37 protein-coding genes, 15 tRNA genes and 1 rRNA gene (1 of these 53 cut by a window edge) are annotated in these 42,552 nt (G+C 57.5%); 47 read left to right on the top strand and 6 right to left on the bottom strand.

The window, feature by feature from the left end; all coding sequences use genetic code 11:
- Positions 1–109: 109 nt before the first annotated feature.
- The 23 genes from rrf to B0G52_RS28190 all read left to right on the top strand — a co-directional run bounded on the left by rrf (position 110) and on the right by B0G52_RS28190 (position 15,115).
- A 5S ribosomal RNA gene (gene rrf, locus B0G52_RS28290) occupies positions 110–226 on the top strand.
- Between the two features lie 72 nt (positions 227–298).
- A tRNA-Asn gene (locus tag B0G52_RS28285) sits at positions 299–374 on the top strand.
- A gap of 3 nt (positions 375–377) precedes the next feature.
- Positions 378–469, top strand: a tRNA-Ser gene (locus B0G52_RS28280).
- Between the two features lie 19 nt (positions 470–488).
- Positions 489–563, top strand: a tRNA-Glu gene (locus tag B0G52_RS28275).
- Between the two features lie 102 nt (positions 564–665).
- Positions 666–742 (top strand) — tRNA-Met (locus B0G52_RS28270).
- A 31-nt stretch (positions 743–773) separates the two neighbouring features.
- A tRNA-Asp gene (locus tag B0G52_RS28265) sits at positions 774–850 on the top strand.
- A 32-nt stretch (positions 851–882) separates the two neighbouring features.
- Positions 883–958, top strand: a tRNA-Phe gene (locus B0G52_RS28260).
- A 20-nt stretch (positions 959–978) separates the two neighbouring features.
- Positions 979–1,054 (top strand) — tRNA-Thr (locus tag B0G52_RS28255).
- A 17-nt stretch (positions 1,055–1,071) separates the two neighbouring features.
- Positions 1,072–1,155, top strand: a tRNA-Tyr gene (locus B0G52_RS28250).
- A gap of 17 nt (positions 1,156–1,172) precedes the next feature.
- Positions 1,173–1,246, top strand: a tRNA-Trp gene (locus tag B0G52_RS28245).
- A 22-nt stretch (positions 1,247–1,268) separates the two neighbouring features.
- A tRNA-His gene (locus tag B0G52_RS28240) sits at positions 1,269–1,344 on the top strand.
- Positions 1,345–1,364: 20 nt separating this feature from the next.
- A tRNA-Gln gene (locus B0G52_RS28235) sits at positions 1,365–1,439 on the top strand.
- Positions 1,440–1,454: 15 nt separating this feature from the next.
- Positions 1,455–1,529 (top strand) — tRNA-Gly (locus tag B0G52_RS28230).
- 16 nt (positions 1,530–1,545) lie between these two features.
- Positions 1,546–1,619, top strand: a tRNA-Cys gene (locus tag B0G52_RS28225).
- 15 nt (positions 1,620–1,634) lie between these two features.
- Positions 1,635–1,711 (top strand) — tRNA-Arg (locus tag B0G52_RS28220).
- A 17-nt stretch (positions 1,712–1,728) separates the two neighbouring features.
- Positions 1,729–1,813, top strand: a tRNA-Leu gene (locus B0G52_RS28215).
- A gap of 155 nt (positions 1,814–1,968) precedes the next feature.
- Positions 1,969–4,494, top strand: coding sequence for a winged helix-turn-helix domain-containing protein (locus B0G52_RS28210; RefSeq protein ID WP_094049577.1), 2,526 nt, complete (start codon positions 1,969–1,971; stop codon positions 4,492–4,494).
- Positions 4,495–4,536: 42 nt separating this feature from the next.
- Positions 4,537–7,143, top strand: a complete 2,607-nt coding sequence (locus tag B0G52_RS35735; RefSeq protein ID WP_094049575.1) for a winged helix-turn-helix domain-containing protein — start codon at positions 4,537–4,539, stop codon at positions 7,141–7,143.
- A 327-nt stretch (positions 7,144–7,470) separates the two neighbouring features.
- Positions 7,471–12,543: an Ig-like domain-containing protein gene (locus B0G52_RS28200; protein WP_094049573.1), complete on the top strand. Its 5,073-nt coding sequence runs from the start codon at positions 7,471–7,473 to the stop codon at positions 12,541–12,543.
- Between the two features lie 183 nt (positions 12,544–12,726).
- Positions 12,727–13,470 carry a hypothetical protein gene (locus tag B0G52_RS36355; RefSeq protein ID WP_233163147.1) on the top strand — a complete coding sequence of 248 codons (744 nt, stop codon included), beginning with the start codon at positions 12,727–12,729 and terminating at the stop codon, positions 13,468–13,470.
- Entirely contained in the window at positions 13,436–13,975 is a 540-nt protein-coding gene (locus B0G52_RS36350) for a hypothetical protein (protein WP_233163145.1), read from the top strand. The genes B0G52_RS36355 and B0G52_RS36350 overlap by 35 nt, the downstream gene beginning before the upstream one ends.
- A 112-nt stretch (positions 13,976–14,087) precedes the next feature.
- Positions 14,088–14,867 (top strand): hypothetical protein, encoded by a 780-nt coding sequence (locus B0G52_RS36345; RefSeq protein ID WP_233163151.1) that lies wholly within the window; start codon positions 14,088–14,090, stop codon positions 14,865–14,867.
- Positions 14,753–15,115: a DUF1854 domain-containing protein gene (locus B0G52_RS28190; RefSeq protein ID WP_233163149.1), complete on the top strand. Its 363-nt coding sequence runs from the start codon at positions 14,753–14,755 to the stop codon at positions 15,113–15,115. Before B0G52_RS36345 ends, B0G52_RS28190 begins: the two co-directional genes overlap by 115 nt.
- A 36-nt stretch (positions 15,116–15,151) precedes the next feature.
- Here the strand turns inward: B0G52_RS28190 and B0G52_RS28185 are convergent, their stop codons facing one another.
- The 6 genes from B0G52_RS28185 to B0G52_RS28160 form a co-directional block, all read right to left on the bottom strand.
- A complete protein-coding gene (locus B0G52_RS28185) occupies positions 15,152–15,502 on the bottom strand; it encodes an EamA family transporter (RefSeq protein ID WP_094049569.1) in 351 nt (116 codons plus the stop codon).
- Positions 15,496–15,915 carry a DUF2304 domain-containing protein gene (locus B0G52_RS28180; RefSeq protein ID WP_094049567.1) on the bottom strand — a complete coding sequence of 140 codons (420 nt, stop codon included), beginning with the start codon at positions 15,913–15,915 and terminating at the stop codon, positions 15,496–15,498. Before B0G52_RS28180 ends, B0G52_RS28185 begins: the two co-directional genes overlap by 7 nt.
- The gene (locus B0G52_RS28175; RefSeq protein ID WP_233163143.1) at positions 15,912–16,670 is read right to left on the bottom strand and encodes a glycosyltransferase family 2 protein; all 759 of its coding nucleotides are present in this window, start codon (positions 16,668–16,670) and stop codon (positions 15,912–15,914) included. The genes B0G52_RS28180 and B0G52_RS28175 overlap by 4 nt, the downstream gene beginning before the upstream one ends.
- Positions 16,663–17,919, bottom strand: a complete 1,257-nt coding sequence (locus tag B0G52_RS28170) for a glycosyltransferase family 39 protein (RefSeq protein ID WP_233163141.1) — start codon at positions 17,917–17,919, stop codon at positions 16,663–16,665. The genes B0G52_RS28175 and B0G52_RS28170 overlap by 8 nt, the downstream gene beginning before the upstream one ends.
- 171 nt (positions 17,920–18,090) lie before the next feature.
- Positions 18,091–19,308, bottom strand: a complete 1,218-nt coding sequence (locus B0G52_RS28165; protein ID WP_094049563.1) for a sensor histidine kinase — start codon at positions 19,306–19,308, stop codon at positions 18,091–18,093.
- A gap of 13 nt (positions 19,309–19,321) precedes the next feature.
- Entirely contained in the window at positions 19,322–20,026 is a 705-nt protein-coding gene (locus tag B0G52_RS28160; RefSeq protein WP_094049561.1) for a response regulator transcription factor, read from the bottom strand.
- A 231-nt stretch (positions 20,027–20,257) separates the two neighbouring features.
- Between B0G52_RS28160 and B0G52_RS28155 the strand changes: the two genes are divergently transcribed.
- The 24 genes from B0G52_RS28155 to B0G52_RS28040 all read left to right on the top strand — a co-directional run.
- Positions 20,258–21,931, top strand: a complete 1,674-nt coding sequence (locus B0G52_RS28155) for an ABC transporter substrate-binding protein (RefSeq protein WP_094049559.1) — start codon at positions 20,258–20,260, stop codon at positions 21,929–21,931.
- 85 nt (positions 21,932–22,016) lie between these two features.
- Positions 22,017–22,985 (top strand): ABC transporter permease, encoded by a 969-nt coding sequence (locus B0G52_RS28150; protein WP_094049557.1) that lies wholly within the window; start codon positions 22,017–22,019, stop codon positions 22,983–22,985.
- A gap of 1 nt (position 22,986) precedes the next feature.
- Positions 22,987–23,820, top strand: coding sequence for an ABC transporter permease (locus B0G52_RS28145; RefSeq protein WP_094049554.1), 834 nt, complete (start codon positions 22,987–22,989; stop codon positions 23,818–23,820).
- A 12-nt stretch (positions 23,821–23,832) separates the two neighbouring features.
- On the top strand, positions 23,833–24,696 hold the full coding sequence (locus B0G52_RS28140; RefSeq protein ID WP_094049552.1) for an ATP-binding cassette domain-containing protein: 864 nt from the start codon (positions 23,833–23,835) through the stop codon (positions 24,694–24,696).
- Positions 24,638–25,240: an ABC transporter ATP-binding protein gene (locus B0G52_RS28135; protein ID WP_094049550.1), complete on the top strand. Its 603-nt coding sequence runs from the start codon at positions 24,638–24,640 to the stop codon at positions 25,238–25,240. Before B0G52_RS28140 ends, B0G52_RS28135 begins: the two co-directional genes overlap by 59 nt.
- Positions 25,241–25,367: 127 nt before the next feature.
- On the top strand, positions 25,368–25,637 hold the full coding sequence (gene rpsN, locus B0G52_RS28130) for a 30S ribosomal protein S14 (protein ID WP_094049548.1): 270 nt from the start codon (positions 25,368–25,370) through the stop codon (positions 25,635–25,637).
- Positions 25,638–25,706: 69 nt separating this feature from the next.
- On the top strand, positions 25,707–26,966 hold the full coding sequence (locus B0G52_RS28125; RefSeq protein ID WP_094049546.1) for an ATP-grasp domain-containing protein: 1,260 nt from the start codon (positions 25,707–25,709) through the stop codon (positions 26,964–26,966).
- 5 nt (positions 26,967–26,971) lie between these two features.
- Complete coding sequence (locus B0G52_RS28120; protein ID WP_094049603.1) at positions 26,972–27,811, top strand: Rossmann-like domain-containing protein; 840 nt, start codon at positions 26,972–26,974, stop codon at positions 27,809–27,811.
- Between the two features lie 42 nt (positions 27,812–27,853).
- A complete protein-coding gene (locus B0G52_RS28115; protein WP_094049544.1) occupies positions 27,854–29,461 on the top strand; it encodes an ABC transporter substrate-binding protein in 1,608 nt (535 codons plus the stop codon).
- Between the two features lie 9 nt (positions 29,462–29,470).
- Positions 29,471–30,442, top strand: a complete 972-nt coding sequence (locus tag B0G52_RS28110; protein WP_094049542.1) for an ABC transporter permease — start codon at positions 29,471–29,473, stop codon at positions 30,440–30,442.
- Positions 30,426–31,262: an ABC transporter permease gene (locus B0G52_RS28105; protein ID WP_198960743.1), complete on the top strand. Its 837-nt coding sequence runs from the start codon at positions 30,426–30,428 to the stop codon at positions 31,260–31,262. Before B0G52_RS28110 ends, B0G52_RS28105 begins: the two co-directional genes overlap by 17 nt.
- Positions 31,263–31,272: 10 nt before the next feature.
- Positions 31,273–32,880: a nickel ABC transporter ATP-binding protein NikE gene (nikE, locus tag B0G52_RS28100; protein ID WP_094049538.1), complete on the top strand. Its 1,608-nt coding sequence runs from the start codon at positions 31,273–31,275 to the stop codon at positions 32,878–32,880.
- Between the two features lie 12 nt (positions 32,881–32,892).
- Positions 32,893–34,026, top strand: a complete 1,134-nt coding sequence (locus B0G52_RS28095) for a PLP-dependent cysteine synthase family protein (protein ID WP_094049536.1) — start codon at positions 32,893–32,895, stop codon at positions 34,024–34,026.
- Positions 34,027–34,054: 28 nt separating this feature from the next.
- Positions 34,055–35,254 carry a staphylopine family metallophore export MFS transporter CntE gene (gene cntE, locus B0G52_RS28090; protein WP_094049534.1) on the top strand — a complete coding sequence of 400 codons (1,200 nt, stop codon included), beginning with the start codon at positions 34,055–34,057 and terminating at the stop codon, positions 35,252–35,254.
- 14 nt (positions 35,255–35,268) lie between these two features.
- A complete protein-coding gene (locus B0G52_RS28085) occupies positions 35,269–35,787 on the top strand; it encodes a GNAT family N-acetyltransferase (RefSeq protein WP_158223907.1) in 519 nt (172 codons plus the stop codon).
- Positions 35,788–36,190: 403 nt separating this feature from the next.
- Positions 36,191–36,616 (top strand): Fur family transcriptional regulator, encoded by a 426-nt coding sequence (locus tag B0G52_RS28080; protein ID WP_094049530.1) that lies wholly within the window; start codon positions 36,191–36,193, stop codon positions 36,614–36,616.
- 173 nt (positions 36,617–36,789) lie between these two features.
- Complete coding sequence (gene rpmG / locus B0G52_RS28075; protein WP_094049528.1) at positions 36,790–36,939, top strand: 50S ribosomal protein L33; 150 nt, start codon at positions 36,790–36,792, stop codon at positions 36,937–36,939.
- A gap of 148 nt (positions 36,940–37,087) precedes the next feature.
- A complete protein-coding gene (locus B0G52_RS28070) occupies positions 37,088–37,795 on the top strand; it encodes a metal ABC transporter ATP-binding protein (protein ID WP_094049601.1) in 708 nt (235 codons plus the stop codon).
- A complete protein-coding gene (locus B0G52_RS28065) occupies positions 37,741–38,559 on the top strand; it encodes a metal ABC transporter permease (RefSeq protein WP_094049599.1) in 819 nt (272 codons plus the stop codon). The genes B0G52_RS28070 and B0G52_RS28065 overlap by 55 nt, the downstream gene beginning before the upstream one ends.
- Positions 38,560–38,587: 28 nt before the next feature.
- On the top strand, positions 38,588–39,679 hold the full coding sequence (locus tag B0G52_RS28060; protein ID WP_094049526.1) for a metal ABC transporter substrate-binding protein: 1,092 nt from the start codon (positions 38,588–38,590) through the stop codon (positions 39,677–39,679).
- Positions 39,680–39,771: 92 nt separating this feature from the next.
- Positions 39,772–40,119, top strand: a complete 348-nt coding sequence (locus tag B0G52_RS28055) for a DUF3024 domain-containing protein (RefSeq protein ID WP_094049524.1) — start codon at positions 39,772–39,774, stop codon at positions 40,117–40,119.
- A gap of 14 nt (positions 40,120–40,133) precedes the next feature.
- On the top strand, positions 40,134–40,973 hold the full coding sequence (locus B0G52_RS28050; protein ID WP_094049522.1) for an AAA family ATPase: 840 nt from the start codon (positions 40,134–40,136) through the stop codon (positions 40,971–40,973).
- Positions 40,974–40,999: 26 nt separating this feature from the next.
- Positions 41,000–41,251 (top strand): AbrB/MazE/SpoVT family DNA-binding domain-containing protein, encoded by a 252-nt coding sequence (locus B0G52_RS28045; RefSeq protein ID WP_094049520.1) that lies wholly within the window; start codon positions 41,000–41,002, stop codon positions 41,249–41,251.
- A 111-nt stretch (positions 41,252–41,362) separates the two neighbouring features.
- On the top strand, positions 41,363–42,552 hold the 5' portion of the coding sequence (locus tag B0G52_RS28040; protein ID WP_094049518.1) for a GTP-binding protein. 22 nt of this gene lie beyond the right edge of the window; the window shows 1,190 of its 1,212 coding nt (coding positions 1–1,190); it begins with the start codon at positions 41,363–41,365; its stop codon lies off the right edge, out of view.

Genomic DNA, 42,552 nt, shown 5'->3' with positions numbered 1-42,552 from the left:
GGGCTTATCCTAACGAATTGACGAGTAAGCAAGACACTTCACCTTCTTCTTCGCATCGCTTGGTTCGCATCCAGTTTTCAAGGCGTAAGCCTTGTTACAAATGATCTGGTCTGGTGATGACGGCGGAGGGGTTCCACGCGTACCCATCCCGAACACGACCGTTAAGCCCTCCAGCGCCGATGGTACTTGGACCGCAGGGTCCTGGGAGAGTAGGACGTCGCCAGGCCGGATGCATGCCCGAGCAGTCGATGAAGTCGACGACCAGGGCTGGATCCATAGCATCACCCACTGCTTACATTCCCTGATAGCTCAGTTGGTAGAGCACTCGACTGTTAATCGAGTTGTCACAGGTTCGAGTCCTGTTCGGGGAGCCATTTGGAGAGGTGTCCGAGTTGGTCGAAGGAGCACGATTGGAAATCGTGTAGGCGTCTAAAGCGTCTCGAGGGTTCGAATCCCTCTCTCTCCGCCATAATTTCCTTGGTAAGCATGGCCCCTTGGTCAAGTGGTTAAGACACCTCCCTTTCACGGAGGTAACAGGGGTTCGAATCCCCTAGGGGTCACCATTTTCATCTAAAAGAATTACCATAAATTGAGGGTTGCATTGCGTAGGCGATATGAGGTATGATAAGAAATGTCGCTCAAGTAAGCAATTTGCTCAATAACGACGCGGGGTGGAGCAGCCCGGTAGCTCGTCGGGCTCATAACCCGAAGGCCGCAGGTTCAAATCCTGCCCCCGCAACCAACATCATCTCGGCTCATTACCGAGTACACGCGGAGCCGTGGTGTAGAGGCCTAACATGCCTGCCTGTCACGCAGGAGACCGCGGGTTCGAATCCCGTCGGCTCCGCCATTTTTTCCCTAGAACGGTTGGGGAGCATGTAAGGCTCGATAGCTCAGCTGGTAGAGCAGAGGACTGAAAATCCTCGTGTCGGCGGTTCGATTCCGTCTCGAGCCACCATCCAGATTGTTCAACATTACGCCGACTTAGCTCAATTGGTAGAGCAACTGACTTGTAATCAGTAGGTTGGGGGTTCAAGTCCTCTAGTCGGCACCAGTTTCACTCCTAAGCGTGGAGGATTAGCGAAGTGGCCAAACGCGGGAGACTGTAAATCTCTTCCTTCGGGTTCGGTGGTTCGAATCCATCATCCTCCACCAGCATTTCTATACTCCGTAGGGGCATAGTTTAAGGGTAGAACAGCGGTCTCCAAAACCGTTAGTGTGGGTTCAATTCCTGCTGCCCCTGCCAATTAAATGTTTCAAAATCTATGGCGATCGTGGCGAAGTGGTTAACGCATCGGTTTGTGGATCCGACATTCGGGGGTTCAATTCCCCTCGATCGCCCCATTGTTTCTTCTAAACAACTTTGGGGATTAGCCAAGCGGTAAGGCAACGGACTTTGACTCCGTCACTCCTAGGTTCGAATCCTAGATCCCCAGCCATTTTCACATTAATATGCGGAAATAGCTCAGTGGTAGAGCATCTCGTTGCCAACGAGAAGGTCGCGGGTTCGAATCCCGTTTTCCGCTCCATCTCAATCTTGAATCTGGCGCCATAGCCAAGTGGTAAGGCAGAGCTCTGCAAAAGCTTTACCCCCAGTTCGAGTCTGGGTGGCGCCTCCAACAACCTCAAAGCTTGCGCCCTTAGCTCAGCTGGATAGAGCGTTTGACTACGAATCAAAAGGTCAGGAGTTCGAATCTCTTAGGGCGCGCCAGCTAGATAATTGAATATGCCGGTGTGGCGGAATGGCAGACGCGTTCGACTCAAAATCGAATGGGCAACCCCCGTGGAGGTTCGAGTCCTCTCACCGGTACCACTTTACGCAATCAACTCTTGAGATGCACTTTGTGCAACTCAAGAGTTTTTTTGTATGCGCCCCATGACAGATTTTGATAAACTACTCATGTACAACAGACTAGACGCGAATGAAGAGTAGACGCATTACATAGAGAAAGGTGAGGAAGCGTTCTGATGTTGACGGACAAGCTGCGCATTCCGGAGGTGCCGGAGGGAACGGTTACGCGCTTACGGTTGATTGAACGGATCGAGCAGGGAGTGTCGGGGTCCATCACGTATTTGTGCGCGCCTGCGGGCTACGGCAAGACAGTGCTGCTTGCGGACTGGGCTCGGCGCGTCCGGAGGAAACCGGCGTGGCTGGCAGTCGGTCCCGAGGACAACGAGCCGATGTCATTCTGGCAGGCTGTTATTCGGGCTGTCGATGAAGCGGTGCCGGGTTTTGCGCAACGAGTCGGCAACATTATAGGGCTAAGCTCCGATACGGCCGCGAGCCTGTTCGCTCAAGAGTTGGAACGGTTGGACGGGCCGCTGATATGGGTGCTGGACGATTTTCACCATATTGTCGATGAGCGGCTTCTCGCTTCATTCGCCTATTTGATCGAATATTTGCCGACTTCCGTACATGTCGTGGCTGCCGGGCGCGGCGAGCCCGCTTTTCCGACATCGCGGCTGGTCAGCGGTCAGCGGATGACAATCCTGAGTACGGCAGACCTGCGTTTCACACGGCAGGAAGGCGGCGAGTTTTACAGCGACGCCATGCGTTTGAGGCTGTCGGAGGAAGAGGTCGGCGAACGGGTCAATCTGACGGAAGGCTGGATTGCGGGAATGCGGTTGGCGCTATGTGCGGAGGATGACGGACGAATGGCATTTTCGGACATGTCGCCGCGGCTGGAGCAGTATCTGCTGACGGAAGCTTACATGCCGCTGAGCGAGCCGATGCGCCGTTTCCTTACGGACTGCTCCGTGCTGGAACGGTTGAACGCCTCCTTATGCCAAGCCGTTGCCGGGGACGAAAGGAGCCAGGAACGGTTGGAAGAATTGAGCCGCAAGCAGCTGTTCACGTTTTCGTTGGACGAGCGGCGGGAAGAATATCGGCTTCACCGGCTGTTTGCCGAATTTTTGAGACGGCGTCTGAAGAGCGCCGAGCCCGAGCGCATTCCGCTGCTGCTGGAGCAGGCGGCTCTGTGGGGCGAGCGGGAGGGGCGGGAACGGGAGGCATTGGAGTATTATGTGGCCTGCGGGCATTACGAACGGGGAATCCAGCTGCTGGAAGCGATGACGGCGAAACGTCTGCGCGTCAGCCCGGTTTGGCTGGGCTCGCTGCTGCTGCGCATTCCCGAGCGCCTCCTGATGAAGCGTCCGATTCTCTATTTTTCATGCGTGCATATGCACATGGTAGACGCTCGCTACGAGCAGGCGGAGCGGATGATGGCGAATGCGCAGAGGCAGTATGAGGAGTGCGAGAGGGAGTGGACCGAGGAGGACAAGAGCGACTTCTGGGGAGCCCTTTATTACTTCAAAATGATCCATACTTCCATCGAACTGGGGGTTATGGACGAGGCGATGCGATATATGCAGCTGTCCGCACAATATTGGCCGAGCGGTATCCGACTCATCTTCGCTCAGTCCGGGGTTGCCGGTCTGCCTTCGATCGTCCGAAAATATATCCGGCCCGACAAATTCGTCGAGAAGGCGACGAACCTGGCCATTCTAAAGTATATGTCCCAGACGCTGGGCGAGGTGGGCTGCTCGATGCGGACGTGTCTGGCGGAGGCGCTGTACGGCTACAACGAGCTGGACGAGGCGTGGAGAACGGCCGAGAGTGCTCTGGATACAGCCGTGCGCAGCGATCCCAACGCCGTCCCGGAAATTCTGCTGGCCGCCCGGCTTGTGCTGAGCGGCGTGCAGCGGGCCAAGGGGCGGCACCGCGAAGCGGAGGAGACGCTGAAGGAAACACGCAGGGAACTGGCCCGGCTTGAGGTGGTTGCGGGGCTGCTTCACTGCGATGCGGAGCTGGCGCTGATGGCGCTGGAGGAAGGCGACCGCGAGCCGGCGGAAATTTGGCTGAACCGGTACCGCCTGCGTGACGACCAACCGTTTACGGCCAGGCAGCTGTACGAATATCATTACCTGGCCCGCATTTATGCGGGGCTAGGACGGCAGACAGAGGCGTTCCGGTTGATCGAGCGGCTGACGGAAGTGGCGGACGAGGCGAATCTGCTCTATCTCTCGCTTGAGATTGCCGTGACCAAGCTGCTGCTGCTGTACGAGACGGGGCGGACGGAAGAAGCGCTCGCTTTGCTTCGGAAGGCGCTGCTTGTTTCCGAGCCCAGGTTGTACGTCCGCCTCTTCCTCGACGGCCGCGAACCGATGGCGGAGCTGCTGGCGTTGTCGATCCGCTCGTGGGATCGGTCGACAGCGGACGCGTACCCCGCTTTAGGCTACATGCGCAGCCTGCTGGCCGGTTTCGGGCGCAGAGCGGCGGAGGAGAGGCCGGTCTCGGACCTCATGCTGATTTTGACGCGCAAGGAGCTGCAGATCCTTCGGTTGATTGCCAGACGCAAAAGCAACAACGAAATGGCCGCCGAACTCGGGATCGGCTACGGCACGGTGCGGACGCATCTTCATCAAATCTACGTCAAGCTCGGGATCGGCAGCAGGAGAGAGGCGATCCGAATCGGCGAACAATTGGAGGAATAAAGCCGTCATAGCTTCAAAGCTTCGAACGAGAGAGGGCAAGCGATGAACTTCACTGGAGAGAGGGACGAACATCCGGCGAGCCGTCTGCCGATTCCGTCCGCCAAACTGACGATACCCGCCGCGGCGTCCCGCACGTTGAATCGGCAGCGGTTGATCGAACGTATTCATGAATGCCTGAAGGAGCAGACGCTGCTCCTGTTTGCGCCGGCCGGCTTCGGCAAGACCACTCTGCTGCAGCAATGGGCGGAATTCAGCGAAACCAAACCGGCGTGGTTTTCCCTTGATCCGGGAGACAACGATCCGGTGCGGTTCTGGCAGGATGTGATCCGGGCAATCGATCGAATTCATCCGGGGTTCGCAGACTCTGCGGTTGTGGGAAGCATGGGGCCGGACCGCTTGAAGACGGCTTTGACGGCGATGACGGACGAGCTTCGGCTATTGCGGGAAGAACTGGTGCTCGTACTGGACAATTTTCACGTAATCACCGATGAAACGCTGCTGTCCTCTATTTCCTATTTTATCGGAAACATGCCCTCGAACGTTCGATTGATTGCGGCGGGCCGCACCGATCCCGATTTGCCCTTGGCCGAAGAGAAGCTCTCTGCCGCTGCGGCGCATATGGGGGCGGCCGATCTGCGCTTTAGCTTGCAGGAGGGAATCGCCTTCTATGCAAATTGTATGGAGCTGGAGTTGTCGAAGGACGAGGCGGGCGAATGGGTGAGCCGAGCTGAAGGCTGGATCGCGGGTATGAAGCTGGCGGCTCTGTCGCTGCGCGGCGCGGCTCCGTCCGAGCAGCAGCTGAGAAGCTTCGCGAGCGCATCCCGGCTTATCGATCAGTATTTGCTGGAGGAAGTATGGCAGCAGCAAAGCGAGGAGATCCGCCTGTTTCTGACGGAATGCTCGGTGTTGCGGACGTTCTCTCCTTCTCTGTGCGAGGCCGTCACCGGCAGCGAAAGGAGCCGGGAGTTGTTGGGCCAGCTGGGGCGGGCGCAGCTGTTCGTCGTTCCGTTGGACGACCGAACCGGCTGGTTTCGCTTCCACCCTTTGTTCGAGGAGTTTCTTCATCGCCTTCTGAGACGTACCGAACCGGATCGGATGCCGCGGCTTCTGGAGCGGGCGGGGATGTGGTGCGAGAACGAAGCGCTTCAGGAGGATGCTCTGGATTATTACTTGAGCGGCGGGCATTACGAGAGAGCGATCGAGCTGTTGACCCGGATGCCCGTAAGGAAGCCGGGTGTCGGTACGACTTGGAAGAGCGAGCCGTTCTCGAGGATTCCGGGACATGTTCTCAGCAAGCATCCTATTCTTTATTTCTCGCATGTACATTCGGTGTTGATCGGCGAAGCCGACTACGATAGGGCGGAAAAGATGCTGCGCTATGCGGAAAGCCGATACGAAGACAATCAGGCCGCCTGGACGGACGAGGAGCGAAGCGAGTTTTGGGGCAGCTATCATTTTCTGAAAATGTGCTGCGCTGCCAGCGTTCTTCATGATCTCGAGCAGGTGAATCTGAATCTGCGCCTGTTCAAGCAATATAGCCCCGCAGGCATCAGGCTGATTCCGGCAAAGCCGAAATTCGCCGGGCTGCCGTCGATTTCCCGCCAGCATATCCGGTCGCACTCCGATTTAAGCGACAGCAAGCAGCTTGTTTTTTTTCTTCGGAGTCTCGTTGAGTCTTTGGAAAAAGCGGGCTTGGCCGCGGTGCCTCTGGCTTTCCTCGCGGAGTTGCAATATGAGTTCAACATGCCGGACGAAGCGGAAAAGTATGCGGCAAGAGCGCTTGAGTCGGTGGAGGCGGGACATATCGACCGCGCGGCTGTGCTGTTGCCTGCCCGCTTGACGCTGTTCCGTGTTCAGAAGCTTCGCGGCGAACGAGCACGGGCGATGGAAACGTTGCGTGAGACGAAGCGGGAGCTGGCGGAGCTTGGCCTGGCGGATTCGCTGGTCTATTGCGACGCGGAGCTGGCTTTGATGGCGCTGGAGGGAGGACAGGAGGAACCGGCGCTGGCCTGGCGCCGGCAGTATTCGCTGCTCGCCGGAGACGTAATAGGCGATCGGCAGTTGTACGGATACCAATGCCTGGCCCGTATTGCCGCAGCGCAGGGAATGCATGACGAGGCGATGAGCTTGACGGAGAAGCTGCTTGAGCTGGCGATCCGGACGGACCGGTTCCAGATCGAGATCGAACTGTCAGTGTTTAAGCTGGTCCTGCTTCGCCGCACGGGTCGTACGGACGAGGCGCTGCGGCTGCTGCGCCCGGTTCTGCATGCTTCGGAACTGCGCGGCTACAGGCGTACTTTGCTCGACGCCGGTCAGCCGTTGGCCGAACTGCTGCCGCTGTTGCTGGCTGAATCGTGGGAGCGGCAGGAGGAGGGAAACTGGCCCTCTCCCGGTTACGTGCGGGAGCTGTTGTTCGACTTCGGCTGGAACTTGGCCGCCGATGGCCTGGCCGATCCGGCATCGAGCCTGACGAGGAAGGAACGCGAGGTGCTGCGGCTCATCGTGAGTCGACGCACGAACAAGGAGATTGCAAGCAGGCTTGGCATTGGCATCGGAACGGTAAAGTCGCATATCAAAAATATTTACAGCAAGCTGGAGGTTGACAGCAGGGCCGAGGCAATCTGGAAAGGTGCGCTAATGGATCTGTAGTCCGCCGTTCTGCTGCTGTTTTGCCGTTCGCGGCAGCGTAAAGTAGGTAAAAGCCCCTCGAGGCATTCGCTTCGGGAGGCTTTTTGGCGTTTGTGATGTGTTGAGGCAATCTATACAGGGGGGGAGTTTTTTCCGAAATATCCTCTTTGTATAATAACAGACGTTACGACAAACCAGTTGATAGATTCGGCAGGATGCTGAATAAGCCTATATTATTATTCTACATTTTTTGCAAGAGAAAGGAAGAAAAAGATTATGAATCGAGTTTGGCGACGATCGGCAGCTTCTTGGTTCCGAAAAACGGTGTTTCTCAGGAGTCTCTGCCTAATGTTCCTGTTCGGAGGAGTGTCCGCCATCGGCTTTCAGCCATCCTATGCGGCCGACCGGACGGTAGCGACGTGGAGCGAACTGGTGACTGCGTTCCAAACCGCACCGAGCGGCGACACGATTATATTAAGCGCCGATATTACGCAGACGTCGGGTACGCTGCGCTTGCAGGTGGGGGCGAGCCTGACGCTGGATCTGCACGGCTATAAGCTGAACATCACAGCGCCCCCCGCACAAGGAGCACCCGGGGTAGGGGTCTATGGAAATTCTTCCTTGACAATTGAAGACGGGGTCGGAGGCGGGGTATTGAACACGACCGGCAGTCCGAACGGCTTTGGCGCTGGCATCGGGTCGGATAGTAATAATAAAACGGCCGGTACGATCATTATCAATAGCGGAACGGTAATTGCGGTCGGAAGCCAGGCAGCAGCAGGAATCGGTGGCGGCGGCGTTGAAGGCTCCAACGGAACGGTGATTATTAACGGAGGAACCGTCAATGCGATCGGCAACAATGGCGCGGCAGGAATCGGCGGCGGAGCCTTTGGGAACGGAGGAACGGTGATCATCACCGGCGGGATCGTGAATGCGACCGGCAACAATGGCGGCGCTGGTATCGGAGGCGGTTACAATGGGGCCGGCGCAGCGGTGACGATCACGGGGGGGACGGTTACGCCGTCCGCGGGCAATACTCCCTCTTTTTCAGTTATCGGAGGAAGCCCTTTCGGTTCATTGAGCAATAGCGGCAGCGGCACAATCGTGCTTCCGAGCGGACAGAGTTTGATTATTCCGTCCGGGGTTACTTTTGAGAATTCAGGGACGATTGAAGGCGGAGGACGGCTTAGAGGAGAGGGGACCGTCCATAATACCGGCACGATCAATAGCCCCGTATCGGGGGTCGCGGTCAACGGCAATGCATACGATTTGACGTTCGACTTGAACGGCGCGCCCGGCACGCCGCCGTCTTCTCTGCACGTGTTGGCTTCGACGATGCAGGCAGCCGGGAAGAGCCTGGCAATTCCGGCTCCTTCGGGATATGAGTTCGACGGATGGTATACCTCTGACGGAACTCTTTTTACGAATACTACCCCGATCAGTTCGATTACGAGTACCGGCAGCGCAACGCTGTATGCGAAGTGGAAAGATTTCAAAATAGTGTCGATTGTCCCGATATCGGATATACATGTCTTGTATGACACGCCGTTAGGCGCCGTCGTTTTGCCAGCGACCGTTAATGTGACGCTCAGCAACGGGGAGACGAAAACGACGGCAGTAACATGGAACGGAGGCGCTCCGGCATATGATGGCAGCCAGCCCGGCACGTATGTGTTTGCGGGTACGCTGACGGTTCCTGAAGGTTCGACGAATCCGGATGGTATAACGGCGAGCGTGAGAGTCATCGTAAGCGATCCGAAGGTAACTTCGGTTGAAGCGTTGTCGGATATACATGTCTCTTATGGCAGGCTGCTAAGCGCCATCGTTTTTCCGGCGACCGTGAACGTGACGCTCAGTAGTGGTGAGACGAAACTGGCGTCGGTGACATGGAATGCAGGTACTCCGCTGTACAGTCGCTTCGTGCCAGGAACGTATACGTTCACAGGTACGCTGGCGGCTCCGGCAGGTTTTGTGAATCCGGATGGTATAACAGCGAGTGTCAGAGTCGTTGTAGAAGACCCAACGGTCACTTCTGTGAGCATGTTGTCTGATACACATGTTCCGTATGGCACGTTGCTAAGCGCCATCGGTTTGCCAACGACCGTTAATGTGACGCTCAGCAGCGGAGAGACGAAAGCGGCATCGGTGGCGTGGGATTTAGGCACTCCGGCATACAATGGCAACCAGCCTGGCACTTACACGTTCACAGGTACGTTAACGGCCCCGGCGGGCTCGACGAATCCGGGTAATCTAACGGCGAGCATTAACGTCGTCGTAGAAGATCCGACAGTCACCTCGGTTGACGCATTGCCGGACGTTCACGTTCCGTACGGAACAGAGCTGGAAGACGTCGGACTGCCGACAACGGTAGACGTGACCCTGAGCAGCGGGGATAAGCAGGAGGCATCCATCGCATGGGATGGAGGCACCCCGGCGTACAACGGTAACCAGCCCGGCACATATGCGTTCATAGGTACGCTGACAGCTCCTGCGGGTTCGACGAATCCGGGTAATCTAACGGCGAGTATTAACGTCGTTGTAGAAGATCCGACAGTCATCTCGGTTGACGCGTTGCCGGACATTCATGTTCCGTACGGAACAGAGATGGAAGAAGTTGGGTTACCGCCAACGGTAGACGTAACCCTGAGCAGCGGGGATACCGAGCAAGCGACAGTAAGCTGGAATGGAGGCACTCCGGCGTATAATGGCAATCAGCCTGGCACGTATGTGTTCGCGGGTACGCTTACGGCCCCCGCAGGATCAACAAACCCGAATGGTATAACGGCGAGCATTAACGTCGTTGTAGAAGACCCGACAGTCACCTCGGTTGACGCGTTGTTGGACATTCATGTTCCGTACGGAACAGAGCTGGAGGAAGTTGGGCTTCCGCCAACGGTAGACGTAACCCTGAGCAGCGGGGAGACAAGAACGGCGTCGGTGACATGGAACGGAGGCACTCCGACGTACAACGGTAACCAGCCCGGCACATATGCGTTCATAGGTACGCTGACAGCTCCTGCGGGTTCGACGAATCCGGGTGGTCTAACGGCGAGCGTCAATGTGATCGTAGAAGATCCGACAGTCATCTCGGTTGACGCGTTGTTGGACATTCATGTTCCGTACGGAACAGAGCTGGAGGAAGTTGGGCTTCCGCCAACGGTAGACGTAACCCTGAGCAGTGGGGAGACAAGAACGGCGTCGGTGACATGGAATGGAGGCACCCCGGCGTACAATGGCAACCAGCCTGGAACGTATGTGTTCGCGGGTACGCTAACAGCTCCCGCAGGATCAACAAACCCGGGTGGTCTAACGGCGAGCGTCAATGTGATCGTAGAAGATCCGACAGTCATCTCGGTTGACGCGTTGTTGGACATTCATGTTCCATATGGCACAGAACTGGAAGATGTCGGACTGCCGCCAACGGTAGACGTGACCCTGAGCAGCGGGGATACCGAGCAAGCGACAGTAAGCTGGAATGGAGGCACCCCGGCGTACAACGGTAACCAGCCCGGCACCTATGTGTTCATAGGTACGTTGACGGCTCCGGCGGGCTCGACGAATCCGGGTGGTCTAACGGCGAGCGTCAATGTGATCGTAGAAGACCCGACAGTCACCTCGGTTGACGCATTGCCGGACATTCACGTTCCGTACGGAACAGAGCTGGAAGACGTCGAACTGCCGCCAACGGTAGACGTAACCCTGAGCAGCGGGGATACCGAGCAAGCGACAGTAAGCTGGAATGGAGGCACTCCGGCGTATAACGGCACTCAACCCGGCACTTACACGTTCACAGGTACATTAACGGCTCCCGCAGGATCAACAAACCCGAATAGTATAACGGCGAGCGTCAATGTGATCGTAGAAGATCCAACAGTTACCTCGGTTGACGCGTTATCGGACATTCACGTTCCGTACGGAACAGAGCTGGAAGACGTCGAACTGCCGCCAACGGTAGACGTAACCCTGAGCAGCGGGGATACCGAGCAAGCAACGGTAACGTGGGACGGAGGCGTTCCTTCGTACAACGGCAACCAGCCTGACACGTACGTGTTCACGGGCACGCTAACAGCTCCCGCCGGTTCAACGAATCCGGACAATAAGACGGCGAGCGTGAATGTGATCGTAGAAGATCCAACAGTCATCTCGGTTGACGCGTTATCGGACATCCGTGTTCCGTACGGCACGAGGTTAGATAACGTCAAGCTGCCGCTAACGGTGGAAGTGACCCTGAGCAGCGGGGATAAGCAGGAGGCGTCCATCACGTGGGATGGAGGAGATCCGGCTTACAACGGAACGAAGTCCGGCAAATACACATTCACCGGAACGTTGACACCTCCGGCCGGAGCGGCCAATCCGGACAACATGACAGCGAGTGTAAACGTCATCGTGGACAGCGCCCGGAGTTCGGAGACAGCCCCAGCCTCGGGGCCTCTTGCCCCAAGTACAAGGATCTATTGCGAAACCGGAGGCTGCACGATAAGTCTGGGTGACCAGATTGAGGTGTCTGTTCCGCCGAAGGCGGTGAATCTCCCTTTCTATTTAACGTTAGAGATGCTTGAGACGGATGAGGTGCAGCTGCCCGATGAAGCGCAAGGGCTGAGTCAGGTTTTCCGTCTGAGCAGGAATGTCGAAGATCAACCGCTCCAACTGCCGATGACTCTGCTCATCAGGCTCGAATCTACGAAGATCGGGGAAGGACGCAGAGCCGCTCTGTTTGCTTACGACAAGTCGACTGGCAAGTGGACGGAGGTAAACGGCAGTCTTGCGGGAGAGGTCTTCACGGCTCAGACGGACGAATTTGCCGATTTCGCCGTTCTTTCCGTCGTCAAGCCGGTGCCGCCATCCCAACCGCAACCGGAAGAACCCGGCATCCTTATTAGCGATATAACCGGACATTGGGCGGAGGCGGAGATCAAAGCAGCGGTTGCCAAAGGGATCGTGACAGGGTATCAAGACGGCACTTTCCGTCCGAATCAGCAGGTGTCGCGCGTAGAGTTTACGGCGCTGCTAAACCGTGCGTTTAAGCTGATCGGCAACGAAGGCGCGAGCGAGAATCCGCAATCGGAGTTCGCCGATGCGGCAAGCATTCCGACGTGGGCGAGGTCGTCCGTTGCGGAAGCGACGGCGCAAGGACTAATCCGGGGGTTCGCGGACGGGACATTCCGACCGGGCGAGCTTATAAGCCGGACGGAAATGGCGGTGATCGCGGCGCGTGCGCTGCATCTGTCGGATGCGCTGGATACGAAGCTCGCTTTTGTGGATGCGAATGACATTCCGGTGTGGGCGAGGGAAGCCGTGGCAGCCGTGCAGCGAGCCGGACTTATGAATGGGAAGAATGGGAACCGTTTTGACCCCCGTGCTCCCGTAACTCGGGCAGAGGCAGCAGGCCTGATTATCAGGATGATTGAGCATCCGCGCTGACGCATTGCAACCCGTCTATGAGTGACTGAACCAATACAAAAAAATCAAGAGAATCGCCCTCTGATTGGCCAGGAAGGTCAAGCGGGGGGCGATTGGCGTTGCAGGCAGGGATATTCCTTAAAAAGAAGAAATAATAAGAGGTTGGGCTACGATAAATGCAGGGGAACCTGGGGAGTTGATGATATGGCAGATGCTTGGAACAAGAAGTATGTGTTAAAACATAAAAATGTTGCAGTTGCAGAAATCCAGCTTGATGAAGCAACGGGCGGAATCTCGGCTATAGGCAGCGTATACGATGAACGGCACGTACCTGTTGGAGTATCTGTCAAAAAGGGACGACTGGATCGTGCTTCGCTCAATGAATGGTGGAGAGGTCGTGCGATTCCAGCCAGTCGGGATGGGATTAAAGAAGCGCTACTCGAATTAAGGCTTGCTGCGACGCAAAATTTGCTGGATAAAAGCTTGGGACTTAGTTTATCTGACCAGTATTGGATTTGTCCGGCTGGTTCGGACACCGATTGGTCGAGGCTTAATTTTTTTGATAATGATTTCTCCGAAGATGTGGGGAATGTGCTGCTCGGCAAGGGAAGTTCCGGTGAAGAAATCAGCTTAATGTCGCCAGATAACACATCGGATGGTTGGTTAAAAAAGAAATGGGCGATTATCGACGGAAAACGATGCCTTGTCAAAGGTGGAAGCGGGGCAATCCAGCAGGAGCCATACAATGAGGTGCTGGCAAGGATTGATGAAACGGCTGGGCATTCCTCATGTTCCTTATACGCTGATGATTCAAGAGGAATACCCATACAGTGTGTGCGAGAACTTCATTACACCGCAAACGGAGCTGGTTACAGCTTGGTATGTGATGCAGACGCGGGAAAAACAAAATTATGTGTCCGTGTATCAGCATTACGTGAATTGCTGTGAAGCGCTTGGCATTCCTGGTATTGTGGATGCGCTTGATCGTATGCTGGTTGTGGACTATCTGATTGCTAATGAGGATCGTCATCAGAACAATTTCGGCGTAGTAAGAAATGCAGAAACCTTGGAATGGATCGGAGCAGCTCCGATTTATGACAGCGGCTCATCGCTGTGGTTTTCCAAGCCGGCAGCGCGTATTTCTGCAACGGGAAAAATAACATGCAAACCATTTAAGCAGGATCATAACGAGCAAATTAAGCTGGTTACATCCTTCGACTGGCTGGAATTGTCCAAGCTATACGACATTGAGGATGAATTTCGAGAAATCCTGAGAGGCTCATTGTTTATTGATGAAGTAAGGAAAGATGCGCTCTGCAGCGCTTTGCGCAAGCGCATCGAGATGCTGGATGAATTTGTCCATTCCCGCGCCCCTCATGTTCGGATAGATGATCGAAGCAACGATGTGACGGAAAATATAGCATATAGCGGAGAGTCAACCGAAGACGTTTAAGGTAATCCTTCGTCGCAAGAAAGAGTATCCATAGGATAAAGGCCTAAAAGCAGACCGGATAAAACAATTCTGGTCTGCTTAATTTTGTCGGTAAGAATGAAGGAGGCGTTCTATGTGGTCCGTTGAACAGCTGCCGCCGGCGATTCGCAGCCGATTGGATGAGGAGGCAATCTATTGCGCGCAGACGGATTTAAATGAAGCCGGTCAATTCCTTCCGTTATGGCTAATAGTAACAGCAAAGGATGTGGCGGTATGGAGTCTTGACGGCAACGAGCTGCATAGATTGCCTGTCTCCGACTTGCGGGGAGCTAGAACGATTGAAGCGATCGGGGGCGGCACGCTCGTTGCGGATACAGCGGCGGGAGGCCGCTTGCTGCTAAGCTACACGGCAAGCTATGCAGCGGTATTCGAATATGCGGCGAAGCTGATCACGGCGTTATCCGCCGGCGAAGCTTTGCCGGATGCAGCGGAGACGGACTATCCGAGAATGTGTCCGGTCTGCGGAATGATGATGCCGGCCGGAGACGGCAAGTGTCCTGCTTGCCGCAGCAAGAGCAGCGTCCTGCTGCGGATGCTGGAATTCGCTAAGCCTTACAGAATGCAGATGCTCGCCGCTGCGGCGTTGCTTGTCGTTACGACCTTGATAGAGCTTATCCCGCCTTATTTGACCAAAGTCATTGTCGACGATGTGCTGCGACCAGGCAATATGGGCAGCGCGTTGATCTGGCTCGTTGCGGCATCGCGTATCCGGAATTGCTGCTGTACCGAACCTTTCCTCTGCAATATCCCGATCGGTATATTTCCGTACGTGCGGAAGAGACGGAGATCGGCGTTATCGAAAACCCGCAGCAGCTCGACGAGGCCAGTTTGCAGGAACTTAGAACGGAGTTGAAAAGACGTTGTTTTTTGCCGCAGGTAGCGGCAGTTCGAAGCGTCAGGCAGAAAGGCGATCTCTGGGAGTGGGAATTGGACACGGATGCCGGAGCATTGCGGTTGAGGATGCGTAACCTGCACGATCATGTACAGTACCACAACCATCATCGCATTCTGCTGACAGACCTCAATGGGAGACGATGCGAAATTCCGGACAGGACGAAGCTCGATACGCAGAGCCGCAAGTGGCTGGACGACGTACTCTAGCCGAGCATGAGAGCCAGATTAATGAGGACGGATCGCTCATCTCAGTCCGATCACGAACGCGCCGGCGACAATGATGCCGGCCCCGATCCAGCGGTTCGGAGGGATCGCTTCGCCCAGCAGCAGCCAAGCGAGCAGAAGCGCGAACACGTAAGCGAGACTTTGCAGCGGATAAGCGGCGCTTAACGGCAGTCTCGACAGGACGGCGAGCCAGAGCAGCGTCGCCAAGCCGTACAGAAGAACGCCGGATAGAATCCACGGGGAGGCGGCGACTTGCAGCGCATTGTGCGGATGCAGGCCGCCCAGCCTGTCCAGGCCGATTTTCCACATGATCTGACCGACAACCAGCAGCGCGATATTCAGCAGCAGCAACGCGTAAGCCGTCACCATGCCCGATCGTCCAGCTCGATTCTCCCCGCCTCTTCTCGCGCGAAGCTCCTCGCGACTCGCAGTTTTTCCTGCTCGAGCACCCTGATCCGCTGCTCCTGCATCGCCAGCGTCTGGGTCAGCTTGATGATTCGACCGGTCAGCGATGACAGGGCGATCGACATATGCATCAGGAGAAAAAGCACGCCTACGAATGCAAGCAAGTACAGCAGCGACGGGGCATAGACGACGTTGAAGAAGGCCGCGAGCCGGTCGATGACGCTCGGGAACGGAGACAGCGCGATCATCAGCGTCCCGAGCGCGAGCCACAGGAGCGCATACTGCTCGCGCAGCTTCCGCACCCGGATCAGGTGCAGGACGGTCGCGGTAAAGCCGATGCCGATCATGAAGCTGACGAAATAAACGTCCGGATTCATAGCTGGGCGCTCAACTCCTTGTTCTTCCGGCTTCTGGTCATGAATACGGCAAGCGTCACTTTGATCATGTAGTAGACCGATTTGAGCGCCGAGATGCTGGATTTGCCCGTCTTGCGCGCGCTCATGACGACGGGCGTCTCCACGAAAGACAAGCCGCAGTTGTCCATCAACACGAGCGCCTCCACTTCGGGATAGTCGGTCGGGTAATCGCGCGCGAACAGCTCGATCGTCCTTCGGCCGCATACCCTGTAGCCCGACGTCGGATCGGTCACCTTCCGTCCGATCAGCCCCGAGACGAGTCCGGCCAGCAGGTCGATGCCGACTTTGCGGGCAAACGTCGATTGGAAGCCTTCGCCGGTCAGGAAGCGCGAGCCGACGATCATGTCCGCTCCGCTTGCGCGAAGCGTATCGAGCAGCCGCCCGAAGTCGGCCGGATTGTGCTGACCGTCGCCGTCGATCTGGGCGGCGTACCGGTATCCGTTCTCGGCGGCGTAGCGATAGCCGGTTTGCACCGCGCCCCCGATGCCGAGATTGGTCGACAGGTGGATGACGAGCGCTCCGGCCTCCTCCGCCAGCCGACCGGTGGCGTCCCTGGAACCGTCGTTCACGACGAGCACGTCCGTATAGGGCGCGCGCGTCCGGATTTCATTCACGACCCGGGCGATGCCTTCCGCTTCGTTGTAGGCCGGCACGATGATGAGCGCTTCTCTGGCGCCGGGAAAGCAGGTCATCTGGTCGAACGTCATGTTAAGCATGTCGGTTCCTCCTTGCCATCGACAGCTTCGAGCGAAGCCGGAAACGCTTGTCCAGCCACTCGGACAGCCAAGCGAGCAGCCGGGCCGCCAGCAAACTGTCAAGAATAATGATTTGCGGCATTGCGGTAAAGTTGTAGCGGTATTCCGGCACGAAGGCGAGGCGGGCCGCGGATATCGCGATCAGCAGGACAACGATGAGCATGGCCGGCTGCCGCCAGTTAATCAGGATAACAAGGGCCGCGATCAGTCCCGTATAGACAAGCAGCAGATGAAGCGCCGCTCGGAACGGGATCACCGGATAGAACGGCTTATGGCCGCTGCCCGTGAACATTTTGCCGTAGATGTAGTCCAGCTTGCCGACCGTATACCATTTCACGAACGTCCACGTATGCTCCGTAAAGCCGACCCGCAGCCGCTCCCTGGCGACCTCCATCTGGGTTTTGCCGACCCGGTCGACGAGACCGTCGTCGTAATTTTTGTTCGGATACGTGCCGGCCGCGAACGGGTTGACTTGGGTCGCCGTCACGATGGGCTTGTTGAGCGTTACGATATTGCGAATCAGCCATGGCGACAGCACGACCGTCATTCCGAGCGCCGTGCACAGCAGCAGCTTCAGCGACTGACCGCCTTTGCGCCGCCAGTGCAGGTACAGCAAGTAAGCGGCTGGAGCCATTGCGAGAAATTCGGGACGGACGAGCGCGGTCAGCCCGAGGGCGATGCCGGCCCGCAGCGCGGCCATGCGGTTCGCTCGTTCGAAGGCGACAAGCTGCCAGTAGAGGTACGTCGTAAGCAGCATCGCGGCGATCGTCTCCGTGAGCACCGCCCCTGTCGTCCAGATGAAGGGCGGGTAGACGGCCATGCCCGCAGCCGCGAGCAGTCCGGCCCATTCGCCGCCGAGCCGTTTGGCGATACGGTAGGAGAGCCAGATCGTAATCAGGCTGAAGACGAGTTGGATGTACCGAATCGCCGCCATAGGATCGCGCTGCTTGTAATCGACGAGTTTGTATACGGCGGCCATGAACAGCGGATAACCGGGGGACACCCGGGCGTTCGGCTCCTCGCTTTTGTACCCGTAGACGCCTGTCTCCAGCAGCTGCCGGACCATGATGTCGTAGTGAACCGTATCGTGCGAATTGTGGTGGTCGACCGAGACGAGAAAGTCGAACCGCACATACGCGGCTGCGAGCAAAATGAGCAGCAGGGCGACGCGGGACCATTCGTTCAGCTTAAAGCGTGTCAACAAGAACAAGATAGCAGCTCCTCTCCCGAGGCTGGTTCGGCATGCAAAAAAACCGTTAAGCCTCTCTCTATAGCTTCCAATTGATTGAAAGTATAGAGGAGACAGCTTAACGGGTCAGTAAGTCAAAGCTTAACGAAATCTTATCATTTTCCGTAGAAAAGTTCAGGGCTTCGGCGGCTCCTACAGCGGCAAACGGGTCGTGAAGACGGTTTTGTCCTTGCGGCTGGAAGCGGCGATCGTTCCCCCGTGGACTTCGATGATGCTCTTCGTAATGGCGAGCCCGAGGCCGGTCCCACCGGTATCCTGGGAGCGGGAGCGCTCGACCCGGTAGAAGCGGTCGAAAATAAACGGCAAATCCCGCTCGGGGATCGGGTCTCCGTAGTTGGCGACCTCCACGATCGCCTCCTCGCCGGACCGGCGTACGGCAATGTCGATATACGGATTTGTCCGGCCGTAGCGGATCGCGTTGGAGATCAGATTGCCGAAGCCGCGGACGAGCAGGTCGCCGTCCGCCGAGACGGTCAGCGTGGCGGCATCGGCATCGATTCTGCACGTCATTCCGGCCTCCTCCAGCTGAGGGACGAACTCTTCGGCCAACTGCCGCATAAAGCCGACCAAGTCCAGCTCGACGGCGTTGAGCGGCATGCCGTTGTTGATCCGCGTGAACTCGAACAGGTCGTCGATCAGTTTCTTGAGGCTGATCGCCTTGTGGTAAGCGATGTCGGTATAATGGCGAAGCTCGACTTCGTCCCGGTAACGATCCTGATTGATGACCTCGAGGAAGCCGAGAATCGAGGTAAGCGGGGTTCGCAGGTCGTGCGAGACGCCGGTAATGAGATCGTTCTTCGTCTGCTCGGCGTTGCGCTCGTCGAGAATGGAGCGGTGCAGCTTGGCCGCCATCGCGTTAATGCTGTGCGCAACTTCGGCAAGCTCTCCGGAAGCCTCCGCCGTCTCGATAGGCCGGTCGAATTGGCCGTCTGCGATTTCCTGCAGGCCGGCCGTAATGCGCTTCAGATCGCGGCTGAGCTGCCTGCTTAACCGTCCGATGATCTCCTGGAGACGGCCGATCTCATCGGCGGGACGGGAGGGCGCGGGCGGCTCCTCGAAGTTGCCTTCCTCCATGCGCTGCAAGACGGCGTACAGTCTGTCCAGCCTGCGCAACGTTTCGCGGGTAAGCAGAAAAAAGCTGAAAACGTACAGAACGATTCCGGCCGCGATGAAGACGGGCAGGGAGCCGATATGGTTGATGACGTAGGCAAACGGCGCGCGAAGCGACGATTGCAGCAGCAAGGCGACAAGAAAGTCGGCGACGAACAGCGCCGCAGCCGTTATGGCGACGCTGATCAAGCTGTGGAAAAGCAGCTTCCAGCGAAGCGAATAAACTCCGTTTAAGCTCAATCGTTTCTCCCCCTCACGTGGCCGATTCCATTTTGTAGCCGATGCCCCATACCGTTTTAATAATCCGGGGATTTTGCGGGTCTTTCTCGATTTTCTCGCGGATTTTGCGAATATGGACCATCACCGTGTTTTTCGACTCCATAAAAGGCTCGTTCCACGCTTTCTCGTAGATCGCGTCCATGCTCAGCACCGCGCCGCGATTGACGGCCAGCAGCCGCAGGATGGCGAATTCGCGCGGAGTCAGCTTGACCTCCTTGCCGTCCACCATGACCGTATAATTGATGAAGTTGATAACCAGATCGTCGATCTCGACGACGCTGCCGTCGTTGTGGAGCTGGCGCTTGAACCGGTCGTAGCGACGCAGCTGGGACTTCACGCGCGCCATCAGCTCCAGAGGATTAAACGGCTTCGTCACATAGTCGTCCGCCCCGATGCTGAGGCCGGATATTTTATCGATGTCCTGGCTTTTGGCGGACAGGAAAATGATCGGCACGTCATACTGCTCGCGGATTTTGATGCACGTCTCGATCCCGTTCAGATGCGGCATCATCACGTCCAGGACGACCAGGTCCACCGGATTGGCGGACATCAGCTCCAGCGCCTCCAGGCCGTCTCCCGCCTTAAGCAGCTTGTACCCTTCGTTAAGGAGATAGATCTCCATCAGCTTAATGATTTCTTTCTCGTCGTCCACCAACAAGATCGTCGTACTCGAAGACATTTCCCATCACCTGCATGTTCATAGTGCTTTCCTACGTAAATATAGCATAACCCGGGCTCCGGCAGATCTTAAGTCTTGTTAAGGAATGGGGCTGCGCGGTGTTGGCCGCTTGCGCTTCGCATCCAGGAGGATATTCGCCGAACAGTGAAGAGAAGTATTCATTGACAAAGTTAATCGTTATAATTACAATCTGTTAATAGTAATTATTACAATAAAATTGTGGAGGTTACCATGCTGCCAAAAGAAAGAGGCTTCATCCCCAAACGAGCTTTATCGTACTTTATCCTGGCTTTGTCGGCGGTTATGCTTCTCGCGGGCTGCACATCGAGTTCTCCGACGAAGGAAAGCGCGTCCTCCTCGCAAAGTCCGTCAGACTCGCAAAGCCCAAACGCAGTTAAAGACGAACTTATACTGGCGGTAGGCAAAACCGACGTCGGCATGTTCGACCCGAAGAAGGGCTGGGGAACTCATGCGCAGATTCGCCTGACTCACAGCTCGCTGCTTACGATCGATTCGGAGCTTAACTTTATCGGGGACCTGGCCAAATCTTATACGGTCAGCGACGACGCCTTGACGTGGACTTTCCCGCTGAGGGATGACGTCAAGTTCTCCAACGGAGAGCAAGTAACGGCGGAGGATGTCAAATTTACATACGAAATGCTTAAGGAAGACGGCATCAAATTCGATTTGTCCTTCGTCGAATCGATCGGGATCGCGGAAGGCAACACGATTGTCATTACGCTTCATGAACCGCGTTCCACCTTCGTCAGCCAGCTGACGGAGATCGGAATTGTACCCAAGGCGCATTACGACGACAATTACTCTCAAAACCCGATAGGCTCGGGACCCTATAAAGTCGTTCAGTACAATGACGGACAGCAGATTATTATGGAATACAATCCGTACTGGTACGGCACGGCGCCCCAGTTCAAAAAGCTGACCCTGCTGCTGCTCGCGGAGGACGCCGCTCTGGCGGCCGCCAAGGCCGGGCAGGCCGATATCGTCTACGTCCCGCCTACGTTCGCGGAGCAGAAGGTGGAAGGAATGACGCTGCGCGCCTTCGAGAGCATAGATTCCCGCGGCATCATGCTGCCGGCCGTTCCGAGCGGGGCCAAGGGCAAGACGAACGACAAAGACGTGGAGGTCGGCAACGACGTGACGTCCGATCTTGCCATTCGCCAGGCGCTCAATATCGGGCTGGACCGCCAGAAGCTGCTGGACGTGGCGATCGGAGGATACGGTCAGAAGGCGTACTGTCTGTGCGACAACATGCCCTGGTTTAACGAGGAAACGATCGTTGACGACGGCGATATCGAAGGGGCGAAGAAGATCCTGACCGACGGAGGCTGGAGCGATTCGGACCAAGACAGCATTGTGGACAAGAACGGACGCAAAGCCGAGTTCAATATGTTCTTCAGCTCCAGCGACCAGCTTCGCACCGATCTTTCGCTGGCCGTCGCCGACCAGGCAAGCGAATTGGGCATCAAGATCAACTTGATCGGAGCGACCTGGGACGAGATCTACGTGAAAGGCAAAACCGCGGCCGTCGCCTGGGGAGGAGGCAGGCATCATCCGCATCAATTGTATACGATGAATTCCTCCAAAGTGATCGATACCAGCTACCACAATATGTCCAATTACCGAAATCCGAAGGTGGACGAGTATTTGGACAAGGCGCTTACGGCCACGACCCAGGAGGAAGCGAACAAATACTGGAAGCTTGCCCAGTGGGACGGCCACACCGGCTTCAGCGGCATCGGGGATGCGCCGATCGTCTGGCTTGTCCGCGTGGATCATCTGTACCTGGCCAATGAAAAGCTGAACCTGGGCAAGCAGCCCGTCCACACTCACGGTCACGAATGGGCGCTGTTCGGCAACATAACGGAATGGACCTGGGACAACTGATTCATTCATGATAGCCGGGAAAGAGGGAGTTGCAGGAAGCCTCCGCTTCCGAAACTCCCTTTCCTGTGCGGAAAGGGGGGCCATAGTGGCCAAAAGCATTGCAATTCGTTTGGTTCGAGTGGCGACTTTGCTGATCGGACTGTCTATTCTAACCTTTTCCTTGATCCACCTATCCCCGATGGACCCGGTCAATGCCTATATCGGCGGGGACACCTCCGCGTCGCCTGAGCAGATCGAGAAGTTCAAGCAATATTGGGGCGTGGACAAGAGCCCCGTTGAGCAATACCTTTCCTGGGCCGGCTCGCTGCTGCAAGGCAACTTCGGCACCTCCCTGCTATACCGCAGCCCCGTGCTCGACATTATCCAAAGCCGGTTTCTGACTTCGCTGGCGCTGATGGGGGCGGCATGGCTGCTGTCCGGGGGGATCGGATACAGTCTTGGCGTAATCGCCGCCGTCCACAGGGGCAAGCTCATTGACAGAATCATCAAATGGTACAGCTATACGCTCGTGTCCACGCCGATTTTCTGGATGGGTCTCATCTTGTTGATCGTGTTTGCCGTCTGGCTCAAATGGTTTCCCGTAGGCTTGGCGGTTCCGGCCGGGGTGCTGGAGAGCGAAGTAAGATTTATAGACAGGGTGCATCATTTCGCGCTGCCGGCGCTGACGCTCAGCATTCTGGGAGTCGCCAATGTGGCAATGCACACAAGGGAGAAAATGATCGACATTCTGAACTCGGAATACATCGTTTTTGCGAAGGCCAGAGGGGAGAGCAAATGGCAGATTTTCAAAAACCACGGCTTCCGCAACTCCATCCTGCCGGCCATCTCCCTGCAATTCGCTTATTTCGGCGAGCTGTTCGGCGGTTCCATGCTCGCGGAGCAGGTGTTTGCCTATCCGGGGCTCGGAAGCACGTTGACGACAGCCGGCTTGAAGGGCGATTTGCCGCTGATGGTCGGGATCATTCTGGTCAGTTCCTTGTTCGTGTTTGCCGGGAATTTGATCGCGGATATTTTAAACAAGGTCGTGGATCCGCGGATGAAGGGAGCGGTCTAGCATGTTGAGCGTACAGGAAGGATGGAACGTCCGGAAAACGATGCTGCTGCTGGCGGCGTCTTCCGCCGCATTTCTATTGCTTCTTCTCTTTCTCGGCTTCTGGCTGAGCAACGACAATCTTCGCCTGAGCGTGGCCAGAAACCTGCCGCCGAGCTGGGAGCACCCGTTCGGCACGGACTGGCTCGGCAGAGATATGTTCACCCGGACGATCAAGGGGCTGCGATTATCCTTGTCGGTCGGGGCTTTGGCCTCGGTCATCAGCGTAGTCGTCGCGATCGTGATGGGAACGTGCGCAGCCGTTTTCGGCAAAGCGGCGGACGCGGTCATTTCGTGGATTATCGATCTGTTCATCGGCATGCCTCATCTTGTATTCATGATTTTGATCTGCTTCATCGCGGGCGGGGGAATCTACGGAATCGTGCTGGGCATCTCGCTGACTCACTGGACCGCGCTTGCGAGAGTCGTGCGCTCCGAGGTTTTGCAGGTCAAAAACGCCGAGTATATTCAAATTTCCAGAAGCTGCGGGAAGTCCGCCTGGTACATTGCCCGCAGGCACATCTGGCCGGCGATTTTCCCGCAAATTCTGATCGGGTTTCTGCTGATGTTTCCGCACGTCATTCTGCATGAAGCGGCGCTGACTTTTTTGGGATTCGGACTGTCTCCGCAAACGCCGGCTATCGGCATCATTCTGTCCGAGGCGATGAGTCATATTTCTACGGGAAAATGGTGGCTGGTCGTGTTTCCGGGGCTGCTGCTGGTCGTCGTCATCAAAAGCTTCGACAGCATCGGCGAGCGGATCCGCATTTTGCTGGAGCCTGCCAGCTCGCATGAATAGGAGGGGGATACCATGAGCGACGCGCTGCTGCAAGTAGAACACCTGTCGATCGGCTTCTCCCAATACTTTAAGGGTACGAAAAAAAGGGTGATCCATCCGATCTCCGATCTGAACGTGGAAATTAGAGAGGGAGAAATCGTGGCTGTCGTCGGGTCCAGCGGCTCGGGCAAAAGCTTGCTGGCCCATGCCGTGCTGGGCATTTTGCCCGGTAACGCCGTCTGCGGGGGGAACATCGCGTACCGCGGCGAACCTCTGACCGAAGAGCGAAAGGCGCGTCTGAGAGGCCGGGAAATTTCCTTTATCCCCCAGTCGGTCAATTATCTCGATCCGCTGATGCGGGTGGGAAAGCAAGTCCGGATCGGCCTGGGAGCGGATGCGCCTAGCGTACAGCAAGCTTTGTTTCAACGATACGGATTAAAAGCGAGCGACGGGAGGTTGTTCCCGTATGAGCTGTCGGGAGGAATGCTTCGCCGGGTGCTGTTCGCCACCAGCGTGCGCGAGGGCGTGCGGCTGGTCATTGCGGATGAACCGACGCCCGGCATCCATCCGGAAGCGTTGGCCGAAATCCTGAAGCAATTGAAGCAGTTGGCGAGCGAAGGAGCGGGAGTCATGCTGATTACCCACGATCTTATGTCCGCCTTGGAAATCGCCGATCGGGTTGCCGTAATCGAAGAAGGCAGAACGGTGGAAATCTCCGAGGCGGCGGCATTCGAAGGCGCAGGCCGGCAATTGCGGACGGAGTTTACCCGAAGGCTCTGGCGGGCGCTGCCTGACAACGATTTTGATTTGGAGCTTCAAGGAAAGGAGGAGGTTCGCATTGCCGCTGATCGGAGAAAATCTGGGCTACTACTATCAAAAGGAGCGTTGGATTTTTAAGGATATCCATCTATCCGTGGCGCCCGGCGAAGTGCTCGGATTATCCGGGTACAGCGGCTGCGGCAAAACGACGCTGTCCAGAATACTCGCAGGATACATCAAGCCTCGGAACGGTCGCGTGACGGTAGGAGGGGGCGAGCTGAAGCGGAACGCTTTTCGCCCGGTGCAGCTCATCTATCAGCACCCGGAGAAAGCGATCAACCCCAAGTGGCGCATGGAGGATGTTTTGACGGAATCATACACGCCTTCCCAAGACATTCTGGACGCCTTTGAAATTCGGGACGAATGGCTGAAGCGCTGGCCGTTGGAGCTGTCGGGCGGGCAGCTGCAGCGGTTCTGCATCGTTCGGGCGCTTAATCCGGCTGCGAAGTACATTATCGCCGACGAAATGACGACGATGCTGGATGCCATTACGCAAGCGAAAATCTGGAACGCGTTTCTCCGGATATGCAGGAGCAGAAATATAGGCGTCATCGTGGTCAGTCACGAGGCCGCTCTCCTGAACCGCATCTGCGACAACCTGTACAAAGTAGGCCGGGATTAGCGGCAGGACGGGATAGCCAACGTTTATGGCCGCGGTCCCGTTGAAATAAAATACGAGGTCATCTTTACAATCAAGGAGCCTATTGTTATATTAAATGTAATTATTACGAATTAGAGGTGAGGTTGCTATGGCTAAAAAGTCGAAAGTGATCCGGGAATTGAAAAGGCAGGCTACTGTTGCCCGGTATGCGGAACTCAGAAGGCAGCTTAAGGAGAACAAGGATTACGAAGGCTTGAGCAAGCTGCCTCGGGACGCTTCGCCGACCCGGCTCCACAACCGCTGCGAAGTGACGGGAAGGCCGAGGGGATACTTGAGCAAGTTCAAGGTATCGCGTATCGTATTCCGCGAGCTGGCTCATCGGGGACAAATCCCCGGCGTGAAAAAGGCAAGCTGGTAGTCCGGCGATCGAATCGGGATTTGCACTATCGACAATTATCGTAAAAATTACGTATAAAGGAGATTCAACGTGGCACATCTGCTAATGATCGAAAGCTGGGTCGGGGCGAGCGGCAATCTGCTTCCCCCGCTCCTGAAGTCGCTCGGACATACGTACACCTTCGTTGCCCGCAGGCCGGAGCATTACCAAAGCGCTCACAGCACGGAGAAGCATCCGGTGCTTCGCCATGCGGATTCGGTTCTCGTGACGGAGACGAACGACGTTCCCGGGCTGATCGAGTTTTTGCGTCCTTACCGTTTCGACGGCGTCATTACGGTATGCGATTACTACATAGAGACGGTCAGAGAGGTGGCGCAAGCGTTCGGGCTTCCTTGTCCGTTCCCGGCTCAGGTGAAGACGGTGCGGCAGAAGCATCTGATGCGCCTCGCGCTCGATCGGGCCGGCTTGGCCAATCCAGGATACCGGCTGGCGCAATCGCGGGAGGAGGTCGCAGAGGCTGCGGCCGCCATCGGTTATCCGCTCGTGCTGAAGCCGGTGGATCTGGCGTCCAGCGCGTTCGTCAGCTTGATCTCGAACGACAGCAAGCTGGAGGCGGCTTACCAGGCGCTCGAAGCGTTCCCGCTTAATTTCAGAGAACAGGAGCGAGATCGGACGTATTTGCTCGAAGCTTATATGGCCGGCGACGAGGTCAGCGTGGAAAGCGTCAGCTATCAGGGGGAGACCGAGATTCTGGGCATTACGGACAAGTCGGTGACGGGCACTCCTTACTTTATCGAGAACGGCCATATGTTCCCGGCCGACTTGACGGAAGAGACCCGCGCCCGGACGGAGGAATTCGTGCGCGACGCGCTGCGGGCCGTCGGGTTCGATCACGGCATCGCCCACACGGAGGTGAAGCTGACGGCGGACGGACCGCGCATCGTCGAGATCAATCCGCGCACGGCGGGAAATTACATCGTCGAGCTGATCGAGCGCGTGACGGGAATCGATCTGCTTCGCGCGTTCGTGGACCTGTCTCTCGGCATGCGGCCGGTCGTCGCTTCCGGGGATCGCGGCGTCTCCAGCGCGGCCGTCTCGTTTCTCGTCCCGCCGCAAGGAGGCGTCGTCGAGAGCGTTCGGGGAGTCGAGACGCTTGCAGCGGACGAACGCATCGTCCGCTACAAGCTGGACGATTGCGCCGGCAAGCGGATTGAGCCTCCGATCGACAACGCCTGCTACTTGGGACACGTGGTCGCGCAGGACGCGGAGGGGCTTAACGCCAGACGCTACGCAGAGGAAGCGCTTGGCCGGATCGCGCTGAGCTTCGCTCCTTCGGAGCAGCGGGGGTGAAGCCGATGAGTGCGCCTTCGCTGCGCGGGATCGCCGATTTGAAGGAAGCCATTCTGCGGGGAGAGCTGGGGCCGAGGCCCGATTCCTTGCCGATCACCGGAGCCTCTTCGATCTATCAGACGACGCAGTTTCCGTCCTCCGCGGTCAAGTATCATAACTATTATTTGCTGCTGCGGGTAGAGTCTTATTTCGGCGCTTGCTCGCATACGGCCGAGCAATTAACGGCCGGCGCGGCGGCGCAATGGTCCGGGCGCAGTCTTGACGAGGCGCTGCGGGACGAGAGCTTGCCGGTGCAGATCGCGGCGATGGACGCCTATCTCGGCTGCGTCTATCCGCATCGGGAGCATTGCGGCCAGATAGCGACGATTCCGTCCGGCACGCCGCTGCAGAAAGCCGAGCTTCGGGACGCGCTTATCGCGGATACGGCGGACATTCGGTCCGGGCAGCGGGTGGCGCTGATCGGCGTAGTCAATCCGCTCGTCGAAGCTATCGTGCGGCGAGGGGGAACTTGCCTGCCCTGCGATCTGCAGCTTGAGCGGACGCAAGGGGGAGTGCCGGTCGAGAAGGATATGGAGAAGGTGCTGCACCGGGCGGACAGCGTCATCTGCACGGCGATGACGCTGAGCAACGGCACGTTCGACCGGATTGTGGAGAGAGCGCGCGAGAAGGACATTCCGCTGACGGTCTACGCGCAGACGGGAAGCGCGGTCGCGGCCCGATTCGTCGGGCAGGGCGTGACGGCGCTGGTCGCGGAGCCGTTTCCTTTTACGCAGTTCAGCGCGGCCGATACGCCGCTCTACTGTTATGTTGCCGGCAGCGGGCGGACAGGAACGGATGTCATATAAGACGGATACGAAAATCGATATCGATATGGAGTGGAGACAAGAATGAGGAAGCTATGGTCTGTTGTCCTATTAGGATTGAGTTTGGCGGTTGCCGGCTGCAGCGGCGGCAATTCGAATACCGGTAACGGCTCGCCCGCGAGCTCGTCTCCGGCCGGAAGCGCGACGCAGAGCGAAGCCTCGCCCAGTCCGCAGGCAAGCGGCGCAGAGCCGCAGGAGCTGGTCGTCATCGGCCAGGAAATCAACGCCAGTCTGGATCCGGTCAAGCCGCTGACCTCGAGCTATCTGAGAAACATCGGAGCGGGGGAAGCGCTGTTCAAGGTAAATGCGGGCGGCGAAGTCGAGCCGTCCCTCGCGGAGAGCGCAACAGAGGTCGATCCGACGACCTGGGAGATCAAGCTGAGACCGGAGGTCCGCTTCTGGAGCGGCAAGGCGGTTAACGCGGACGCAGTCATCGCTTCGCTGGAGCGTTCCAAATCGCTGGACCTGCAGGCCCAGCCGTTCCTGAACGATCTAACGATTACCAAGCTCGACGATTATACGCTGCAGGTGAGAACCAATCGCGAGCATCTGCCCGTACCGCTGAATCTGTCTTATTATCAGACGATTATTCATAACGACGAGGCTTCCCACGAGGATGTCGCGACGATGGATCTTACCGGGATGTACAAAGTGACGGAGTTCGCTCCGAAGCAGAAAATGGTTTTGGCGATCAATGAAGATTATTGGGGACGGAAGCCAACGATTCCAACCGTCGTGTTCGAGGAAATCAGCGACGAGCAGACGAGGGTGCTGTCCGCCCTGAGCGGACGCAGCCATGTGACGCTTAACGTGCCCGTCTCCAGTCTGACCCAGTTCAAGGATAATAAAGAAGTGTATCTGTCCGCGGCTCCGGCCGCCTCGACGCAGACGATCTATCTGAACTTGAGCCAGCCGCAGCTTCAGGACGTCCGCGTCCGGCAGGCGCTCTCCTGGGGCGCGGATCGCGACGAACTGGTCATTCTGGCCGCCGAAGGGCAGAGCACGCCCGTGACGACCTGGCTAGGCAGCAATCCGGCCTACGCCGCGGCGAAAAACGCGGTATACAGCCAGTTCGATGCGGATAAAGCGGCCGGGCTTCTGGACGAGGCGGGCTGGCTCAAGGAGTCCGACGGCATTCGCTACAAGGACGGAAAACCGTTAACGGTGCGCTTGATGACCTGGGGCGGCGACAAGGCGCTGGGAGAAGCGCTGCAAAGCCAATGGACCCGAATCGGCGTGAAGGCGGAAGTGCAGCACGGCGACTACAGCCTGATCGAGACGGCTCGCGAGTCCGGAGACTGGGACGCTTCCATAGAAGCCTGGAGTACCTTCGGCGAAGAATACGCCGTGCTGTCGGGACAGTATTCGTCCGATGGAGGAGCCAACTACGGCGGCTACAAAGACGAGGAAACGAGCCGGCTTCTGGAGGAGCTGAAGAAGGCCGGAGACCCGCAATCGAGACATGACCTGGCACTGCAGATCAACGAGCGGGTCGCCCAGCAGGCGCCGGTCATCAGCCTGTTCCCGCGTCCGCAGGTGACGGCGGTGAGCGGTTCGCTGCAAGGCTTCGAGGAGCACTTCAGACAGTTCGAGAACGTCGTGAACGCGAACTTGACGCTGACAGCCCAATAATCGACCGCCATGCATACCGTGCTATTGCGCAAACTGCTGGAGGCGCTGCTTACGCTGTTTTTTGCCACGCTGATCATTTTCGCCCTGATCCGTCTGGCTCCGGGCGACCCGGTGCGGCTGATGCTGGGGCATCCCGGCGAAATCGCAGCGCAGGGAACGAGTGCCTACGACGAGAAGGTGGCGGAGCTGCGCGCGGAATTGGGGCTGGATCGAAACATCGCCGTGCAGTATGTTACGTGGCTGGGCCGGCTGGCGCAAGGGGATCTGGGCACGTCGATCTTTACCGGCAAGCAGGTCGGCTCGGAGATCGCGGCCAGGCTGCCAGCTACCGTTACACTGTCGCTGTCGGCGCTGCTCGTCCAGATCGCGCTGGGACTGATCTTCGGAATGGTCGCGGCGCTCCGGTCGGGCAAGCTGGCCGACCAGCTCATTCGCGTCGCTTGCGTCGCGCTGGCGTCCACGCCGGCTTTTGTCGTCGGCCTGGTCGCGCTGGCCCTGTTCGCCGTGAAATACGGCGTCTACGAAATCAGCAGCGACTTCAGCGCGGCCAGGCTGTGGCTGCCGGCGCTCACCTTGGGCGTTCTCGGCGCTCCGCAGCTCGTTCGTATCATGAGAGCCAATCTGTTGACCGAATTCGGCAAAATCTATGTGTCGTCCGCCCAGTCGCGGGGACTGGACCGCAAGCGCGTCGTCCGGCATGCCGCCAGGAACGCGCTCATTCCTCTAGTCACGATGGTAGCGCTGAGCTTCGCCGGCTTGATCGGCGGAGCCGTCGTCATCGAAAGCATTTTCTCCTGGCCGGGCATCGGCAAGTATGCCCTGGACAGCATTCTGGTCAAAGATTATCCGGTCATCCAGGGCTACGCGCTCGTGGCGGTATTGATGGTCGTTCTGATTCATTTTCTTGTGGATGTCGTTTACAGCGCGCTTGACCCGCGAATCCATCACAAAGGGGAGGCAGGCCGTGAAGAGAAGGCTTAATTCCAAAAATCCGGCAAGCCTGATTATCGGCCTTGTCGTGCTGGCGATCCTCGCGATTGCCATCCTTGGCGCGCCTTTGCTGGCTCCTTACGACCCCGTGGCGCAAAACGCGGCCGAGCGTCTGGAGAAGCCGAGCGAGAAGCATTGGCTGGGCACGGATCGCTTCGGCCGGGATATTCTGTCCCGCACGCTGCACGGCGGGCAGACGACGCTGCTGTCGTCGCTGCTGGCGTTGTGCGCGGCTTTGGCGATCGGGCTGCTGGTCGGCATGGCGGCTGGGATGTTTCACGGCTCGGCGCTCGACCACATTCTGATGCGAATCATCGACGTGCTGCTGGCCTTTCCCTTCATGGTGTTCGCCATGGTCATCGCCGGACTGTTCGGCACGGGGCTGGTTCATTTGCTGCTGGCCGTCGTATCGGTATGGTGGGTGAGCTTCGCCCGTCTGACCCGCAGCGTCGTGCTGCACGCCAAGAACGAAACGTCTTATGCGGCGGCGAAAGTGTTGGGCGCCTCGAATCTGGCGATTATGCGCAAGGAGCTGCTTCCCAAAGCGATCAGCCCGGTGCTGATTCTGGCCACCTTCGAGCTGGGTACGCTCATTCTGTCCATCGCGGCGCTGTCCTTCCTCGGACTGGGCGCGCAGCCGCCTGCACCCGAATGGGGCAGCATGCTGGCGGACGGCCGCGCCCATTTCTTCCAGGCGCCGCATATTCTGATCGGCCCGGCGGCTTTTATCGTCGCGACCGTACTGGCCTTTAACCTGATCGGGGAAGGGCTGCGCGACCGGCTGGACCCTTATGAAAAACTGGAGCTATAGGAGGCCCGACATGTCGTCCGATAATCGTGCCGAGGCATTGGAAGTGAAAGGCTTGCAGGTCGCCTACGAGCAGAACGGACGAAGAACGACCGTTCTGAATTCGCTGGATTTCAAGCTGGGAAAAGGCGAGATTCTCGTTCTGCTGGGGGAGAGCGGGTCGGGGAAATCGACGATCGCCAAAGCCGTTACCGGCATGCTGCCCCCGTCGGCCCGCATAGGAGGAGGTTCCTTGCGGGTCGGCGCCGAGCGGATTCCCGACTTGGGCAAGCCCGGGATTCCCTGGGAGCGAATTCGCGGGAGAGGCATCGCGATGCTTTTCCAGGACGCCCAATCGGCGCTTAATCCCGTTATGAAAATCAAGGATCATTTCAAGGAAAGCCTGCTCTATCACGGCTTGGCCTCCGCGGAGGGAGCGGCAGCGATCAGCGTCGCCATGCTGGAGAGGCTGAATTTCAAAGACGTCCGGCACATTCTGGAGTGCTATCCGTTCCAATTGAGCGGGGGGATGTGCCAACGGATTTGCCTGGCTTTGGCGCTGTGTCTCGAGCCTGCCGTGCTCGTCGCGGACGAACCGACGTCTGCGCTCGATACCGTAAGCCAGAAAGAAGTGCTGGATCTGCTGCGGAAGCTGCAGCGGGAGATGGGCTTGACCGTGCTGCTGATCACCCACGACATTGCGGTCGCCAATGCCGTCGGCAATCGGGTCATCGTTCTGAACAAGGGGGTTATTGAAGAGGAAGGGGAGACGAGGACCGTGTTGACCAGGCCGGGGTCCGCCTACACGCGCGAGCTGCTCGCGGCGCGAAACCGGATTGCCAGGCCGGCGCGCGGTTTGCCGCCTGCAGCCGGAAAACCCGTGCTGGAAATTGTCCGGCTAAGCAAAACGTTCGGCGGAAAAAAACGCGTGCTGCGGCAGGTAGACTTGACGTTGAACGAGCGGGAAATTCTCGGCATTCTGGGACAGAGCGGCTGCGGCAAGTCCACGCTGGCCAAGTGCGTCGCCGGTCTGGAGCGGCCTAGCGAAGGGCGTATTTTGCTTCGGGGAGCGGACATCGGGCATTTGAAGGGGAAGGCCAGGCGCGAGACAAGCAAGCGGATCCAGCTCGTCTTCCAGGATGCCCGGGCGAGCCTGAATCCGGGGCGCACCGCGCTCCAGCTCGTGCAGGAGCCGCTGCAATATTTGCGGATCGGCGGCAAGGAGGAGCGGGAGGCGCTCGCCGCGTATTACCTGCACGAAGTGGGCATTGCCGACGAAGCGCTGACGAGGCGGCCTCCGCAGCTCAGCACGGGCCAATGCCAGCGCATCGCGATTGCCCGGGCGCTGGTGCTGAGGCCGGACATTCTCATCTGCGACGAAGCGGTGTCCGCGCTGGACATGAGCGTCCAGGCGCAGATTTTGGAGCTGCTGCAGCGTCTGCAGAGGCAATTCGGCTTTTCCATTCTGATGATTTCGCATGACATTCGGGTGCTGCGCGCGTTCTGTCACCATATCGCGGTGATGAGCAACGGGAGCTTCGGAGAGCGGAAGCAGGAGAGCGGACGGCTTCACGAAAGCCGTCAGCCGCACACCCAATTGCTGCTCAAATGCGCCGGCGATATGGAGGACGGTCTTGTCTAAAGGAAGGGAAGGATGATCGTGATCGCCAATATTTTGGAAACCGTCGGCAACACTCCACTTCTCACATCTCCTAACAGCAATCGAGCGGACGAGGGTCAGCTTTTATTCAAATACGAGCGTTACAATCCGGGCGGCAGCATCAAGGATCGAGCCGCGCTGTTCATCGTCGAAGAAGCCGAGCGCAGAGGCTGGTTGAAGCCCGGAGGCACGATTATCGAGTCGTCCAGCGGCAATTTCGGCATTTCGCTGGCGATGATCGGGGCCGCCAAAGGCTACCGGGTGGTCATCCTGGTCGATCCCAAGACGACAAGCGCCAATCTCGCGCTGCTGAAGGGCTTCGGCGCGGAAGTGATCGTCGTGACGGAGCAGGACGATTCCGGCAGCTATCACAAGACGAGAATCTCGCTGGCCAATCGGCTGGCCAGGGAAATCGAGAATAGCTACCGGCCGGACCAATGCTTTAACCTGCTGAACAGCGAGGCGCATTTTCGCACGACGGCCCGCGAGATTGTGGAGGCTTGCTCCGGCCGGCTGGCCGCTTTCGTGACCGCGGTGAGCACGGGCGGACAGCTGGGCGGAATTTCGCGGTATTTGAAAACCTATGTGCCCGAGGCGCAGGTCGTCGGCGTCGATGCCGTCGGCTCCACGATCTTCGGAGGGGACGCGGAGGCTTACCGCATTCCCGGAATCGGGCTCAGCTGGACGCCGGACAATCTGAATGTCGAAGACGTGGACAGCGTCTACAAGGTGGCCGACGAGCAGGCTTTTCTCTCGGCGAGAGCGTTCGCCCGCAACGAAGGTATCCTGATGGGACCTTCGAGCGGGGCCTGCGCTCTGGTCGCGCTTAAGATCGCCCAGGAGCTGAAGCCCGGGCAGCGCGTCGTGTGCATGGTCTCGGACGGAGGAGACCGTTACGTTCAAACGCTGTTTAACGACGAATGGATGGACAGTCAAGGATTCGCCGCGTACGCGGACGTCGCCGAGATCCGGGAAGCGGCGCGGCAGCTGCGACCGTGGAGCGGCAAGCCTGCCGGCAATTACAGGCCGGAGCTGACCGCGAAGCTTGACGTTCCGGAATCGACGCTTCTCCTGAACGCGGAGCTGCGAAACTCCAGGCTCGGCCTCGGGACGGCCGTCCCCGAATAAACTACAACGGAAGGCGGAGATTGTCGCAATGCCGCTCAGCAACGCCCTATCGAGGCCCTTTTTGCGTTTATACATGCTCGCGTTGCTGTTTTTCAGCGCCAATTCGATTCTTAACGTCATCCTTCCGCTGCGCGGAGAAGCGCTCGGCGCGAGCAACGGGCAGATCGGGCTGATTATGGGCACTTATATGTTTACCTGCATGTTTTTCCGCCCTTGGGCGGGGCGCCTGATTCACAAGTTCGGTCCGGAGATCATCTTGCGTATCTTGCTCGTCGTGAACGGTGCCGCACTGCTTCTGTACACGGTGTCCGGGCTGGAAGGCTACATGGCGGCCCGCGTCATGCAGGGGATATGCACCGCATTTTTCTCGATGGCGCTTCAGATCGGGATTATCGATGCCTTGCCGGAGCAAGAGCGCTCGCGGGGAATATCGCTTTATTCGCTGTTTACGTACATGCCGACGATTGCCGGACCCATTCTCGCGATCGGCTTGTGGAACTGGGGCGGCATGAGCGCCTTTACGCTCGTCATGATCGCCATTGCCGCGGGGACCGGCTGGTTCGGCTTTTATGCCAGGCTGCAGCATGTTTCGCCCGCGGAATCTTCGGACGGCAATCCATCATCCGGCGAATCGAAGCGAAGGGGCAGACTCGGGCCGCTGTGGATCTGCTGCCTGCTGATGCTGTTCGTTTCCGTCGTATTCGGCTCCGTCTCTACGTTCATACCGCTGTATGCCGGGGAGATTCCGTACGGAAATGCCGGGGTGTTTCTCATGCTCCAGGCTTCCGTGATCGTCGTCGTCCGTTTCGCGTCCAGCAAGAGGCTTCCGTCCGACGGCAGGTGGCATCCGGGGTTTGTGGGGACGGTGTGCCTCTGTTGCGCCGCGGGGGCGGCATTGCTGTCTCTGTCTCCGGCGTTGGGGCCGGCGGGGCTCTACGGCGCGGCCGTGCTGATCGGCCTGGCTCAGGCGACGTTGTATCCGACGTTGATCTCGTATTTGACGTTCGTTCTGCCGAGAGCCTCCAGGAATGTCTTGATCGGATGGTTTATCGCGATGGCCGATCTTGGCGTATCGCTGGGCGGCGCGGGGATGGGACACGTTGCCGACCTGTATTCTTATGGCGCGATGTACAAGGCTAGCGCCGTATTGGCCGTCGTTTGCGCAGGCATAGCCTGGGGGGCAAACCGGAAGTCTAGAGGCGCAGACCGAGTCGCTGCAAGCGCATGAAAAAGGAGAAGTTGATGGTGAAGTCATCTGCGGAATATCGAATTGCGGTTGCTGGTCCGGAGAGGAGGCGTGACATAACGGAGTTTGTTCTGGCGCTGATGCGGGACTTGTATCCGAAAGGCGCTTACGAGGAGAACCCGCGGGATTTGTTTTTCTTCGAAGAAGTCTACGCGGGTCCGGAGAACGCCGTCTTCCTGATCGCGGAGGATGCGGACGGAGCTCTGCTCGGCACGGCGGCCGTTCGACCGTACGACAGGCGGTTCCCGGAGGTGGAGCCGACGATCGGCGGCGGTCCGGTCTGCGAAATCGTCAAATTCTACATCCGTCCCGATCGGCGCAGAAGCGGCCTGGGGAGCCGGCTGTATGCCGAGGCCGAGAGGTTTGCCAGAGAGGCCGGCTATACGGAAAGCTGCCTGCACACGTCTTTGCATTTGCCGGGAGGTTACCCGTTCTGGCAGTCCCGGGGATACCAGGAACGGTATTGGGAGTCGGATCAGATCGCGCATATGAGCAAAAAACTCGACGAGGGCTGAACTCCAGTGGGTGTCTCCTAAGTTAGACCATTTGAAGGATCGAAATAGAAATAGGGGTATGTATCTCCTGAAGAGCGAAGCGTCTGCCTCATACGGTCATGAAATTACCCTGTCACGGGTTAATCGATTCCAAATTTCATGACCTTGCTTCGGGGTCCCCGGAAAGTAATCGGAATAAGCTGCGAAGCTTCTCGTCACTTTCTGGGGTGCATTGTAGCGTAAGGAGATACATACCCCGGTATATGTTCATCGATCAATCAAATGGTTGCCCTCCTTAGGAGACAACCCGCCCCTCACGTCGAGCCATATGACAAATGTCCTCGTTCTTGGTAAAATACGAAGGATAGACAATGTCCGCTGCGAAATCTGCAAATTTCGGGCGAAGGGAACGGTTGGGGCGGAAATGGCGAACGACAAAGTAAAAAACATGCTGGAGACGATGTCCAGAAACGGCTGGAGAGTGACCGAGCAGAGAAAGACGCTGGCCGGCATTTTCGCGAATTACGACGGGTATCTGTCCCCCAAAGACGTCTACGACCAGATGGTCGTCCCTTATCCGAGCGTAAGCTTCGATACCGTCTATCGGAATCTCCGCATGCTTAGCGAGATGGGGGTTCTGGAGCATTTTTATTTTATGGAGGGCGGATTGAAGTTCAGGGAGAACTGCATTTCCCACCACCATCATCATTTGATCTGCGTCAACTGCGAGAAGACGCTCCCCTTCGAATATTGCCCCATGGAGCAAAACGTGAACCTGCCCGGCAACTACAAAGTTTTGCGGCACCGTTTTGAAGTATACGGACTGTGCGAGGAGTGCCAGCTTCAATAAAGGAACCCGCCAACGGCTCCGGCATGCGGTCCCCAGCCGCTTGCGATCGGGGCCTGTTTCTTCAAATTCTTTTACGGCTTTGCCGACTAGACGTTGACAGACCGGTCTTTAGGCGCTATGCTTTCTATATGCGTAATAATTACAATTAAATACGAACGAAGGAGGTGAGCGTAATGAGAGTGATCGTCACGCTGGCTTGCACGGAAACGGGAGATCGCAACTACACGACCTCGAAAAACAAAAGAACGCACCCCAACCGTCTGGAGCTCCGCAAATATAGTCCTCGTCTCAAGAAATATACGCTTCACCGGGAAACTCGCTAATTTCCCGCAAGCATGGCCGGGCACGGCTTGGTCATCCTTGGAACGCTTTTTTTATGACTGAAAATCGTAATAATTACGCAATTTGAAAAAAGTCCGGAGCGGAACGATCGAAGCGGTGACGGACGGAAGGAAGGGGGAACGCGCGCTTATGCGAATGGTATCGCTGCGAGACGTAAATTTCGGTTACGGGGACGTTCCATGTCTGGAGCAGGCGAACGTCGATATTTTTTTCGGGGAATTCGTGACGATCTCGGGTCAGAACGGGGCCGCCAAAACAACGATGCTTAAGCTGATGCTGGGGCTGCTGAAGCCTTGGAGCGGCACGGTGGAATTGGCCCGGCGCAATGCCGGAGGCGGCAAGCTGGCGATCGGTTACGTTCCGCAGCAGATCGCCGCTTTTAACGGCGCGTTCCCGAGCACGGTTACGGAATTCGTCCGTTCCGGCAGACATGCCAGAGGCTCCTGGCTGCGCAGGCTCGATCAAGAGGACCGCCGGATGACGGAGGATGCGATCCGGCAGGTGGGAATGTGGGAGTTTCGCCATCGCAAGATCGGCGAATTGTCCGGCGGACAGAAGCAGAAGGTGTGTATCGCCAGGGCGCTTGCCCAGGAGCCGGACCTGCTTGTGCTGGACGAGCCGACGACCGGTATGGACCAGGAAAGCCGGCTCGGATTTTATCGCCTGCTTCAGGCCCAGGTCAAGGATTACGGCCGGACTGTGGTGATGGTCACGCACAACCTGACGGAGATGGCGGAGTATCTCGACCGCTGCATTACCTTGGAACGCAAAGAAGATGGAGGCTGGAAATGCTGCACTACGACTTCATGCAGCGGGCATTTTGCGCCGGTGGGATAATCGCGCTCATCGCTTCGGCTTTGGGAGTTTATCTGATGCTTCGCAGGCAGGCGTTAATGGCGGATATGCTGTCGCACGTATCGCTCGCCGGCGTAGCTGCAGGAATATATCTTCATATCGACCCGACCTTGACGGGGTTTATTGCCGCCGTAGCGGGGGCCGTCGCGGTGGAATACGTGCGAAGAGCCTACAAAACCTACAGCGAGATGTCCGTCGCCATTATTATGGTCGGCGGGCTGTCAACCGCGGTGATCTTGATGAGCCTTGCCCGCGCGACCAACAAAAGCTTCACCTCTTACTTATTCGGTTCTGTCGTAGCCGTGAACCGGACCGAACTGCTTCTTATGGGCGCGGTAGCCTTGGTTGGAGGCGCGTTTTTTTATTTCATGCGCAGACCGCTGTACCAGATGACGTTCGACGAGGAGACGGCGAAGACGAACGGGCTCCCGGTCAAGTGGATCTCGCTCGGCTTCAGCGTCATTACCGGAATGATCGTCGCGGCCAGCATTCCGATCGTCGGGGTGCTTCTCGTCTCTTCCCTTATTGTGCTTCCCGCAGCGCTGGCGATTCGGATCGCTCCGAGCTTCGCCGCGGCATTGGTTATCTCCATGGGCATCGGATTGGCGGGCGTATTTTCCGGCCTGGCGGCCTCTTATCAGTTGAGCACGCCTCCTGGGGGAACGATCGCTTTCGTACTGTTGGTGCTCCTCATTGCGGGAATCGGAATAAGGAAAGCGACCTATAAAATCAGGAAACTTCTATGAATATCGGATTTCGGGAGGAAAAATAACGGTGAAAAAAGGATTTAAGACATCGATCGTATTGATAGCGGGATTGGCTTTGGCGCTGGCGGGCTGCAGCAAGAACGATCAGCCGACCGGCACGGCGTCGGGCAGCGCGGAGCCTTCGGGCAGCGCGAGCGCCGCGGAAGCCGCCAAGCTGAAAGTCGTCACGACTTTTTATCCGATGTACGAGTTCAGCAAGCAGGTGGGAGGGGAATACGCCGACGTCGTCGCGCTCGTTCCTCCGGGAACGGAGCCGCACGATTGGGAGCCTTCGCCGCAGGACATGGTCAAAGTGAAGGAAGCCGATATTTTCGTGTACAACGGACTCGTAGAGGAATGGGTCGAAGACGCGCTGGCAAGCGCGGCGAGCGACAAGCGGATCGTCGTGAAGGCGAGCGAGGGCATCGAGCTGATGGAAGGCCTGCCGCACGAGCATGAGCACGGACATGAAGAAGAACACGCGGATGAGCATGCTGACGAAGAAGAACACGCAGATGAACATGCAGATGAACATGCGGACGAAGACGAGCATGCCGACGAGCATGGAGACGAACACGCGGATGAACACGAGCATGTGCTCGATCCGCACGTATGGCTCGATCCGGTGCTGGCCCAACAGCAGGTTGCTGCGATCGCCGACGCCTTCGCGAAGGCCGATCCGGACCGCAAGGACGATTACAAGAAAAACGCCGACGCGTATATCGCCAAGCTGCAGGAACTGGACGAGGCGTTCAAGACGGAGCTGGGCGGCGCCAAACGCAAGGAGTTCGTGACGCAGCACGCGGCATTCGGCTATCTCGCCAAGCGCTACGGACTTACGCAGCTTCCGATTTCGGGGCTGTCTCCCGATCAGGAGCCGTCCCCGAACGAAATGGCGGAAATCGTGGAATTCGCCAAGGAGCACCAAGTCAAGACGATCTTCTTCGAGACGCTGGTCGATCCGAAGGTGGCACAGACGGTGGCGGACGAACTGGGCGCCCGGACGGATGTGCTTAATCCGCTCGAAGGACTGACGGAAGAGGAAGTCGGCAACAACCAGGACTATATCGCTATTATGAGAAGCAATCTGGAAGCTTTGAAGAAGGCGTTGAACGAGTAGAACGCAGTCGCCGAATGCCGAATCGGTCGTCTTAATAGGACGCCGTTTCGGCGTTGCGGATTTGTATTCGCACAGGACGAGGTGAAAGAGGGATGGACCCGTTTACGATCCGAAGACTCGGGAAGCTTTTGGATGGATATATCGATTTGAAGGTCCCTCGGGAGGTTCGTGCGTCCGTTCGCTTAAAATACGCATGGGACGGCGATCGGCTCACCTTGTCGGAGGAGCGACCGGATTACGGCAGCCGGCAATGGACCCGTACGGCAATCGCGCAATTTCGTCTCGAACGGGGCATATGGAGCGTCTATGCGCTGGATGACGACGGCGAGTGGAGTTTGGTTCCTTCGATAACGCCGTGTCCCGACTTCGAGCGTCAGCTGGAGCGAGTAGAGCTGGACCGGGAGGGGGTTTTCTGGACTTCCCCGGCATTGATTAATTAAGGAGCTTCTCAAGAATGAGCAAAAACAAAGCAAATCTGCGCCTCCCCCGGTCCAAGGGCATCGACATGGGCACCTACTACGAGGTTAAAGAATGCGCAAGGAAGGTCAAACGTATTGTTCTGCCGCCGGTTAACCGGCAAATCGTCGAGGAGTTTATTACGATTCTCGGCATGAAGGACAAATTCGAGCAATACGATGTGCCGATTCCCAACAAAGTCGTCATGTTCGGCCCGCCGGGCACCGGCAAGACGCTGACCGCCTTCTATCTGGCAGCCCGGCTCGAGCTGCCGCTCATCTTGGTTCGGCTCGACGCGATCATTCACAGCCATCTGGGAGAGACGGGAAGCAACATTCGCAAAATATTCGATTACGCCAAAGGCTCGCCCTGCGTACTGTTTCTGGATGAGTTCGACGCGGTGGCCAGGACCCGGGAGAACAACGACGAAGTCAAGGAAATGGCCAGAGCGGTGAACACGCTGCTGCAGTGTCTGGACGAATTCGAAGGGGACAGCGTTTTCGTAGCCGCGACGAATTTGGAGGAGGAGCTGGATCATGCCGTCTGGCGCCGTTTCGATACGAAAATGACGTACGGCATGCCGGAGGAAGCCAGCCGCAACGAGTTCATTTCGCTGTTGATCGGAGCTTTCGAGAGTCGGGGAACCGTTCATCGAGCGGCTTCGGAGCTGCTCGCCGGGTGCAGCTTTGCGGATATGGAGCAGATTATCCTTAAAGCGAAGCGCAAAGCGATCATCGAGGACAGTCCGCTGCTTCAGGCGCATATTGAGACCGCTTTTACCGAATACAAGCCCCGAGCGACCGGCAGCAGAGAGTACGCGAACGCCGGAGCGCCGTAAGAGAATCGCCAGAGGAGGAGCAGCGCATGATGAAAGCGACAGGCATCGTCCGCAAAGTCGACGAATTGGGGAGAATCGTCCTCCCGATCGAATTGCGCCGTACGATGGGCATCGGGGAGAAGGATCCGATTGAAATCTTCGTGGACGGAGAGCGGATCATGCTTCGCAAGTATGAACCTACGTGCATTTTCACGGGAAGCTCGGAAAATCTGGTTTATTTTCGAGGGAAAATGGTGAGCCGGGACTGCATCGAAGAGATGAAGCGGCAGTTTTCTTGACTGATAATCGTAAAAATTACGCATAAATCAGAGCGGTGCGGGTTATCGAAACTTTCGCGATGGCCAACGAAATCCGTTATCTAGATTGGCCTAAGAAGGAGCGGAAAAAAGATGAGCGTATTGACGAAGGAAGAGGAGCAAAAAATTCCGGTTACGGTGCTGAGCGGCTATCTGGGCGCAGGCAAGACGACGATTTTGAACCATGTGCTCAATAACAGGGAAGGCCTGAAGGTCGCGGTCATCGTCAACGATCTGAGCGAGGTCAATATCGATGCCGATCTCGTTCGGGACGGGGGAGGGCTGAGCCGCACGGACGAAAAGCTGGTGGAAATGTCGAACGGCTGTATCTGCTGCACGCTGCGCGACGACCTGCTTCAGGAAGTAGAGCGGCTGGCGAAGGAGAAACGGTTCGATTACATTCTGATCGAATCGACCGGAGTCGGAGAGCCGCTGCCGGTCGCTCAAACCTTCACTTACGTCGACGAAGAGCAGGGCATCGATTTATCCAAGCTTACCCGTCTCGACTGCATGGTAACGGTAGTGGACGCGTATCACTTCTGGCAGGATTTCAACACTCGGGATACGCTCAGAGACCGGAATCAGGAAGCCGGAGAGGGCGATGCGAGAGGCGTCGTGCACCTGCTGACCGATCAGGTCGAATTTTGCGACGTGCTCGTCATCAATAAATGCGATATGGTCGGCGAAGCCGAGCTCGATCAATTGGAGACGGCGCTGAGAGGACTTCAGCCGCGAGCGAGAATCATCCGTACGAGCCACGGCAAAGTCGATCCTAAGGACATTCTCAATACGCATCTGTTCGATTTCGAAGAGGCCAGCCGCTCCGCCGGATGGATTCAGGAGCTGCAGAAGGACCACCATACGCCGGAAACCGAGGAATACGGGATCTCGTCGTTCGTGTACTCGCGTAAAATCCCGTTTCATCCTGAACGTTTGCTGACCTGGCTCGGCGACTGGCCTAAAGAGGTCGTACGGTCGAAGGGGATCATGTGGGTAGCTACCCGCAACAGCATGGCGATCTCGTTCAGCCAAGCCGGGGCATCCCGTCAGATGTCTCCTGCCGGATTATGGGTGGCCGCGCTGAGCGACGACGAGAAGCGCCTTTATTTCGGCAGCGAGCATGATTTTCCCAAATCTCCCGACTGGGACGACGAGTGGGGAGATCGTGTGACCAAGCTGGTGTTGATCGGCGTCGGACTGGACAGGGAGAACATTACGCGCAGTCTGGATGAGGCGCTGTTGACGGAATCCGAGATGAAGGGCAACTGGCGGCTGTTCAACGA

The sequence above is a fragment of the Cohnella sp. SGD-V74 genome (assembly GCF_003001675.1).
Taxonomy (GTDB): Bacteria; Bacillota; Bacilli; order Paenibacillales; family Paenibacillaceae; genus Cohnella.
The sequence above is the reverse complement of the archived record's forward strand: the minus strand, read 5'-3'. Positions and strand labels throughout refer to the sequence as shown.

Excerpts from the sequence above, each read along its gene's own strand:
- B0G52_RS28210 (WP_094049577.1), top strand. The coding sequence starts at position 1,969 with ATGTTGACGGACAAGCTGCGCATTCCGGAGGTGCCGGAGGGAACGGTT.
- B0G52_RS35735 (WP_094049575.1), top strand. The coding sequence starts at position 4,537 with ATGAACTTCACTGGAGAGAGGGACGAACATCCGGCGAGCCGTCTGCCG.
- B0G52_RS28200 (WP_094049573.1), top strand. The coding sequence starts at position 7,471 with ATGTTCCTGTTCGGAGGAGTGTCCGCCATCGGCTTTCAGCCATCCTAT.
- B0G52_RS36355 (WP_233163147.1), top strand. The coding sequence starts at position 12,727 with ATGGCAGATGCTTGGAACAAGAAGTATGTGTTAAAACATAAAAATGTT.
- B0G52_RS36345 (WP_233163151.1), top strand. The coding sequence starts at position 14,088 with ATGTGGTCCGTTGAACAGCTGCCGCCGGCGATTCGCAGCCGATTGGAT.
- B0G52_RS28185 (WP_094049569.1), bottom strand. The coding sequence starts at position 15,502 with ATGGTGACGGCTTACGCGTTGCTGCTGCTGAATATCGCGCTGCTGGTT.
- B0G52_RS28180 (WP_094049567.1), bottom strand. The coding sequence starts at position 15,915 with ATGAATCCGGACGTTTATTTCGTCAGCTTCATGATCGGCATCGGCTTT.
- B0G52_RS28175 (WP_233163143.1), bottom strand. The coding sequence starts at position 16,670 with ATGCTTAACATGACGTTCGACCAGATGACCTGCTTTCCCGGCGCCAGA.
- B0G52_RS28160 (WP_094049561.1), bottom strand. The coding sequence starts at position 20,026 with ATGTCTTCGAGTACGACGATCTTGTTGGTGGACGACGAGAAAGAAATC.
- B0G52_RS28155 (WP_094049559.1), top strand. The coding sequence starts at position 20,258 with ATGCTGCCAAAAGAAAGAGGCTTCATCCCCAAACGAGCTTTATCGTAC.
- B0G52_RS28145 (WP_094049554.1), top strand. The coding sequence starts at position 22,987 with ATGTTGAGCGTACAGGAAGGATGGAACGTCCGGAAAACGATGCTGCTG.
- B0G52_RS28140 (WP_094049552.1), top strand. The coding sequence starts at position 23,833 with ATGAGCGACGCGCTGCTGCAAGTAGAACACCTGTCGATCGGCTTCTCC.
- rpsN (WP_094049548.1), top strand. The coding sequence starts at position 25,368 with ATGGCTAAAAAGTCGAAAGTGATCCGGGAATTGAAAAGGCAGGCTACT.
- B0G52_RS28120 (WP_094049603.1), top strand. The coding sequence starts at position 26,972 with ATGAGTGCGCCTTCGCTGCGCGGGATCGCCGATTTGAAGGAAGCCATT.
- B0G52_RS28115 (WP_094049544.1), top strand. The coding sequence starts at position 27,854 with ATGAGGAAGCTATGGTCTGTTGTCCTATTAGGATTGAGTTTGGCGGTT.
- B0G52_RS28110 (WP_094049542.1), top strand. The coding sequence starts at position 29,471 with ATGCATACCGTGCTATTGCGCAAACTGCTGGAGGCGCTGCTTACGCTG.
- nikE (WP_094049538.1), top strand. The coding sequence starts at position 31,273 with ATGTCGTCCGATAATCGTGCCGAGGCATTGGAAGTGAAAGGCTTGCAG.
- B0G52_RS28095 (WP_094049536.1), top strand. The coding sequence starts at position 32,893 with ATGATCGTGATCGCCAATATTTTGGAAACCGTCGGCAACACTCCACTT.
- cntE (WP_094049534.1), top strand. The coding sequence starts at position 34,055 with ATGCCGCTCAGCAACGCCCTATCGAGGCCCTTTTTGCGTTTATACATG.
- B0G52_RS28085 (WP_158223907.1), top strand. The coding sequence starts at position 35,269 with ATGGTGAAGTCATCTGCGGAATATCGAATTGCGGTTGCTGGTCCGGAG.
- B0G52_RS28080 (WP_094049530.1), top strand. The coding sequence starts at position 36,191 with ATGGCGAACGACAAAGTAAAAAACATGCTGGAGACGATGTCCAGAAAC.
- rpmG (WP_094049528.1), top strand. The coding sequence starts at position 36,790 with ATGAGAGTGATCGTCACGCTGGCTTGCACGGAAACGGGAGATCGCAAC.
- B0G52_RS28070 (WP_094049601.1), top strand. The coding sequence starts at position 37,088 with ATGCGAATGGTATCGCTGCGAGACGTAAATTTCGGTTACGGGGACGTT.
- B0G52_RS28055 (WP_094049524.1), top strand. The coding sequence starts at position 39,772 with ATGGACCCGTTTACGATCCGAAGACTCGGGAAGCTTTTGGATGGATAT.
- B0G52_RS28050 (WP_094049522.1), top strand. The coding sequence starts at position 40,134 with ATGAGCAAAAACAAAGCAAATCTGCGCCTCCCCCGGTCCAAGGGCATC.
- B0G52_RS28045 (WP_094049520.1), top strand. The coding sequence starts at position 41,000 with ATGATGAAAGCGACAGGCATCGTCCGCAAAGTCGACGAATTGGGGAGA.